At 60.9% G+C, this 55,888-nt stretch carries 56 protein-coding genes and 1 tRNA gene (2 of these 57 cut by a window edge); 30 read left to right on the plus strand and 27 right to left on the minus strand.

Features of this window, described 5'->3' with window-relative positions:
• Together HX875_RS07060 and pdxR are read left to right on the plus strand one after the other, a co-directional pair.
• Positions 1–567 carry the 3' portion of an FMN-dependent NADH-azoreductase gene (locus tag HX875_RS07060; protein ID WP_177042612.1) on the plus strand. It extends 36 nt beyond the left edge of the window, so only the last 567 of its 603 coding nucleotides appear in the window; its start codon lies off the left edge, out of view; it ends in the stop codon at positions 565–567.
• 17 nt (positions 568–584) lie between these two features.
• Complete coding sequence (gene pdxR, locus HX875_RS07065) at positions 585–1,997, plus strand: MocR-like pyridoxine biosynthesis transcription factor PdxR (RefSeq protein WP_177042613.1); 1,413 nt, start codon at positions 585–587, stop codon at positions 1,995–1,997.
• A gap of 69 nt (positions 1,998–2,066) precedes the next feature.
• On the opposite strand, the gene HX875_RS07070 is transcribed toward pdxR, so the two are convergent.
• The 5 genes from HX875_RS07070 to HX875_RS07090 all read right to left on the minus strand — a co-directional run bounded on the left by HX875_RS07070 (position 2,067) and on the right by HX875_RS07090 (position 9,774).
• Positions 2,067–4,556 carry a TonB-dependent siderophore receptor gene (locus tag HX875_RS07070; protein ID WP_177042614.1) on the minus strand — a complete coding sequence of 830 codons (2,490 nt, stop codon included), beginning with the start codon at positions 4,554–4,556 and terminating at the stop codon, positions 2,067–2,069.
• 88 nt (positions 4,557–4,644) lie between these two features.
• On the minus strand, positions 4,645–5,589 hold the full coding sequence (locus tag HX875_RS07075) for a FecR family protein (RefSeq protein ID WP_177042615.1): 945 nt from the start codon (positions 5,587–5,589) through the stop codon (positions 4,645–4,647).
• Positions 5,586–6,131 carry a sigma-70 family RNA polymerase sigma factor gene (locus tag HX875_RS07080; RefSeq protein ID WP_177042616.1) on the minus strand — a complete coding sequence of 182 codons (546 nt, stop codon included), beginning with the start codon at positions 6,129–6,131 and terminating at the stop codon, positions 5,586–5,588. The genes HX875_RS07075 and HX875_RS07080 overlap by 4 nt, the downstream gene beginning before the upstream one ends.
• A 234-nt stretch (positions 6,132–6,365) precedes the next feature.
• On the minus strand, positions 6,366–7,211 hold the full coding sequence (locus HX875_RS07085; RefSeq protein ID WP_177042617.1) for a DNA/RNA non-specific endonuclease: 846 nt from the start codon (positions 7,209–7,211) through the stop codon (positions 6,366–6,368).
• A gap of 415 nt (positions 7,212–7,626) precedes the next feature.
• On the minus strand, positions 7,627–9,774 hold the full coding sequence (locus tag HX875_RS07090; protein WP_177042618.1) for a TonB-dependent receptor family protein: 2,148 nt from the start codon (positions 9,772–9,774) through the stop codon (positions 7,627–7,629).
• A gap of 216 nt (positions 9,775–9,990) precedes the next feature.
• On the opposite strand from HX875_RS07090, the gene HX875_RS07095 reads away from it, so the two are divergent.
• From HX875_RS07095 to HX875_RS33075, 3 genes are read left to right on the plus strand one after another with little or no spacing between them, the layout of a single operon-like run.
• Positions 9,991–10,149, plus strand: coding sequence for a hypothetical protein (locus tag HX875_RS07095; protein ID WP_167410161.1), 159 nt, complete (start codon positions 9,991–9,993; stop codon positions 10,147–10,149).
• Positions 10,150–10,153: 4 nt separating this feature from the next.
• Complete coding sequence (locus tag HX875_RS07100; protein WP_256348054.1) at positions 10,154–10,792, plus strand: helix-turn-helix domain-containing protein; 639 nt, start codon at positions 10,154–10,156, stop codon at positions 10,790–10,792.
• Between the two features lie 60 nt (positions 10,793–10,852).
• On the plus strand, positions 10,853–11,374 hold the full coding sequence (locus HX875_RS33075; RefSeq protein ID WP_177042723.1) for a hypothetical protein: 522 nt from the start codon (positions 10,853–10,855) through the stop codon (positions 11,372–11,374).
• Positions 11,375–11,636: 262 nt separating this feature from the next.
• Here the strand turns inward: HX875_RS33075 and HX875_RS07110 are convergent, their stop codons facing one another.
• On the minus strand, positions 11,637–12,965 hold the full coding sequence (locus HX875_RS07110) for an LLM class flavin-dependent oxidoreductase (RefSeq protein WP_177042619.1): 1,329 nt from the start codon (positions 12,963–12,965) through the stop codon (positions 11,637–11,639).
• A gap of 74 nt (positions 12,966–13,039) precedes the next feature.
• On the minus strand, positions 13,040–13,564 hold the full coding sequence (locus HX875_RS07115) for a MarR family winged helix-turn-helix transcriptional regulator (RefSeq protein WP_177042620.1): 525 nt from the start codon (positions 13,562–13,564) through the stop codon (positions 13,040–13,042).
• 120 nt (positions 13,565–13,684) lie between these two features.
• On the opposite strand from HX875_RS07115, the gene HX875_RS07120 reads away from it, so the two are divergent.
• Positions 13,685–14,485 carry an SDR family NAD(P)-dependent oxidoreductase gene (locus HX875_RS07120; protein ID WP_177042621.1) on the plus strand — a complete coding sequence of 267 codons (801 nt, stop codon included), beginning with the start codon at positions 13,685–13,687 and terminating at the stop codon, positions 14,483–14,485.
• A gap of 14 nt (positions 14,486–14,499) precedes the next feature.
• Here HX875_RS07120 and HX875_RS07125 read toward each other — a convergent pair whose 3' ends face one another.
• Together HX875_RS07125 and HX875_RS07130 are read right to left on the minus strand one after the other, a co-directional pair.
• Positions 14,500–14,754 carry a hypothetical protein gene (locus HX875_RS07125; protein WP_177042622.1) on the minus strand — a complete coding sequence of 85 codons (255 nt, stop codon included), beginning with the start codon at positions 14,752–14,754 and terminating at the stop codon, positions 14,500–14,502.
• Positions 14,755–14,840: 86 nt separating this feature from the next.
• A complete protein-coding gene (locus HX875_RS07130) occupies positions 14,841–15,146 on the minus strand; it encodes a putative quinol monooxygenase (RefSeq protein WP_177042623.1) in 306 nt (101 codons plus the stop codon).
• Between the two features lie 151 nt (positions 15,147–15,297).
• On the opposite strand from HX875_RS07130, the gene HX875_RS07135 reads away from it, so the two are divergent.
• Positions 15,298–17,013 (plus strand): amidase, encoded by a 1,716-nt coding sequence (locus tag HX875_RS07135; RefSeq protein ID WP_177042624.1) that lies wholly within the window; start codon positions 15,298–15,300, stop codon positions 17,011–17,013.
• 21 nt (positions 17,014–17,034) lie between these two features.
• On the opposite strand, the gene HX875_RS07140 is transcribed toward HX875_RS07135, so the two are convergent.
• From HX875_RS07140 to HX875_RS07150, 3 genes are all read right to left on the minus strand, one after another.
• Positions 17,035–17,322: a hypothetical protein gene (locus HX875_RS07140; RefSeq protein ID WP_177042625.1), complete on the minus strand. Its 288-nt coding sequence runs from the start codon at positions 17,320–17,322 to the stop codon at positions 17,035–17,037.
• 123 nt (positions 17,323–17,445) lie between these two features.
• Positions 17,446–19,596, minus strand: a complete 2,151-nt coding sequence (locus HX875_RS07145; RefSeq protein WP_177042626.1) for a phosphocholine-specific phospholipase C — start codon at positions 19,594–19,596, stop codon at positions 17,446–17,448.
• 54 nt (positions 19,597–19,650) lie between these two features.
• The gene (locus tag HX875_RS07150; RefSeq protein ID WP_177042627.1) at positions 19,651–20,862 is read right to left on the minus strand and encodes a XylR family transcriptional regulator; all 1,212 of its coding nucleotides are present in this window, start codon (positions 20,860–20,862) and stop codon (positions 19,651–19,653) included.
• 153 nt (positions 20,863–21,015) lie between these two features.
• Between HX875_RS07150 and xylA the strand changes: the two genes are divergently transcribed.
• The 4 genes from xylA (at position 21,016) to HX875_RS07170 (ending at position 26,167) form a co-directional block, all read left to right on the plus strand.
• Positions 21,016–22,332, plus strand: coding sequence for a xylose isomerase (xylA, locus tag HX875_RS07155; RefSeq protein ID WP_177042628.1), 1,317 nt, complete (start codon positions 21,016–21,018; stop codon positions 22,330–22,332).
• A gap of 57 nt (positions 22,333–22,389) precedes the next feature.
• Positions 22,390–23,391 (plus strand): D-xylose ABC transporter substrate-binding protein, encoded by a 1,002-nt coding sequence (xylF, locus tag HX875_RS07160; protein WP_010172442.1) that lies wholly within the window; start codon positions 22,390–22,392, stop codon positions 23,389–23,391.
• A gap of 79 nt (positions 23,392–23,470) precedes the next feature.
• Entirely contained in the window at positions 23,471–25,030 is a 1,560-nt protein-coding gene (xylG, locus tag HX875_RS07165) for a D-xylose ABC transporter ATP-binding protein (protein WP_177042629.1), read from the plus strand.
• Complete coding sequence (locus HX875_RS07170; protein ID WP_177042630.1) at positions 25,031–26,167, plus strand: sugar ABC transporter permease; 1,137 nt, start codon at positions 25,031–25,033, stop codon at positions 26,165–26,167.
• Positions 26,168–26,180: 13 nt separating this feature from the next.
• Here HX875_RS07170 and HX875_RS07175 read toward each other — a convergent pair whose 3' ends face one another.
• Positions 26,181–26,894 (minus strand): hypothetical protein, encoded by a 714-nt coding sequence (locus tag HX875_RS07175; RefSeq protein ID WP_371317237.1) that lies wholly within the window; start codon positions 26,892–26,894, stop codon positions 26,181–26,183.
• A 227-nt stretch (positions 26,895–27,121) separates the two neighbouring features.
• On the opposite strand from HX875_RS07175, the gene HX875_RS07180 reads away from it, so the two are divergent.
• Complete coding sequence (locus HX875_RS07180; RefSeq protein ID WP_177042632.1) at positions 27,122–27,682, plus strand: fasciclin domain-containing protein; 561 nt, start codon at positions 27,122–27,124, stop codon at positions 27,680–27,682.
• A gap of 53 nt (positions 27,683–27,735) precedes the next feature.
• On the opposite strand, the gene HX875_RS07185 is transcribed toward HX875_RS07180, so the two are convergent.
• Together HX875_RS07185 and HX875_RS07190 are read right to left on the minus strand one after the other, a co-directional pair.
• Positions 27,736–27,933: a hypothetical protein gene (locus tag HX875_RS07185; protein ID WP_177042633.1), complete on the minus strand. Its 198-nt coding sequence runs from the start codon at positions 27,931–27,933 to the stop codon at positions 27,736–27,738.
• A 101-nt stretch (positions 27,934–28,034) separates the two neighbouring features.
• Positions 28,035–28,361: a hypothetical protein gene (locus HX875_RS07190; protein WP_177042634.1), complete on the minus strand. Its 327-nt coding sequence runs from the start codon at positions 28,359–28,361 to the stop codon at positions 28,035–28,037.
• Positions 28,362–28,534: 173 nt separating this feature from the next.
• Here HX875_RS07190 and HX875_RS07195 point away from each other — a divergent pair, with 173 nt between their 5' ends.
• The 4 genes from HX875_RS07195 (at position 28,535) to HX875_RS07210 (ending at position 31,642) form a co-directional block, all read left to right on the plus strand.
• Complete coding sequence (locus tag HX875_RS07195; RefSeq protein ID WP_177042635.1) at positions 28,535–28,837, plus strand: ArsR/SmtB family transcription factor; 303 nt, start codon at positions 28,535–28,537, stop codon at positions 28,835–28,837.
• 62 nt (positions 28,838–28,899) lie between these two features.
• Positions 28,900–29,892, plus strand: coding sequence for a zinc-dependent alcohol dehydrogenase family protein (locus HX875_RS07200; protein WP_177042636.1), 993 nt, complete (start codon positions 28,900–28,902; stop codon positions 29,890–29,892).
• A 28-nt stretch (positions 29,893–29,920) separates the two neighbouring features.
• The gene (locus HX875_RS07205; protein ID WP_177042637.1) at positions 29,921–30,166 is read left to right on the plus strand and encodes a hypothetical protein; all 246 of its coding nucleotides are present in this window, start codon (positions 29,921–29,923) and stop codon (positions 30,164–30,166) included.
• A 147-nt stretch (positions 30,167–30,313) separates the two neighbouring features.
• Positions 30,314–31,642: an OprD family porin gene (locus HX875_RS07210; protein WP_177042638.1), complete on the plus strand. Its 1,329-nt coding sequence runs from the start codon at positions 30,314–30,316 to the stop codon at positions 31,640–31,642.
• A gap of 67 nt (positions 31,643–31,709) precedes the next feature.
• On the opposite strand, the gene HX875_RS07215 is transcribed toward HX875_RS07210, so the two are convergent.
• Entirely contained in the window at positions 31,710–32,111 is a 402-nt protein-coding gene (locus HX875_RS07215) for a hypothetical protein (protein ID WP_177042639.1), read from the minus strand.
• A 35-nt stretch (positions 32,112–32,146) separates the two neighbouring features.
• Positions 32,147–32,605, minus strand: coding sequence for a hypothetical protein (locus HX875_RS07220; RefSeq protein ID WP_177042640.1), 459 nt, complete (start codon positions 32,603–32,605; stop codon positions 32,147–32,149).
• A 351-nt stretch (positions 32,606–32,956) separates the two neighbouring features.
• On the opposite strand from HX875_RS07220, the gene HX875_RS07225 reads away from it, so the two are divergent.
• Positions 32,957–33,388, plus strand: a complete 432-nt coding sequence (locus HX875_RS07225; RefSeq protein ID WP_177042641.1) for a hypothetical protein — start codon at positions 32,957–32,959, stop codon at positions 33,386–33,388.
• Between the two features lie 130 nt (positions 33,389–33,518).
• On the opposite strand, the gene HX875_RS07230 is transcribed toward HX875_RS07225, so the two are convergent.
• A tRNA-Ser gene (locus HX875_RS07230) sits at positions 33,519–33,609 on the minus strand.
• Between the two features lie 152 nt (positions 33,610–33,761).
• Between HX875_RS07230 and HX875_RS07235 the strand changes: the two genes are divergently transcribed.
• The 7 genes from HX875_RS07235 (at position 33,762) to HX875_RS07265 (ending at position 37,974) form a co-directional block, all read left to right on the plus strand.
• A complete protein-coding gene (locus HX875_RS07235) occupies positions 33,762–34,433 on the plus strand; it encodes a Bax inhibitor-1/YccA family protein (protein WP_003219636.1) in 672 nt (223 codons plus the stop codon).
• Positions 34,434–34,522: 89 nt separating this feature from the next.
• The gene (tusD, locus tag HX875_RS07240; RefSeq protein WP_177042642.1) at positions 34,523–34,915 is read left to right on the plus strand and encodes a sulfurtransferase complex subunit TusD; all 393 of its coding nucleotides are present in this window, start codon (positions 34,523–34,525) and stop codon (positions 34,913–34,915) included.
• A 1-nt stretch (position 34,916) separates the two neighbouring features.
• Positions 34,917–35,267: a sulfurtransferase complex subunit TusC gene (gene tusC, locus HX875_RS07245; RefSeq protein ID WP_177042643.1), complete on the plus strand. Its 351-nt coding sequence runs from the start codon at positions 34,917–34,919 to the stop codon at positions 35,265–35,267.
• Positions 35,267–35,560, plus strand: a complete 294-nt coding sequence (gene tusB / locus HX875_RS07250) for a sulfurtransferase complex subunit TusB (protein WP_177042644.1) — start codon at positions 35,267–35,269, stop codon at positions 35,558–35,560. Before tusC ends, tusB begins: the two co-directional genes overlap by 1 nt.
• Entirely contained in the window at positions 35,557–35,892 is a 336-nt protein-coding gene (locus tag HX875_RS07255) for a TusE/DsrC/DsvC family sulfur relay protein (RefSeq protein WP_177042645.1), read from the plus strand. Before tusB ends, HX875_RS07255 begins: the two co-directional genes overlap by 4 nt.
• Positions 35,889–36,890: a glycosyl transferase family protein gene (locus HX875_RS07260; protein WP_177042646.1), complete on the plus strand. Its 1,002-nt coding sequence runs from the start codon at positions 35,889–35,891 to the stop codon at positions 36,888–36,890. Before HX875_RS07255 ends, HX875_RS07260 begins: the two co-directional genes overlap by 4 nt.
• 88 nt (positions 36,891–36,978) lie before the next feature.
• On the plus strand, positions 36,979–37,974 hold the full coding sequence (locus HX875_RS07265; RefSeq protein ID WP_177042647.1) for a glutathione S-transferase family protein: 996 nt from the start codon (positions 36,979–36,981) through the stop codon (positions 37,972–37,974).
• A 110-nt stretch (positions 37,975–38,084) separates the two neighbouring features.
• On the opposite strand, the gene cysG is transcribed toward HX875_RS07265, so the two are convergent.
• Genes cysG through HX875_RS07295 form a run of 6 tightly spaced genes read right to left on the minus strand, consistent with a single transcriptional unit; the run spans position 38,085 to position 45,590 of the window.
• Positions 38,085–39,479: a siroheme synthase CysG gene (gene cysG / locus HX875_RS07270; RefSeq protein WP_177042648.1), complete on the minus strand. Its 1,395-nt coding sequence runs from the start codon at positions 39,477–39,479 to the stop codon at positions 38,085–38,087.
• Positions 39,480–40,760, minus strand: a complete 1,281-nt coding sequence (serS, locus tag HX875_RS07275) for a serine--tRNA ligase (protein WP_177042649.1) — start codon at positions 40,758–40,760, stop codon at positions 39,480–39,482. It abuts the gene before it with no gap.
• A 16-nt stretch (positions 40,761–40,776) separates the two neighbouring features.
• The gene (gene crcB, locus HX875_RS07280; protein ID WP_010172479.1) at positions 40,777–41,151 is read right to left on the minus strand and encodes a fluoride efflux transporter CrcB; all 375 of its coding nucleotides are present in this window, start codon (positions 41,149–41,151) and stop codon (positions 40,777–40,779) included.
• Entirely contained in the window at positions 41,151–42,473 is a 1,323-nt protein-coding gene (locus tag HX875_RS07285; protein ID WP_177042650.1) for a replication-associated recombination protein A, read from the minus strand. The genes crcB and HX875_RS07285 overlap by 1 nt, the downstream gene beginning before the upstream one ends.
• Before the next feature lie 27 nt (positions 42,474–42,500).
• Positions 42,501–43,124, minus strand: coding sequence for an outer membrane lipoprotein chaperone LolA (gene lolA, locus HX875_RS07290; RefSeq protein ID WP_177042651.1), 624 nt, complete (start codon positions 43,122–43,124; stop codon positions 42,501–42,503).
• 57 nt (positions 43,125–43,181) lie between these two features.
• Positions 43,182–45,590: a DNA translocase FtsK gene (locus HX875_RS07295; protein ID WP_010172485.1), complete on the minus strand. Its 2,409-nt coding sequence runs from the start codon at positions 45,588–45,590 to the stop codon at positions 43,182–43,184.
• A gap of 486 nt (positions 45,591–46,076) precedes the next feature.
• Here HX875_RS07295 and aat point away from each other — a divergent pair, with 486 nt between their 5' ends.
• From aat to infA, 3 genes are all read left to right on the plus strand, one after another.
• A complete protein-coding gene (aat, locus tag HX875_RS07300) occupies positions 46,077–46,757 on the plus strand; it encodes a leucyl/phenylalanyl-tRNA--protein transferase (RefSeq protein ID WP_177042652.1) in 681 nt (226 codons plus the stop codon).
• Positions 46,758–46,812: 55 nt separating this feature from the next.
• The gene (locus HX875_RS07305) at positions 46,813–47,520 is read left to right on the plus strand and encodes an arginyltransferase (RefSeq protein WP_177042653.1); all 708 of its coding nucleotides are present in this window, start codon (positions 46,813–46,815) and stop codon (positions 47,518–47,520) included.
• A 100-nt stretch (positions 47,521–47,620) separates the two neighbouring features.
• Positions 47,621–47,839 carry a translation initiation factor IF-1 gene (infA, locus tag HX875_RS07310; RefSeq protein WP_002553999.1) on the plus strand — a complete coding sequence of 73 codons (219 nt, stop codon included), beginning with the start codon at positions 47,621–47,623 and terminating at the stop codon, positions 47,837–47,839.
• Positions 47,840–48,035: 196 nt separating this feature from the next.
• Here infA and clpA read toward each other — a convergent pair whose 3' ends face one another.
• Both clpA and clpS read right to left on the minus strand, forming a co-directional pair.
• Complete coding sequence (gene clpA, locus HX875_RS07315; RefSeq protein ID WP_010172706.1) at positions 48,036–50,306, minus strand: ATP-dependent Clp protease ATP-binding subunit ClpA; 2,271 nt, start codon at positions 50,304–50,306, stop codon at positions 48,036–48,038.
• Between the two features lie 29 nt (positions 50,307–50,335).
• Positions 50,336–50,704, minus strand: a complete 369-nt coding sequence (gene clpS, locus HX875_RS07320) for an ATP-dependent Clp protease adapter ClpS (RefSeq protein ID WP_003219604.1) — start codon at positions 50,702–50,704, stop codon at positions 50,336–50,338.
• A 224-nt stretch (positions 50,705–50,928) separates the two neighbouring features.
• Between clpS and cspD the strand changes: the two genes are divergently transcribed.
• A complete protein-coding gene (gene cspD / locus HX875_RS07325) occupies positions 50,929–51,216 on the plus strand; it encodes a cold shock domain-containing protein CspD (RefSeq protein WP_177042654.1) in 288 nt (95 codons plus the stop codon).
• Between the two features lie 70 nt (positions 51,217–51,286).
• Here cspD and icd read toward each other — a convergent pair whose 3' ends face one another.
• Positions 51,287–52,543 (minus strand): NADP-dependent isocitrate dehydrogenase, encoded by a 1,257-nt coding sequence (gene icd / locus HX875_RS07330; protein ID WP_010172708.1) that lies wholly within the window; start codon positions 52,541–52,543, stop codon positions 51,287–51,289.
• Between the two features lie 495 nt (positions 52,544–53,038).
• Here icd and HX875_RS07335 point away from each other — a divergent pair, with 495 nt between their 5' ends.
• The gene (locus HX875_RS07335) at positions 53,039–55,264 is read left to right on the plus strand and encodes an NADP-dependent isocitrate dehydrogenase (protein WP_177042655.1); all 2,226 of its coding nucleotides are present in this window, start codon (positions 53,039–53,041) and stop codon (positions 55,262–55,264) included.
• Positions 55,265–55,475: 211 nt separating this feature from the next.
• On the plus strand, positions 55,476–55,888 hold the 5' portion of the coding sequence (locus HX875_RS07340; protein ID WP_177042656.1) for an NUDIX hydrolase. Its footprint extends 34 nt past the window's final position; the window shows 413 of its 447 coding nt (coding positions 1–413); the start codon lies at positions 55,476–55,478; its stop codon lies beyond the right edge, outside the window.

A 55,888-nucleotide genomic window follows, 5' to 3' on the forward strand; every position in this document is an offset into this window, starting at 1 on the left:
CAAGCGTCGGAAAGCAACGCGCTCTCCCACAAGATCATCGAATGCCTGCGCCAGCGGCACCCGGCCGCCGAGGTGGTGCAGCGCCTGATCGCTGGAAATGCCCTGGCGCCGGTGGACGAGCCTTACGCAACGTCCCAGCAGTCGCTGGTGGACGTCTCGCAAGAGGGTTCGATGGCCCAGTCCGAACGCCTGGTCCGGGAAGTGGAACTGGCGGATATCGTGGTGATCGCCACCCCCATGCATAACTATTCGGTGCCTGCGGCCCTCAAGCTGTGGCTCGATCATATTGCGCGGGTGCGCCGCACCTTCGATATCTCGGCCCAGGGCAAGATCGGCTTGTTGCAGGACCGGCCAGTGTTCGTGGCCGTGGCCTCGGGCGGGCGATTTTCCGGGGAGCGTGCGCACCAGCCGGATTTCCTGACGCCATACCTGAAAACCATCCTGGGCATGATCGGCCTGCATGACGTGACCTTCTTCACCGTCGAAGGCACCGCTTCACGCCCCGAAAGCCTGGCCCAGACCCGCCTCCAGACCGACCAGGCGCTGCACGACTACTTCGCCACCTGAACAGGACCCGCCGCCGGATGAGCACCTCGATCAAAGCCCTTTCACCGCTGGACGCCGGCGCTTCGGAGCCGATCTATCGGCAACTGTACTGGCGGTTCCGCAGCGCAATTGCCGACGGGCTGCTCAAGCCGGGCGAACGCATACCCGCGGCCCGGGCCCTGGCCAAGGAGCTGGGGCTGGCCCGAGGCACCATCGACACCGCCTATTCGCTGCTGGCAGCCGAAGGTTATATCCAGGCCCGTGGCCAGGCCGGCACCGTGGTGGCTGAAGGGATCAAGGCCAGCCTGCCGGAGCGTCCCACCGCCATCAGCGACCACAATGCCGTGAGGCAAAAAGCCGCCGTGCTGCCGTTTCAAATGGGCCTGCCGGCACTGGATGCGTTCCCGCGCAAGATCTGGTCGAAAATCGCTGCCCGTTGCGTGCGTGCCACCCAGGTCGCAGACATGGCCAACCCGTGCGTCTACGGCCTGAACTCCCTGCGCACGGCGATTGCCAGCTACTTGCAGATGGCGCGGGGCATCCACTGCTCGCCTGCGCAAGTCTTCGTCACCTCGGGCTATCGCAATACGCTCGGCCTGATCGCCCACGCATTGCTGGAACCGGGCGACCGAGTGCTGGTGGAAGACCCGGGCTACCTGTTCACCCGGCCATTGCTGGATTACCTGAATATCAAGGCTATACCGGTGCCGGTGGACCAGGACGGCATGCAGGTATCCCAGGCCGTGCAACAGGGCAAAGGCGCCCGCGCGGTGGTGGTCACGCCGGCCCATCAAAGCCCGCTGTGTGTCTCGCTGTCGTTGCCCAGGCGCCTGGAACTGCTGGATTGGGCCAGCCGCCAGCAGGCGTGGATCATCGAAGACGACTACGACGGCGAATACCGCTACGTGAGCCGCCCGCTGCCGGCCCTCAAGAGCCTGGACCGCGACGGCCGGGTGCTCTACGCCGGGACGTTCAGCAAGGTGCTGTTTCCGGGGATCCGCCTCGCCTATCTGGTGGTGCCCGACGCGCAGGTGGAACGCTTCGAACACGTCAGCCAGACCTTCCTCGGCGGTTGCCCGGAGCTGACCCAGGCGATCGTCGCGACGTTCATGGCCGAAGGGCATTTTGCGCGGCATATCCAGCGTATGCGCAAACTCTACGGTGAGCGTCGGGAGGCCACGGCCAGGGGCCTGCGCAAAGCCCTGGGCGAGCAGATTTCGATTGATGCCCAACCGGGCGGAATGCACTTGATCCTGCGCCTGAACGCGCAACAGTCAGACCGCCTGTGCGTAGAGCGCCTGGCGCAGGCGGGCATTTATGCAGAGGCCCTGAGCGACTGGAATATTCAAGGCCAGACCGGCCCCGGGCTGTTGCTGGGCTTTGCCAATATCGAATCCGAGGCGGTCGCCGAAGCCCTGGGAAAACGCATCCTGAATGCACTCATGGCCTGATCGGCGAACGCTCTGGTTTTTGGCCTTGGCGCTGCTGCTCCCGAATCCTTTCGCCAAGGCCTTTTTTATTTACCACTGATACGTGGCACTCGCCTGCACGGTGCGCTGTGAGCCATACCAGCACCACGAGTAGGAATAGCAGGACGCGACATACTCTTTATTCGCAAGGTTGGTGGCGTTCACCGCAAGGCGCAGGTTGTCACCCTGGCGATTGATGTGCGGAATGTCGTAGTGCACCGCCGCATCAAACAAGGTGTAGCCCGGCACTTTCAGGGTGTTGGCGGTATCGCCCCACGATGAGCCGACATAACGCGCACCGGCCCCCACGCCGAAGCCTTTCAGCGTGCCGTCGTGCAGGGTGTAGTCCGCCCAGGCTGAGGCGGTATGGCGCGGTACGGCATAGGTGGTGGTGCCTTCGGCCGCGATCGCCGGGCCCACGCCGATGTCGCTGATGGGCGCATAACGCACGGTGTTGTTGGACTTGCTGATGCGGTTATCCAGGTAGGCGTAGGCTGCAGTGATGTCCAGGTTGTCGTTCAGGCTGGCCTTGCCTTCCAGTTCGAAGCCACGGGACTGCACTTCGCCGTCCTGGATCTGGCAGCGCGAGCCGTTGCACAGGTGGGAAGCGTCCGGGTCCAGCGTCGGCACATTGGTCTGGCGCAGGTCGAAGATGGCCGCGGTGATAAAGCTGTTGCTGCCCGGCGGCTGGTACTTGATGCCGATTTCCGTCTGTTTGCCTTCGGTGGGCTGGAACGTCGAACCGCCGTAGCCCGTGCCGGATTGCGGCTGGAAGGATTCCGAATAGCTGACGTAAGGCGCCAAGCCGTTATCGAACAGGTAGACCAGGCCCAGGCGGCCGGTAAAGGCTTTGCTGTCCTGGGAAGACTTGGTCTTCTTCTGGGTAGTCATGGCCAGGGTGCTGTTGTCGGTGGTGGCCCAGTCATAGCGCCCGCCCATCAACAACACCCATTTGTCCCACTTCATCTGTTCCTGCAGGTACACGCCGGTTTGCTCGCTGCGGGAAGTAGCGTCGCTGGTGTAGGCCGGCACCGGCACTGCGGCGCCATAAACCGGGTCGAAAATATTCAGCGTAGGGCCTGCGGTGTACACGCCGCTGCCCGACTTGGTGTCGGTGCTGGTGTTCTGGTAATCGGCGCCCATCAGCACGGTGTGCTGCAGCGGGCCGGTGTCGAATCTGGCCTGCAACTGGTTGTCGAGGGCGTAGGCGTCGATGTTCACGTCACTGGCAATGGTAGAGCGTCGGATGGTGCGGTAATCGCTCTCCAGGTAGTTGCTGTAGAGGCTGCGGTATTGCCCTTCGCTGCGCAGGTAGCGGGCGTTCTGGCGCACGGTCCAGACATCGTTGAAGTGGTGCTCGAAGGCGTAGCCGATGGAGTAATACTCGCGGTCACTCTTCTCGAAGCTTTTCTCGCCGTCGTAGAAATCCACGTCGATCTTGCGCCCGGTCGGGCTGTGCAATACCGAGCCCCAGGCCGGCATCGAACCGTAGGACGCGCCCTTGGGGTCCTTCTGGAAATGCCCGAGCAAGGTCAGCGACGTGTTGTCGTCCGGGCGCCAGGTGAAGGCGGTGGACAGGGACTGGCGACGGGTTTCGGTGTGGTCGATCTGCCCGTCGGCATCGTCGAACAGGCCGGCGACGCGGTAGGAATATACGCCTTGATCGTCCAGCGGGCCGCTCAAGTCAAAGGTGGTGCGTTTCTTGTTGAAGGTGCCGTACTCGACGCCGACTTCATGGAACGGCGTGTCCAGCGGACGCTTGCTGACCATGTTGATCACACCACTGGGCGTGCCCTGCCCGTACAGCACCGACGCCGGCCCGCGCAGCACTTCGACGCGCTCCAGGTCGAAGGCGTCTTTCTGCGGCAACGCATCCCGGCTCGACGGCATGCGCAGGCCGTCGAGGTAGGTGGCCGGGGCGAAGCCACGGATGGTCAACTGATCGAGGCGCGAGGCGGTGGAGCCACGGGTTTCCGGGATCACGGCGGCGCTGTAGCGCAGGATCTGGTTGAGGCTCTCGGCGTTCTGCGCGCGCATCTGGTCTTTGGTGACCACGGAGATCGACTGCGGGGTCTCGATCAGCGCAGTGTCGGTCTTGGTCCCCGACAGGCTGCGGGTGGCCACGTAGCCGGACACCGGGCCGGTGGGGCTTTGCGCCTGGTACGCGCCGCTGATGGTGGTGGCCTGCAATTCCATGGCGCCATCGCTGGGCGGGATGGCTTCGAGGCGGTAGCGGTCATCGGCGATCTTCAGGGCTTGCAGGCCGCTGCCGGCCAACAGTTGGGCCAGTGCGGCGTCGGTGCTGTACTGCCCGTTCAGGCCGTTGCTGCGCTTGCCGCGCGTCAGGCTCGAATCAAACGCCAATACCAGGCCCGCCTGTTCGGCGAGGCTGTTGAGGGCCTGGCTCAGGTCGCCGGCGGGAATGGCGAACGCGGCGCTTTCAGCAGCAAAGGACGCTTGAATGGTCAGCAGGGGTGCGGCGGCAAAAGCCATCGCCACTGAAAGGGCCAGTGGCTGTAAGGGACGAGCAAGGCGCGACATGAGAAGTCCTGGAAAATGGGGTTCTATTAGTCATGACGGCCATGTCGGAAAATCGGGTATGAATGAGAGCAGTTTTTATTCAGGTTTTTTACAGCGGCTTGATCACCACCACCAAATCCGTGAAGTACTCCACCTTGATCGGCAGGTTATCCGCCAGTGAAGCCAGTGCCGCGCCGGTGTCATCGAGCTTGAACACCCCCGACACGCGCATCCCTTTCAGTGCCTGCGGGTCGAAGCGCACCAGGCCGTGGCGGTAACCGGCGAGGGTTTGCAGGACGTCACTCAGGGGTTGGTCGTCGACCTTGAGCAGGCCGCGGGTCCAGGCATCCGGGTCGGCATTGCCGATGGCTTGCGGCTCGCCGGCCTGCCCGTCACGGAGCGTGGACTTCTGCCCTGCCGGCACTTTCACCTCGCCTGCGCGGCTGCCTTTGACGGCCACGGTGGACTCGATCACGCTGACCACGGTGGAGCCATCCTCGGCCTTGCGCACCAGGAACCGCGTGCCCAGCGCCGTGGCCGTGCCCTGGTCGGTGTGCACCACGAACGGCCGTTGCGTGTCCCTGGCCACCTCGACCCACATCTCGCCCTGCAACAGTTCGATCACCCGTTGATGGCCGTCGAACTTCACGTCCAGCGCCGAGTTGCTGTTGAGCTGTACCTGGCTGCCGTCCGTCAGTGCCACCTGACGGCGTTCACCGATGCTGGTGCGCTGGTCGGCCATCCACACCGGCATCCGCTCAAAGCCTGCCCAGCCGCACAGCAACACACCCAGTAGCGCGAGGGCCTGGGTGCCTCGGGCAGCAAACCGTGGTTTTTGCGGGGCAAACGCGCGGTTCAGGGCGATGCGAGCCGGGGCGGCGGGCAATGCGTCGAGGCTGCCCCACAGGCTGCGCATGCGCTCGATGGCGACGGCATGCCGTGGGTCGGCCTGGCGCCAACGCTCGAAGGCGGCGCGGTCGGCCTCGGTCACGGCGTCATCGTGCAACAACGTCAGCCAGCGGGCGGCTTCACTGATGATCTGCTCGGAACTCACGACAGCGGGTCCGCCCCGTGCAGGGTGTGATAGCAGTGCACCAACGCGCTGGAAATGTAGTTCTTCACCGTGCTGGATGACACCTGCAGTTGATCGGCGATTTCGCTGTAGGTCAGCCCGTCGAGGCGGCTGAGCAGGAACGCTTCGCGGGCCTTGGCGGGCAAGCCGGTGAGCATCTCGGCAATCCGCTCCAGGGCCTGGAGGGCCACATGAATTGCCGCAGGGTCAGGCATGCCGGCGTCTTCGCTCTGAATCGCCAGGGCTTCCATGTAGGCTTTCTCGATCCGCCGTCGACGTGCGCCATCAATCATCAGGCGCCCCGCCGTCGTCGCCAGAAAGGCCCGGGGCTCCTTGATGGTATGAGGTTCGGCCAGCAACAGGATGCGGATAAACGCGTCGTGAGCCAGGTCGGCGGCGTGTTGCGAACAGCCGAGTTTCTTGCGCAGCCAACCGTGCAACCAGGAATGATGGTCGCTGTAGAGGGCGGTGATGGTCTGCTGGCGACGGGCTATATCACCTTCAGCGACAGGAAAGTCATGCATGCGCAAAAATTTCTCAAACAAGAAAGATTACCAATTGCGCGAACGATGACAGTAAAACGAGGGAGGAGCAAGTCCAGGCCATCATGAGTGATGTCCGGTCAGCAGAACGAGAGATATGCGGTACGCTCTTTAATATTATTCACTTAGTTAAAACAACCATGAGTCAACAGGCACTCCCGTGCCTGCCAACTTAATGAAGAGGATAATTAACGACCAACTTCTACAGCAAGGTGATTACTTGCAACCAATCCTCTGCGGCAATTGCCCTTGCTTTGACTTAAGTGCCACTTGCACGGCTTGCGGCAACTCACTCCAGAATGTCAGCCCGGAACGTTGTTCAATCTGTTCCACCGTTGCGCGGTAATCACAGAAGTTGGCGCCTTTGGGTGCTTCCTGATTCATGATGAAGGAAGCGTAAAGTCCGTCTTGCGGCGACTTGCCCACGGAAACAATCTTCCAGTAACCGCTGGGGATCGTGTGGACCTTATTCGTGCCCGGCAAAGTACCGATGAATTTCTCATACAGCGGGCCGGTCATCACATACACCTCATCCACCGTCGCGTCCTGGCTCAGTTTGCGCTCCTGATCCTCCAGGTGTGCCCACGGCCCCTGGTTCAGATCGGACTTTTGCGGGGTGATATTGGACAGGTAATTGAGGGCCTGCCAATCGGCCACGCCGGCCATCGACGCGAGGTTGGCCTGGTGCCCGCGGTCGACCTTCAGCGCCACGTTGGCACCGTTATAGTCAACCGGGTCAAGGGTTTCGCCCGCCGGGATGTCGGGGTCGGTCTGCCAATTGCGCGGGCGCCCGCTGGCCGGTGTGGACTTGGTAATCCGGTAGGCCACCCAGTTGGCAAACTTGGTCGAGGCGTTGTTATTGAGGGTGTAGGCCAGGCGATTCAACGTCAGCGGCCCACCGCCGGAAGGGCAACCCTCGGAGCAGTTATCGACCGTGGTGGCCTGCTCCACCGGTGCCTGGATGGCGCGCTCCGGCACCTGTGAAGGCTGGGTGCTGATACAGCCCGCCATCAGCGGCACCCACAACAACGCGACGTATTTGAACAGTGCTTTCCTTTGCATGGTAATACTCCATTTACAACAGATTAATTAAGTTTAAAGCGATAAAACGGGCGCAATTGATCCCAACATTACGTAAGCCACCCTGAATAAAAGGACAGCCTATAAAGTCGATGACTGGATAACTGTGCTTGCGCGTACGGCGACATTCCATGTGCGTACCCGCTTAACTACCCGCGCCGATGGCGCCAGCAACTAACTGCTCATGAACAATGATCTTTCAGTTGAGCAGGCTTTATCTTATACACGCAATTGTTACAAAAAAACCAGCGCTAAAAGCAAAAAAATCAGGCCGTAAAACCCGATCCAATGTGGGAGCCGGGCTTGCCCGCGATGCAGGCGACTCGGTGTTTCAGTGACACCGAGGTGATGCTATCGCAGGCAAGCCAGCTCCTACATTTGACCTTCGCTCGGCTTACTAGCGCCAGCTCCAGGAAACCCCGGTGTACACGCCCATGCCATCCCCCGGCGTGGACCGCGCCACATCCATCCCCTTGTCGTCATAACCCGGCGTGACCGTATTCGCGTAACGCCGATTGGTCAGGTTGCGCAGGTCGACCCAGGCTTGCCAGTCGTGCTTCGGCGCGTCATACCCGACTGTCGCCCCGAGCAGCGTGTAGGCCGCCGCGTAGTAGGAATTGGCATAGTCCACCGCCACCCGCGACGAATGCTCGCCGTTGAGGCTGGTGTAGAAACCACTCGGGTGGCTGTAGCGCAGTTGCGCCTGGTAGTAGTGCTTGGGGATGCCGGGCAAGGTGTTGTCGCCGAAGCGGTCGTCGTTGCGGTAGTGGAAGTCGCTGTAGGTATAGGCCTGGCGCAAGGCAAGCTGGCCGGTGCGGCCGCCGTCCCACAGCGGGCTGATCAGGCTCAGTTCCAGGCCTTGGTGCACGGTGGGGCTGGCGTTGGATTCGGCAATGACTGCGGACGTGGTGGACGTCGCGGCCTGGGTTTCGACGCTGAGCAATTCGTGGCGCACCTCAGAACGGTACAGCGCCAGGTCCCACTGGCCGAACCACGCTTCACCGCGGCCACCGACTTCCAGGGTGGTGGCGGTCTGGTTTTTCAGTTTCACGCCTTCACGCTGTAACCCGCTCTCCGGGCCACTGTTTGCCGGGAAATACTTGTTGGAGCCCCAGATCATCGACCATGCATGAGGCGGCTCAACCGAGCGACTCAGGTTGCCGTACACCTGCAATTGCGGGCTGACGTCATAACGCAGGCCCACCCGTGGCGCGTAATCCCAATCGTGCTGGCTGACCGGTGTGTGGGTTTCTGGGTAGCTGACTTCGGTTTCGCGGCGGGTGTAGATCGCCGCCAGCCCGGTGGTCAGCCAAAGGTCCGGCACCAGCTCCAGGTCATTGCCGATATGCAGCACGGTGTCGGAACCCAGGTAGCTGTAGTCGCGGGTCTTGGTGCCGGGCGCGTAGTCCTTCGTAGCACCAGCGGGAATCCGCACGAATTCCGAGCCACCGTTATTCGGCATGGCCTGGGTGGTACGCAAACCGAGGGTGGTCTTGCTGTCGCGCCCGAACACGGTGTCCTGGCGGATGTAATTCACGGTGCCGCTGACGTCGGTGTACGCGACCTTGAGGCGGTTGGTGCCTTCGCGCAGGTCCATCGGGTAGTCGTGATACGCCAGCCCGACCTCGACCCGGGCGTTGTCGTCCAGGTGCAAGGTGGTTTTGTTGGCGATCCAGGTCGAGCCCGGTTGCGTGCGTTTCGAGTCTCGCTTCAGGTTGAGCGCGGCAGCGGCACGCGGGTCGTGGCTGATCTGGTCGCGGGTCAGCTTGCCGGGGGAGTCGTTGTCGGTTTCGCGGTAGCGGAAGTAGAAGCGGGTTTCCAGGTCAGGGTTGAAGCGATAGCCGAAGTTGGCCGCCATGCCTTTGCCGCTGCCGGCGCTGTGGTTCTGGAAGCCGTCGTAGTGCGAGTCGGTGAGGCTGATGTAGTAGTCGGCATCCCCCAGCACTTGCCCCGAGCTGATCTCCCGCTGGGCGTAGCCATGGCTGCCGGCCTCGTAGCGCACCTGCAATTTGGGAGCGTCGTAACCGGTGTGGGTGACGTAGTTGACCGCCCCACCCAGGGCCAGTGCGCCCCGGTCAAAACCGTTGGCGCCGCGCAGCACTTCCACCCGGCTGAGCCACAACGGGTCCTTGAGTTCGTAGGGCGTGCCGCCGGGGCCGGTCAGCGGCAGGCCGTCGAAGGTCTCGTACAGGCCGGAGGCGTGAGCGCCCGGGCCGCGGTTGATGCCCGAGCCACGAATGGAAAGCTTCACCCCTTCGTTGTTCGCCGCCTTGGCGTATACGCCGGCCTGGTACTTGAACACGTCTTCGTTGGTGCTTACCCGGCCCTGATCGACGCTGCCCATGTCGATGTAATTGGTGGCGCCGGGCACGCTCTTGAGCTCGGCCTGGGCCAGTTCGTCGGCGCTGACCTCGGTGCCGCTGACTTCAACGGGGGCCAGTTGCAGCGTGTCGTCGGCCTGGGTCACGGGGCTGAAGCTCAGGGCGGCGCCAAAGCCCAGCAAGGGCCAGGCTTTTCGGGCGGGGAACGGAAACGCGGGGGGCATGGGGGTAAATCCTTGGAATTCGTTTTTGCGACGGGCTCGGTCCGGCACAAGGTCTGTGGTGGGAAGCCTGTGAAGCCCGGCGGGTCACCCTTGATGAACGAACAGCCGTCAATCGGCGTTAAGTCCAAAATCGAATTACCAAATGCAAACTCAGTATTTATGGAAATAAGCGCCACGGATTACTGTAGGGCCATTGAGTCCCCAGAGATTTACGTCATGCAAACATCCGCCACCGTCATCGACTTCACCCTCCACCGCAAACGCCGCCAGGCACGCGCAGCGGCTGAACTGATGTGGGCGATGTACGCGGCACGGGCCGGGGTCGCGGTGTTTACCGCGCACGTCACCACCTCCAGCGATACCCGCCGGGCGTGAGGCGATGAATTTCCTGCATGCGATTCCCGAAGTGCCCGACCTCCCCGCCAAACCCAAGGATTGCAACAACGGCGACGACGACGCCATCGGCCAGTGCGTCGCCCACAACCTGCAACGCCTGCGCAGTAAACGCTACCTGTCGCTGGATGCACTGGCGCGCAACTGCGGTGTAAGCCGCGCGATGCTCGCGCAGATTGAATCCGGGCGCAGCGTGCCGTCGATCAAAGTGCTGTGCAAAATCGCCAAAGGCCTGAAAGTCTCGGTGGCGGCCTTTCTGGAAAATCGCGCGTTCGAAGGGGTTGAACTGCTGCCGGCGCAACAGAGCAAACGCCTGGTGAGTGCCGACGGCACCTTCATCAGCCGCGCGCTGTTTCCCTACGATATGGCGCGCCAGTCGGAGTTCTACGAGATACGCCTGAAGGCGCTCGGCGAAGAAGTTTCAGAAGGTCACGGGCCGGGCATCCAGGAGAACCTGGTGGTGGCCCAGGGCGTGCTGGAAGTCAGCGTCAACGAAGAACGCTACCTGCTTTCCACCGGTGACTCGATCCTGTTCTACGCCGACCAGCCCCACCGCTACCGCAACCCCGCAGACAGCGAGGCCGTGGCGTTCCTGGTGATCACCTACCCGGAACGCCTGGACTGAAACGCAAAAAGCCCCGGCACTTGCCGGGGCTTTTTGATTTCACGCCAACCGAATCAGCAGGTGCAGCACATCATCGGCATGCCGTTGCAGCTCATCATCATCGGCATGGCGCAGTCGTTCATCATCTTCATCATCAGCATGCAGCAGTTGTTCATCATGTCCATGCTCATGCCTGGCATCGGCATCATCTTGCAGGTCATGCAGTCCGCTTCCATCTTGCATTCCATGACGCACTTCATCATCGGCATGGGCATGCCCATCGGCATCATCATCGGCATGTTCATGGAGGACATGCTGTTCATCATCGCCATGCCGTCTTGCGACATGCACATCATCGACATGTTGGCGCACTGCATCATCATCGGCATGCCGCAGTTCATCATCATCGCCATCATTTCGGCGTTGTTCTTGAACATCGCCATGTCCATGCCCGCGGCCGGCTTCATGGTGCACATCATGGCCTCGTCGGTCATCTTGCAGGTCATGGTGGCCATCATCATCGGCATGCCCATCATCGGCATCATTGGCATCGCGTTGTTCATTGGCATCTGCATGGCGTTCATCATGTTCGAAACTCCGTAATCGACAGGAAATGAGTAAGTTCTGGGGCCGATTCTAGAGATGCCGCACAACGGCGCAAGGCGCTGGCCCAGCAGCAAGAATAGACGCTGCATGGGGATTTATCGGAGCGAGGCAGCCGATAATTCCGTGATAACAGAGGGTTTGAAGTGATCGCGCCGGCTGACTCCGTTACTGGTTCGAAACCGGCGCGATGGATATGCGATTGGGGAATGGCCTCCAATCAGAAGGAAATAAACGATCTAACCACCGTGAAAATACACGGTCATCCGGCGAAGAAGCGGTTCGCCGGACGCGGCAATCCGAGGTTTTCCCGCAGGGTAGAGCCTTCGTACTCCCGCCGGAAGATCCCGCGCCCCTGCAACTCGGGCACCACCTTGGCGACAAAATCATCGAGCCCGCCCGGCAGCCACGGGAACATGATGTTGAAGCCATCGCTGCCCTCTTCTTCCAGCCATTGCTGCATCTGGTCGGCAATGCTGTGGGCCGTGCCGACAAACGACAAGCCGGCATAACCACCAAGGCGCTGGGCCAGTTGGCGCACCGTCAGTTGCTCGCGATCGGCCAGCGCCAGCACCCGCTCCCGAGAGCTTTGGCTGGCGTTGGTTTCGGGAATGGGTGGCAGGTACTGGTCGGGATCAAACTTGGTTGCGTCGGTGCCCAGCGCTATCGACAGCGAGGCGATTGCACTTTCGTAATGCACCAGGCTGTCGAGGTGCGCACGAATCCGGCGGGCTTCTTCCTGTGTATCGCCGACCACCACAAAGGCCCCGGGCAGAATCTTCAGGTGGTCGGGATGCCGACCCACCGCCAGCATCCGGCGCTTGATATCCGCATAAAACTTACGCCCCTCCTCCAGCGTACCCGGCGCGACAAAAATCACCTCGGCGGTTTCTGCCGCCAGTTGCCGCCCGGGCTCCGAGGCCCCGGCCTGCACGATCACCGGCCAGCCCTGCACCGGCCGGGCAATGTGCAGCGGGCCGCGCACGTTGAGGTAGCGGCCTTGATGGTTGAGGGTGTGCAGTTTGTCGGGGTCGAAGTACACGCCGCTGTCGGCATCGCGGTTGAAGGCGTCATCGGCCCAACTGTCCCAGAGGCCGGTGACCACATCGTAGAACTCACGTGCACGGGCGTAGCGCTCGTCGTGGGCGTAGGCCTGTTCCAGGCCGAAATTCTGCGCGGCATCCGGGTTGGCGGTGGTGACGATGTTCCAGCCGGCGCGACCATTGCTCAAGTGATCCAGGGACGCGAAACGACGGGCGATGTGGAATGGCTCGTCGTAAGTGGTCGACGCGGTGGCGACCAGGCCGATGTACTCGGTGGCCTGGCTCAGGGCCGACAGCAAGGTGAACGGCTCAAATGAGGTGGCCGTGTGGCTGCGCTTCAACGCGTCGATGGGCATGTTGAGCAGGGCCAGGTGGTCGGCCATAAAGAAGGCATCGAAACGCGCCGTCTCCAGGGTCTGGGCGAACTGCTTGAGGTGCGCGAAGTTGAAGTTGGCGTCGCGGTAAGCGCCGGGATAGCGCCAGGCGCCGGTGTGGATGCTGACCGGGCGCATGAACGCGCCCAGTTTCAGTTGGCGTGGAGTGCTCATGGAAAACCCCTGATCGAGAGGGGCTCAGCATCGGATGCGCGAACGGCGTCTGTCTAATAACGAAAGGATCTGGCTTATGCCTGGACAGAGCGACTGTTGTAGTCCGCCAGAAATGCTTCGGAGGCGACATGATCCGCCATGCCCCGCAGCTGCGCCGCCGAATCATGCCCCAGCACCTCCTCCACCCGATTATTGGCTGAGGCCCAGTACACCAGCGCCTCGCTGAACAGCGCTTCGCCCTTGGGCGTGAGCACACAGCGTTTGGTGCGCTTGTCCAAGGCGTCCGGGCGCAGCTCGACAATCCCGTCGCGCACCAGCGGCTTCATGGCATGGGTCAGCGCTGACATCAGGATCGCCAGGCGTCCGGCCAGCTCCTGCAACGTCGGCCCGCCCTGCTCATCCACCGCCGACAGCCGGGTGATTTCACCCAGCAAGCCGACCTGCGTGGCCTTCAGGCCAATCGGCGCCAGCGCTTCGTCATACAGCTGCCCCAGCCGCCTGGCGGCACGGCGCAATGCGTTGTTGGTGCACGCCACGTCACCCAGCAAATCCAAAAGTTCGGCGCGTGCTTTATCGGTATTGATCTTCTCGGTTGGCATTTTCAGTTCCTCCATGCCGCTAGAATGATTGAGTGCTAAACCATTGACAAGGACAAATGCCGAGCTTATAACTTGAGCCCTCAACAATATTGGTTGAGTACTCATCTTTTGGAGCCGTTCATGTCGACCCTCGCTTCCACAAAAATTGCCCTTATCACTGGCGCGTCATCCGGTATTGGTGCGGTGTATGCCGACCGATTGGCGGCTCGCGGCTACGATCTGATCCTGGTGGCCCGTCGCGAAGACCGGCTGAAAGCCCTCGCCGCGAAGATCACGCAAACCCACGGGCGTCAGGTCCAGACCCTTGGCGCCGACCTGGTGAACCCTGCTGACCTGGCCCGCGTAGAAAGCCTGCTGGCCAGCAATCCGGCGATCCAGGTGCTGGTGAACAACGCCGGCCTGGCCCGCCTGCACCCGCTGGCTCAATCCTCCGTCGAGGACTCCACCACCCAGATCGCCCTGAACATCACCGCCCTCACCCGCCTGACCCACGCGGCGCTGCCCGGCATGCTGGTGCGTAATGAAGGCGTGATCATCAACGTGGCGTCGGTGTTGGGCGTGCATTCGCTGCCGGTCAGTTCGGTGTACAGCGGCACCAAGAGCTATGTCCTGGCGTTCAGCCGTGGCTTGCAATCGGAGCTGGCAGAAACCGGAGTGAAAGTGCAGATCGTGCTGCCGGCGTCCACCGCTACCGAAATTTGGGACGAGTCGGGCATTCCGCTTTCCGCGCTGCAAAAAGAGTCGGTCATGACCACCGAGAATCTGGTGGACGCGGCATTGGCCGGACTTGATCAGGGCGAGACGATCACCTGGCCGTCGGTGGCCGATGGCTCGCTGTGGGACACTTATGACGCCGCGCGCGGCGCATTGTTTGCAGCCACGCAGACGGGCAAGCCGGCGCCCCGGTATGGGATTGTCTGAGGCGCCAGCAGGTCTTATTGAATACCGATGGAAATGCGCCGCACAGTCTGCTCCTCACGGGGCAGGCTGATGTCGCCTTCGTAGGTGCACTCGCGGCCGGTGCAGCTGTTTTCCAAGGTCACCGGCGCAACGCTTTTGACCGGGAAACGCGGCTTGGGCTCAGCCTGCGGCGTGAGGGGTACAGCGCTGAGGATGGGAGCCTCGTAGGTCAGGTCCAGGTTGGACGCGTAAGCCTGGGTGGCCAGAACGGCGAGCAGTGCGCTCGACATGACAGTCCTTGTAAACAACATCGAAATCTTTCCGGGCAGCAAAAAATGAAGGGGCAATGATAACCCCTTGAGCCACCGGGTTGAAGTCAGGGCGTCTGGACGGCGGGTTCCAGCACCAGAACGTTGGAGGGGCCGGCACGAAATGTCGGGTTGTGCTTCGCGGCTTCGAGCATGTGAGGCGCTGCGTGGTGATCCTTGAGCGCCGCCTTTGAAGCCCACGTCTCGATCAACACAAAACTGTCGCTGTTGCCTTCCACCGGATGCAGGTCGTACTGGATGCAACCCGCTTCAGCCCGCACCAGCGGAGCGAGCCTGGCAAACGCGGCCAACTGGTCCGCACCCCGCCCAGGCTGGGTATTGATGATGACGACAAGCCGCACTTCATCGGACATAAACAGCACCGTTATCGATAAGGAAAAAGAGGAACCACAGTAAGGGATGCCATGCGCTGGCGCTACGAAAAATCTATCAGTAAGCTAGTTTCACTGAACGGATTGAGTCAGCACTCAAGCCCTCCCCTTTTCTGCCCCCGGCGATAACCACGTGATCGAAGTAACCGAAGTTTCCATTGCCCAGTTGCGCGCTGCGCTTGAGTCCGGCCAGACCACGGCGGTTGAGCTGGTAGAAGCCTACCTCGCCAGGATCGACGCCTTTGATGCCCCCAATACCGCCACAGCCCTCAACGCGGTGGTGGTGCGCAACCCGCAAGCGCTTGAGGAAGCCCGAGCCTGCGACGCTCGCCGGGCCAATGGCAAAACCCTGGGGCCGCTCGACGGTATTCCCTACACGGCCAAGGACAGCTACCTGGTCAAGGGCCTCACCGCCGCTTCCGGCAGCCCGGCATTCGCCAACCTGACCGCCTACCGCGACGCGTTCACCATCGAGCGGCTGCGTGCAACCGGCGCCATTTGCCTGGGCAAGACCAACATGCCGCCCATGGCCAACGGCGGCATGCAGCGCGGTGTATATGGCCGGGCCGAGAGCCCGTACAACGCCGACTACCTCACCGCACCGTTCGCCTCGGGCTCCTCGAACGGCGCCGGCACGGCCACTGCGGCCAGCTTCGCGGCGTTCGGCCTGGCGGAAGAAACCTGGTCCAGCGGGCGCGGCCCGGCCTCCAACAACGGCTTGTGTGCCTACACCCCGTCCCGTGGCGTGATCTCGGTGCGCGGCAACTGGCCGCTGACCCCGACAATGGACGTGGTGGTGCCCTACGCCCGCACCATGGCCGACCTGCTTGAAGTGCTCGACGTGGTGGTGGAAGAAGACCCAGACACCCGCGGCGACCTGTGGCGGATGCAACCCTGGGTACCGATTCCAAGCGTGGCCTCGGTACGCCCCGAATCCTATGGCGCCCTGGCCGCCACCGGCGATGCACTTGCCGGCAAACGCTTCGGCGTGCCGCGCATGTACATCAACGCCGACCCCGAGGCAGGCACCAGCGACGCCCCAGGCATCGGCGGCCCCACCGGCCAGCAAATCAAAACCCGCGCGTCGGTGATTGACCTCTGGGAAGCGGCGCGCAAAGCACTTGAGGCCGCAGGCGCAGAAGTGCTCGAGGTGGATTTCCCGCTGGTCTCCAATTGCGAAGGCGACCGCCCGGGCGCACCGACAGTGTTTACCCGCGGCCTGGTGTCCAAGGAATTCCTCCACGATGAATTGTGGGAACTCTCGGCCTGGGCGTTCGATGATTTCCTGCGGGCCAACAACGACCCTGCGTTGAACCGCCTGGCCGATGTCGACGGCCCGAAGATCTTCCCCCACGACCCCGGCACCCTGCCCAACCGCGAAGACGACCTGGCCGCCGGCATGGACGAGTACGTGCGCATGGCCGAGCGCGGCATCACCCCGTGGGACAAGATCAGCAGCGTGCCCGACGGCCTGCGCGGCCTGGAGCAGACACGGCGCATCGACCTTGAAGACTGGATGGATAAGCTGGGGCTGGACGCGGTGATCTTCCCCACCGTCGCCGACGTGGGCCCGGCCGATGCGGACGTAAACCCGGCGTCGGCGGATATCGCCTGGAGCAACGGTGTATGGGTGGCCAACGGCAACCTCGCCATCCGTCACCTGGGGGTGCCGACGGTGACGGTGCCGATGGGCGTCATGGCGGATATCGGCATGCCGGTGGGCCTGACCTTTGCCGGCCGGGCGTATGACGATTCGGCGCTGCTGCGATTGGCGTCGGCGTATGAGTCGACGGGGAGCAAGCGCCTGGTACCGCCGCGCACGCCGAAGCTGGTTGCGGGCAAGCCATAAACAAAAAGGGATTGGAACCGTTCAGGTTCCAATCCTTTTCGTTACGGCTTCATCACCGAGTTTGCGCATCAACTGATCGGCTTCCGACCCGGGCTCAAATCGAAAGCCGCGCATCTGGTCGAGAAGCAACGTGTCACTGATTGCCGCCCACAACTGCTCTGGGGTCGGCGTATTGCGCAGCAGGATGTACGAAAGCAACAGCCGCTCGATGGGAACGCCTCGATCACAGGCGGTTTCAATGATTGCCAGCAGGATAAAGCGCAGTCGAACTTCCCGCTCCGTGGGCCAAACCGTTTTTCGCTTACCCAATGCCGGGCCTCAGTGTCAGGAAAAAAGCGAGGCTATTGCCGACAGGGGTTTTGTTTCAAGCGCTGCATGGGGAGAAAGCCCTGTTCCTACGAGAAACAAGGAAAGGGATTACGAAATCACCCACTACCCACGCTTCCCCATCAACGGATCGCTGATGCTGTGCGCCCCGGTTTCAATCCGCCCCGCCACCCGCCGCACCCAACCGTGCTCATCACGCAACTTGAAGTCATACCACCCCCCATTGGGCTGGCACGAGAACGTGCGCTGCACGGTGCTGCCGCCGGCAATCTCCAGCAGCCAGGGCCCTTGCCTGGTGTACGGGCAGCGCTCGATGGTCACCGACGCCGTGCGTTTGCCAGGATTGACCAGGGTCAGCAGCAACGTATCGCCGTGATAGGCCAGGGATAACTCGGGCTCACGCCGCAGCAGATTCCCCTTGAATGCACGGTGAAAGCCATTCGGCCCCAACAGCCAGAGCTTGTAGGCCCCAGCGACTTGCCAGGTGTCGCTGAGGTGCTTGCCGGCCTCCACGGTGTAGCGGCGCGGGATGTCGTCCAGGTGCAAGCGGTCGTAGACGTGGAACACCACGCCTTGTTCGCCATTGTTGAAGAAGTCCAGGCTCACGGAACTGGCGCGACGGTCAACCGAAGCCTCGACGTTCAACTGGTACGGCAGCGCCCGGGAGGGTCGCGCCATGCGCGCCTGGAACGGTGCCTGTTGCTGGCCCACCGTTGGCACGGCGACCTGGGGCAGTTGTTCCTGGCGTTGGCGCAAGGTGTCAGCGGCCTGGCGGCTGATGGTGTGCAGCGGCGGCAGGGTTTCGGTGTTGGGGTTGACGAAGTTGAAGGCCGACGTGAGGTCGCCGCACACGGCCCGGCGCCAGGCGCTGATATTGGGCTCGCGCACGTGGAAGCGCTTCTCCAGGAATTGCAGCACCGAGGTGTGATCAAACGCCTGGGAGTTGACCCAGCCGCCACGGCTCCACGGCGATAGCACCAGCATCGGCACCCGTGGGCCGGGCCCGTACACGCCGCCGTCGGGCGCGGGTTGCTGGCTTGAACCGGGTGGCGCCGGATGGGTAAAGATCTCGCTGTCGAACTTCACCGTGGACTTGCCGGCGAAGCTGCCGTCCAGGCGCTTGGACGGGGCCGATGGCGACGGCACATGGTCGAAGAAACCGTCGTTTTCATCGTAGTTGACCAGCAGCACCGTCTTGCTCCACACATCCGGGTTGGCAGTCAACGCCTTGAGGATTTCCTGGGTGAACCAGCCGCCCTGCACCGGGCTGGAAGGCCCGGGGTGTTCGGAGTAATCGGCCGGGGCCACCAGCCAACTGACCTGGGGCAGGCGACCGTCGTTCACGTCCTTGCGAAAGCCCTGGATGATCGCTTCCAGGTCGCTGCCGCTGACGGCCGGGAGTGTGTTGCCATTGCCTTTATACAGCGGCACGCGGGCATTCAGTTGATCGCTGTAGGGCACGAAGTCCTTGAAGTCTTTCGGTGGCACCGCGGGGTTGCCGGCCGCGACGCTGGCCGCACGAAATTGACGAAACCCGGCCAGAGGATTGTCGCCAAAGTTATCCGGCAAGTACTGGTAAACCTTCCAGCTCACGCCCGCTTCTTCCAGGCGTTCGGGATAGGTTTTCCAGGTGTAGCCCTCGCTCACCGCGCCGGGGCCGTCCCACTCGTTGACCACCGCCGCCACGTTCGCACCGGTCGGGCCGTTGGTGCCGGTCCAGTGGAACAGCCGGTTGGGGTTGGTGCCGGCGTGCACCGAACAATGGTAGGCATCGCACAGGGTAAAGGTGTTGGCCAGGGCGAACTGGAACGGCACTTCCTGCTCGCGGTAGTAGCCCATCGAGGTGGGCGTCTTGAACGTCGGCCAGGCATTCATCCGGCCACTGCCCCAGGCGGCGTGCTCGTCCACCCAGGAATGAGGCGTGCCGCTGACCCGCTGCGCGTTGCCACGGGAACTGTCCAGGTGATAGGGCAAAATCCGCCGCCCGACGCCCTGCTGCTCCCACACCCGGTGCCCGCCCGGCAGTGGAATGGTGAAGCGGTCACTGAACCCGCGCACGCCGGGCAAGGTGCCGAAGTAGTGATCGAATGAGCGGTTTTCCTGCATCAGGATCACCACATGCTCGACGTCCATGATCGTGCCGGTGCGGTTGTTGGCAGGGATCGCCAGGGCCTGGCGAATGGAGTCGGGCAACAGGGTGTAGGCGGATCCGATGGCGGCGGCTTGCAACAGGGTCCTGCGTGTAAGAGTCGGCATAAGACGATTCAATCCCTTGAAGTTCTGGAGCGAGGCTCAGGACAAAATAGGGACTCAAGGCGACAAAGAAATGACATCGCTCGAATCGCGCTCAACCTGTCCTACCTGATACTCCCTCGGCGTACACCCGAACTCGCGTTTGAACACCGTGTGCAGGTACTGCGCCGATTTGAAGCCGCAGTCGTAGGCGATATCCGCGATGCCCGCTCCGGTATTTTCCAGGCCTGCCACCGCTGCGGCGAGTTTGAAGCGCAGGATTTCGTCGTGGACACTGCGGTTCAGTTCGCTGCGAAAATGCGCTTCCAGGGATGAACGCGACACGCCGACGTAGCTGGCGACCTGAGCCGTCTTGATGCCCTGGCAGGCGTACTGGCGAATGAAGTGCAACGCCTGCATCACATAGGGATGGCCGAGGGGTTGGTGCAGGCTGGAGGTCTGCACGTTGACCGCTTCCGGCGGCACCAGGATCTGGCTGCCCGCCGAAGGCATGCCGTGCAACATCTGATGCAGTAAACGCGCGGCGGTGCGGCCCATTTTTTCGGTGCCCTGGATCACCGAGCTCAGTGGCACGCGGGTCAGGGTGCGGGTCAGCGGGTCGTTGTCGATGCCGATCAGTGCCACTTGCTCCGGCACCGGGATGCCCGCCGTGAGGCAGGCTTGCAGCAACTGCCGGGCACGGGCGTCGCTGACCGCGATGATGCCGATGGGCTTGGGCAGGCTGTGCAGCCAGGCGATCTGCTGCTCCACCGCCGAGTCCCACAGCGGCGCGCTGGTGCCCAGCCCGCGATACACCTCCACGGGCAGGCCGTCGCGCTCCAGCAGGCGGCGGAAGGCTTTTTCGCGCTCCTGGGCCCAGCGGTTGATATCCGCTTGCGGCAGGCTGAAGCAGGCAAAGCGCGTCAGCCCGGCTTCGATCAGGTGTTCGTAGGCCAGCTTGATCAGGGCGAAATTGTCGGTGGCCACGTACGGAATATGCCGGGGGTAAGCCCGCTCATCTTCGTAAGACCCGCCTACCGCCACCACCGGTAAGTGCACGCCCGCCAGCGCCGGGCCCATCGCCGGGTCGTCGAAGTCGGCAATGATACCGTCGCCATGCCAGCGCTCGATGCCCTTGAGCCGGCAAACGAAATCCTCCTCCAGGAACAGATCCCACGACACCCGCGTGCTGCTCAGGTAGTTGCCGATCCCGGTGATGATGCCGCGATCGTAGATCTTGTTGCCGTTGAACAGCAGGGCAATCCGGTGCACCGGCGGAAGGGTTTTCACAGGGGCGGCTCCTGGCGAGGTATCGCCCAACTATGCGCCCAAAGCCACTCAAAATCGAACCCCGCTCTGGTGATTTTCATAATCGGTTGGCCGGGGGCCGTTGCTAGTATCGAGGCAAGGTTAACGTGCACTCATAACAACAAGGATCTGGCGATGCCCTACTTTCCCGCTGTCGAAAAAATCCTCTACGAAGGCCCGGATAGCACCTCTGCCCTGGCCTTCCGGCACTACGATGCGAACAAGCTGATCCTCGGCAAACCGATGCGTGAGCACCTGCGGATGGCCGCGTGTTATTGGCACAATTTCGTCTGGCCCGGCAGTGACATGTTCGGCTCCGGCACCTTCCAGCGGCCCTGGCAGCAGCCGGGTGAAGCCCTGCAGGTGGCACGCGGCAAGGCCGAGGCGGCGTTCGAGTTTTTCTCCAAGCTGGGCATCGACTACTACAGCTTCCACGACACCGACGTTGCCCCCGAAGGCGCAAGCCTGGCGGAGTACCGCGACAACTTTGCGCGGATGGTCGACCAGCTCGAAGGCCATCAGGAACAGACCGGCATCCAGCTGCTGTGGGGCACCGCCAACTGCTTCAGCAACCCGCGCTTTGCCGCCGGCGCCGCCAGTAACCCGAACCCGGAAGTGTTTGCCTACGCAGCCGCCCAGGTGTTCAGTGCGATGAACGCCACCCACCGCCTCAAAGGCTCCAGCTATGTGCTGTGGGGCGGCCGCGAAGGTTACGAGACGCTGCTCAACACCGACCTCAAGCGCGAGCGCGAGCAACTCGGGCGCTTCATGCGCATGGTGGTCGAGCACAAATACAAAATCGGCTTCACCGGCGAGCTGTTTATCGAGCCCAAGCCACAGGAGCCGACCAAGCACCAGTACGACTACGACACCGCCACCGTGTTTGGCTTCCTGCATCAGTTCGGCCTGGAGAAAGAGATCAAGGTCAACATCGAGGCCAACCACGCCACCCTCGCCGGCCACAGCTTCCATCATGAAATCGCCACCGCCGCGTCCCTGGGAATTTTCGGCAGCATCGACGCCAACCGTGGCGACCCGCAGAACGGCTGGGACACCGACCAGTTCCCCAACAGCGTCGAAGAGCTGACCCTGGTCACCTACGAGGTACTCAAGGCCGGTGGTTTCAAAGGCGGCGGCTACAACTTCGACTCCAAGGTGCGTCGTCAAAGCCTCGACGAAGTGGACCTGTTCCATGGCCACGTGGCCGCGATGGACGTGCTGGCGCTGTCCCTGGAGCGCGCCGCCGCCATGGTGCAGAACGATGCCCTTGAACAGTTCAAGGCCCAGCGTTATGCCGGCTGGGACAAGTCGTTCGGGCGTGCCGTGCTCGGCGGCGACTTCAGCCTGGAGTCGCTGGCCGAGCATGCCTTCAGCCACCAACTCAACCCGCAAGCGGTAAGCGGCCGCCAGGAGATGCTCGAAGGTGTAGTGAATCGCTTTATCTACCCATGACCGCTACGCTCCAGGTCCAGCAGTGCGTCTAAACAACAATAAAAGGGACTCACCATCATGAAACACCTGAAAACCGTTTTATTCACCAGCGTTCTGGCACTGCTTTCCAACTCGGTCATGGCCGATGCGGCCCATCCGAAAATCGGCTTTTCCATCGACGACCTGCGTCTTGAACGCTGGGCCCGCGACCGTGATTACTTCACGGCCGCCGCCGAGCAACTGGGGGCCAAGGTCTATGTGCAATCGGCGGACGCCAACGAGCAGCGACAGATCTCGCAGATTGAAAACCTGATCTCCCGGGGCGTCGATGTGATTGTGATCGTGCCGTTCAACGCTACGGTGCTGAACAACGTGGTGGCCGAAGCGAAGAAAGCCGGGGTGAAAGTGCTGTCTTACGACCGGCTGATCTTGAATGCCGATATCGACGCCTACATCTCCTTCGATAACGAAAAGGTCGGCGAGATGCAGGCCCAGGGCGTGTTGAACGCGCAGCCTAAAGGCAATTACTTCCTGCTGGGCGGCGCGCCTACCGACAACAACGCGAAGATCCTGCGCCAGGGCCAGATGAAGGTGCTGCAGCCTGCCATCGACAAGGGCGACATCAAGATTGTCGGCCAGCAGTGGGTCAAGGAATGGAACCCTACCGAAGCCCTGAGCATCGTCGAGAACGCGCTGACCGCCAACAGCAACAAAATCGACGGCATCGTCGCCTCCAACGACGCCACTGCCGGCGGCGCGATCCAGGCCCTGGCGGCACAAAAACTGGCGGGCAAGGTGCCGGTCTCCGGGCAAGACGCCGACCTTGCCGCAATCAAGCGTGTGATCGCCGGCACCCAGACCATGACCGTGTACAAGCCCCTGAAACTGCTGGCGTCCGAGGCCGCCAAGCTCTCGGTGCAACTGGTACGGGACGAGAAACCGGCCTACAACTCGCAATACGACAACGGCAGCAAACAGGTCTCGAGCATCCTGCTCAAGCCGACCGCGTTGACCAAAGACAACGTCAACGTGCTGGAAGAAGACGGGTTCTACACCAAAGCGCAAATCGCCGGGCAGTAAGCGTACGGCTCACTGCGGGAGCGGCTTGCGGCCGCTCCCGCACGCCACCCGCCTTTTCGCTGTGGAATGAGTACCCGCCATGTCCGACTACTTGCTGGAAATGAACAACATCGTCAAAACCTTTGGTGGCGTCAAAGCCCTGAACGGCATCGACATCAAGGTAAGACCCGGGGAATGCGTGGGGTTGTGCGGCGAGAACGGCGCCGGCAAATCGACCCTGATGAAGGTGCTGTCGGCGGTGTATCCCCATGGCACCTGGGACGGCGAAATCCTTTGGGACGGCCAGCCGCTGCGCGCCCATTCCATCGCCGAAACCGAAGCCTGCGGCATCGTGATCATCCACCAGGAACTGACCCTGGTGCCCGACCTCTCGGTGGCCGAAAACATCTTCATGGGCCACGAGCTGACACTGCCCGGCGGGCGCATGAACTACCCCGCCATGATGCACCGTGCCGAAGCGCTGATGCGCGAGCTGAAAGTGCCGGACATGAACGTCGCCCTGCCCGTCTCGCAATACGGCGGCGGCTACCAGCAACTGGTGGAAATCGCCAAGGCGCTGAACAAACAGGCGCGCCTGCTGATTCTGGATGAGCCCTCCTCGGCGCTCACCCGTTCGGAAATCGAGGTGCTGCTGGACATCATCCGTGGGCTCAAGGCCAAGGGCGTTGCCTGCGTGTACATCTCCCACAAGCTCGATGAAGTCTCGGCCATCTGCGACACCATCGCGGTGATCCGCGACGGCAAGCACATCGCGACCACGGCCATGGCCGAGATGGACGTGTCGCGCATCATCACCCAGATGGTCGGCCGCGAGATGAGCAACCTCTACCCCACCGAACCCCACGCGGTGGGCGAGGTGCTGTTCGAGGCGCGCAACATCACCTGCTACGACGTCGACAACCCGGGGCGCAAGCGCGTCGACGATGTCTCGTTCAACCTGCGCCGTGGCGAAATCCTCGGCATCGCCGGGCTGGTGGGCGCGGGCCGCACGGAGCTGGTGTCGGCGCTGTTCGGCAGCTACCCAGGGCGCTACGAAGGCGAGGTGTGGCTGGACGGCAAACCCATAGATACCCGTACACCGCTGAAGTCGATTCGCGCGGGGTTGTGCATGGTCCCGGAAGACCGCAAGCGCCAAGGCATCGTGCCAGACCTGGGCGTGGGGCAGAACATCACCCTGGCGGTACTGGACCGCTTCTCGCACCTGACGCGCATCGACGCCGAGGCGGAACTGGGCAGCGTCGAGCAGGAAATCAAGCGCATGCACCTGAAGACTGCCAACCCGTTCCTGCCAATCACCAGCCTCTCCGGCGGCAACCAGCAGAAAGCCGTATTGGCCAAAATGCTCCTGACCCAACCCCGGGTGCTGATCCTCGACGAGCCCACCCGTGGCGTGGACGTGGGCGCCAAATATGAGATCTACAAATTGATGGGCGCGCTGGCGGCCGAAGGCGTGTCGATCATCATGGTGTCCTCGGAGCTGGCCGAGGTGCTGGGGGTGTCCGACCGGGTGCTGGTGATTGGCGAAGGGCAGTTGCGCGGCGACTTCATCAACCAGGGCCTGACCCAGGAACAGGTGCTCGCCGCCGCCCTCAGCCAACCGAACGGGCATGACAATAATAATGATCGGAAGTCCGCGTAAATGAATCAGGTCAAACAGCTTTTCACCCGCTACAAAATGCTCGCCCTGTTGATCGCCGTGGTGCTGATCTGGGTGTTTTTCAGCTGGCAGACCGAAGGCGGTTTCCTGACCCCGCGCAACCTGTCGAACCTGCTGCGGCAGATGTCCATCACCGGCATCCTGGCCTGCGGCATGGTACTGGTGATCATCAGCGGCGAGATCGACCTGTCGGTGGGCTCGATGCTCGGTTTGCTCGGCGGCGTCGCAGCGATCCTGGATGTGGTCTATCACATTCCGCTGCCGCTCAACCTGGCCATCGTCGCCCTGTGCGGCTTGCTGATTGGCCTGGGCAACGGCTACATGACCGCGTACCTGCGCATCCCCTCGTTCATCGTCGGGCTGGGCGGCATGCTCGCGTTTCGCGGCGTGCTGCTGGGCATTACCGGCGGCACCACGATTGCGCCGGTATCGCCGGAGTTGGTGTACATCGGCCAGGGTTACCTGCCGACGGTGGTCGGGGTGATTCTCGGTGTGTTGCTGTTCGGGCTGGCGCTCTTCCTGACCTGGCGCCAGCGTCGCAACCGTGCCCTGCACGGGCTGGCATTGCCGTCGATGCTGCGCGACAGCGTGCGCGTGGTGCTGATCGGCTTCGTGCTGGCCGGCTTCGTCTACACCCTCAACAGCTACGACGGCATTCCCGTGCCGGTGCTGCTGCTCCTGGTACTGCTGGGAGTGTTCAGCTACGTCACCAGCCAGACCGTATTTGGCCGGCGCATCTACTCGGTGGGCAGCAACATGGAGGCCACGCGCCTGTCGGGGATCAACGTGCAGGCGGTGAAGCTGTGGATCTTCGGGATCATGGGCGTGATGTGCGCCCTCGCCGGGCTGGTCAACACCGCGCGCCTGGCGGCCGGTTCACCGTCGGCGGGCAACATGGGCGAACTGGACGCCATCGCGGCGTGCTTCATTGGCGGCACCTCGATGCGCGGCGGCTCGGGCACCGTGTACGGCGCCCTGCTCGGCGCGCTGGTGATCAGCAGCCTGGACAACGGCATGTCGATGCTCGACGTGGACAGCTACTGGCAGATGATCGTCAAGGGCAGCATCCTGGTGCTGGCGGTGTGGGTGGATGTGAGTACGCGGACCGGGCGTCGCTGAAGGTGCCGGACCGTTACTGCACCGGCAGGAAGTTCATCAGCAGCAAGCTTTGCGCGTAATTGAGGCCGATGCGCCGGTAGCGTTCGTCGAGCATCTGGGTCAACAGGTCGAGGCGCGCGACGATCTTGCCGAACTCGACGGCGAAACTCAGGTTGCTGGCCTCCTCCGAGATCTCGTTGGAGAACAGCAATAACGAGCCATTGGCATCCTGGCGCTGGCTGAGCAGCCAGGTTGCCTTCTCGATATTGCGCGCGGCATTGCTGACGAACTGCGGGTTGATCGAGTCGCTTATATAGAACTCGGTGCGCCCGCCGTGTGCCGTCACCAGCATGCTGCCGATCGCGTAGATGAACGCCCCCACCCGATCGCCGCGAAACTCCGGGCTCAAGGAATAACTCAGCGCCGCCAGGTCGCGGCGATCCCCCAGGGCGGGCAGCGGTTGGCGAAGTTCGATGGCCTGGCGGATCTGTCGGGCCGCGGTCACAGCGTCTGTGTAACCCGACTGGCGCCACTGGTTGGGGTTGCGCAGGTAGAGCTTGCTCATCAGCAAATACAGGCTTTGCAGGTTGTCGCGCATACCCAGGGTGGCCATGCGGTCGACGCTGGTCTGGAAGAATTCATCGGGCTTGCCATTGCTGAACTGCTTGGCAATATCGCGCCCCTGCTGCTGGCTGCAACCGCTGGCGCACAGCATCAAGACCGCCGCCAGCAACAGCGGCTGGCGCATCCATCGAGTGATAAGAACAAGTAACGTGCGATCCATCGGCACCAGGTCTGGGTCTGCTGTCCACGCGGGAATTAGTGTGGTCGGGTCAGAGATAGATCGGAAGAATGGGAAAAAGTGCAGTGGGGGGCGGCAAACGAATAGTTTTTCGAAAGGTGCATCCACTTTGATCCCTGGTACGTAGATTCAATACCCTCAACCGGAGGGCACAAGAATCCAGGAGATACATCATGCACGCCATCTACAGAAAACTTGCTGCCGTCGCCTGCCTCACCGTCCTCTGCGTCACGACTACCCTCAGCTTTGCCGCCGACACCGTGATGGTGGGCGGTGCGGCAATGTATCCGACGAAAACCATTGTCGAAAACGCCGTCAACTCTAAGGACCACACCACCCTGGTGGCGGCAGTGAAGGCCGCCGGGCTGGTGGAGACCCTTAACAGCAAAGGCCCGTTTACCGTATTCGCACCCACCAACGAGGCCTTTGCCAAGCTGCCGGCAGGCACCGTCGATACGCTGGTGAAACCTGAACACAAAGCCGACTTGACGAAAATCCTGACCTACCACGTGGTGCCGGGTACCCATACCTCTGCACAACTGATGGCCGACGCCAAGAAGAACGGCGGTACCGTGATGTTGAAAACCGTGCAGGGCGAATCGCTGACGATCAAGCTGCATGACGGCAAGTTGTGGGTAGTGGATGCCAAGGGCGGCAAGGCCAGCATCAGCATTGCGGATGTGATGCAGTCCAATGGCGTGATTCATGTGGTTGATTCGGTGTTGATGCCGTAATCGTCACCCGACACGGAAAAGCCCGACGCAGTGGTCGGGCTTTTTCAGTCCCATCAGTTGTCGGGGTGTTCACTCGCGACAGAATCGGCGGCGTCTACATCCGACATGTCCTCTTCCAGAGGCCCGTCGTCGTCCGGTGGCAGAGGCACCTCGGGCTGATCGCGCCGGGGATCATGGCCGGTTTCATTGTCTGTACCGCGCGTTACGCCTTGCTGGGAGACGTTCCCAGGGGCCTTCTCGTCAATTTCCATGCTGGCTCTCCGTTCTCGCGCGCGGGATGTCCGTGCTTGAACATGAGAAACGGTGCGGGGCTGGGAAGTGCCGGGTGATGGACGAACGGTGAGGCTCAGTGTCATAACGGCCCTAACGATCCCAGAGTCTCCATCAAGCGCAAGATCCGTGGTTTTTCCGCAGGCTTTTCGCCGATACAGCACACGCCCGGGTCGGTGAGAGAACACCAGACAGATACTCGGTCTCCTACCCGCAGGCCTTCGGTAGCTTTACGAAGCGTTGCTGTTGACCAAGCGTCAACCGTCTCATTGAGAGACTTGTGAAAATGCTGCCCGTTGACGCTATAGCTGAAGCTCATGAACTGCCCGGTGGCCCACGACGCCTCACTCCCGACAAAGGTGACGTAGCCGGGGACCACTTGCCCTTCAGGTATGTCCTTGGCACTCATGGTTCTCTCCTGAGATACAGCGCTGCATGGACGATCCTCGCGGTGAAATCTTCAGAAAGATTAGCAAGGGTTCGAGAAAGCGCTTTTACACCCACGGGAACGAGAGTGGACACCCATGACAACGGTACGCAACTGCGCATTGACATATCGGTAAATCTCGATATCCTCGGCTCATGGACTTACTCGAAATATTCAAAGCCCTCTCAAACCAGACACGCCTCCAAATCCTGAAAGGTTTGAAAGACCCCGAAAAGAACTTCCCTCCACAGGATGAAGGTGATGTTCACACGGTGGGCGTGTGCGTCAGCAGTATTCAGGAAGGCATAGGGCTGTCCCAGTCGACGGTGTCCGGTTATCTCGCAACCCTGCAACGTGTGGGCCTGGTGGAAGTCCGGCGTATCGGCCAGTGGACCTACTACAAGCGCAATGAAGCAAACATCAGCAAGCTTGCCGAGATCATGGGGAAAGAGCTGTAACTTTTTTACCGCATGATATCGAGATTTCGCGATATCCCTTTTTATCGAAATGAGGAAATACAATGAAGGCGTTAATACTCAATTCATTTGGCGGCCCGGAATCGTTCGAACTCTGCGACGTACCCACGCCGGTGCCACATGCAGGACACGTGCTGGTCCGCGTCCACGCAACCTCCATCAACCCGCTGGATTATCAGGTCCGACGTGGCGACTACCCTGACCAGGTACCCCTACCCGCCATTACCGGGCATGACGTATCGGGTGTCGTTGAAGCAGTTGGCCCAGGTGTGACGGCCTTTTCGCCAGGGGACGAAGTCTGGTACACCCCGCAGATATTTGACGGGCCAGGCAGCTACGCCGAGTACCACGTGGCTGCCGAAAGCATAATCGGCAGGAAGCCTCCTTCCCTGAGTCACCTTGAGGCGGCCAGCCTGAGCCTGGTCGGCGGCACAGCCTGGGAAGCACTGGTGGTGCGTGCGGCACTCAGGGTGGGAGAAAGCGTTCTGGTGCACGGCGGCGCAGGAGGCGTCGGCCACGTGGCGATCCAGCTGGCAAAAGCCATGGGCGCCAAGGTGTTCACGACCGTGCGCGACGTAAACGTTGAGTTCGCACGCAGCCTGGGGGCCGATGTGATCATCGACTACCAAAAAGAGGATTACGTCGACGCCATCCTGCGAGAAACCGGTGGCCGTGGCGTCGATGTCGTGTTCGATACCATCGGCGGCAACACGCTGTCCCGTAGCCCGGACGCGCTTGCGCAACTGGGTCGCGTGGTCACGATTGTGGACATTGCACAGCCCCAAAACCTCGTTCAGGCCTGGGGCAAGAATGCGAGTTATCACTTCGTGTTCACCCGACAGAACCGCGGCAAACTGGATGAAATGAGTGCCCTGATAGAGCACGGTCAACTGCGGCCACACATTGGCGCGGTGTATTCCCTTGCCGACATTCCGCTCGCCCATTCCCGGCTGGAAAGTCCCAATAATGGTATTCAGGGAAAAATCGCGATTGCCGTGTCTTCCGGCTTGCAGGAGGATTGGCGCGACGGTGTTTGAGCTGCCGCACTGAAGGGAGAACGAGTAAATGGCAACACTGATAGAAAAGCTCGACGGCCCAAGAACCGCACAGCAGGAACTGTTCTACGACCTTGAAGATGCGACGGCCGTTATCGCCTGGTCGGTCAATGAGCTAGCCACTCTCGCCGGGGTTGCCAAATCGCCAGACGAAGCGATCGCCCTGATGAAGATGGGTGCATTGCTCGCAGCCCAGCAGCAAAAGCTCAGCGAGTATGCGGATGAGGTAAAGGCGGGAAAGATTGTACGAGCGTGAATACCCTTTAGCCCGCCCCCACCGCGGGCTTTTATTTGCCTGGGATTCAGCAAAGGGGGTATCAAAATATTCATCCAGTTTCATTTGTTGATGGCCCGGGCTGTCGCCTTAATGCTCCCACAACATTCGTGCACTGGAGCAAGAATAATGAAAAACCGCCGACCGGCACTTCAAATCAATACCTTGGCCGTGGCGCTGGCATTTGCCTTGCCGGCGATGAGCTACGCAAGCGATCAGTCCGACTCCAAGGGGTTTGTCGCCGACAGCAGTTTGAATATCCTCAACCGCAACCTGTTCTGGAACCAGAACGGCAATGGCGCCCATACCCGTGACTGGAGCCAGGCGCTGATGGCGACCTACAGTTCGGGCTTCACCCAAGGCACCGTCGGCATCGGCATCGATGCGTTTGCCGACCTGGCGCTGCGCATCGACGGCAACACCGACCGTGCCGGTGGCCCGAACATTCCATCCGACGCCAATGGCAATCCGGACCACGGCCTCGCCAAGGCCGGCGGAGACATCAAGTTCCGTATTTCCAATACCACGCTCAAGGTCGGCGACTTGCAGCCCACCTCGCCCGTGTTCGCCACGGCCGATAACTACCTGTTGCCACAGACCGCGTCAGGCTTTCAGATCGACAGCCATGAAATCACCGGCCTGAACCTGGAGGCCGGCCATTACACCTCCGGCACCGGTACCACCACCACATCGCGCAGCGGCGACATTCTCGCCAGCTACGCCGGTGTGAGCGCAGCTTCGGCCAGCTACGCGGGGGGCAAGTACCAGTTCAGCAAGGAATTCACCGCGTCGCTGTACGGAGCGCACCTGGAAGACGTCTGGAATCAGTACTACGTCAACCTGAACCTTGTTCATCCACTGACCGCTGACCAATCCGTCGGGCTGGACTTCAACCTCTATCGCACACTCGACGACGGCAGCGCCAAGGCCGGGACCATCGACACCACCGCAGCCTCGCTGGCGGCGGCCTACACCCTGGGTGCACAGACCTTCACCCTGGCCGGGCAGAAGGTCCATGGTGACGAACCGTTCGACTATGTCGGCTTTGGCGAGACCAACGCCGGTGTCGGCGCGGGCCGCTATGGCAACTCGATCAACCTGGCGGACTCGGTGCAGTACTCCGACTTCAACGGCCCGGGCGAGCGGTCCTGGCAGATGCGCTACGACCTGGACATGAGCACCTTTGGCGCCCCTGGCCTGAGCTTTATGGCCCGTCATATCCGCGGTTCCGGCATCGACGGCACGCACACTCCCGGCAACTCGGCCTACACCGGGTTCTATGGTGCCAACGACCAGGAACACGAAACTGACGCCGAAGTGAAATACGTCGTACAGAGTGGGCCGGCCAAGAAACTGTCGTTTCGCCTGCGGGAAGCTTGGCACGATGGCGATGCGTCCACCGGCGGGCATCTGGTGCAGACGCGGCTGATTACCGAGTATCCGTTGAATATCTTCTAAGCAGGCTGGAGTGCCCGGTGAATGAATCAACCGGGCACTGCGAATCCGGCCTGGGTAGCGAACGCTCTTAGTAGGCCGTCGGGGTGAAAGAGAAGCTGCTGCCATGTTGGGAAATTCTGCGGCGAACCAGATCTCCCGCTTTCACATCAACTTCTGACTCGATGATTCTTGACGTACCAAAGATCATATATTTCGAAACACCAAGAATATGCTTGCCCGGCGCCAGTCCAAATCTGGCGACCTCTCCTGGGTGAAACTCAGCGGAAGGCTTGCCATCGACATGCAAAATAAACCGGACCTCGGCTCCGTAGATGCCTGAGTCCCTGGTCACCACCAGTTGAGCGGCATTCTTCTCGGTGAACGCATACAACCTTGTGGATGGCACCGGGTCTGCATTTTCGGCAGAGATTGGAGATGTGGAGCACCCACCCATGGCCACAAGCAATAACGCTCCGATTACACGGCGCATAACGATCCCTCGTAAAAAAGTTGCCACAAGCCACGTCAATCTATACGTACGCTCGGTACTGGCTGCAACGAAGCTTGAGGCAATGCAACAGCCGACAGGTTTCCAGTAGCGTCTTCAGGCAGCGTGTACATCGCGCCTGTCAGCGGATCTACGATCAGCATGCCGATCAAACCGCCAATCAGCAGATTTCCCCAGTACCAGCCGCTAACCGTAGACTTCAGGGGAACAGTCGTCTCTGTGTATCCGTCCTTCTGGAAGGTGACGGTATAGCTCTGGCTTTTAAAGTAGCCTCGGCTCGTCTCCAGAAGCGCCGTTCCTGGTGTGACGCCCTTCAGTAGTACGCTTCCCTTGCTGTCCTTGATTACATAGTTGGCATTTGTCGGCAGGCTGTACAATCCAACCTTTGGCTTACTATCACTCACGATACTTGCGCATCCGCCCAAGAGCATCATTGCTGTTAGCAGTGTGGCGCCCGCCACCATTCCCATCTTCATACCGTCACTCCGTTGCGCCTTCATTGGCATGGCTGAAGCTCAACCGGCGCGCATTGTAGCGAAGTGATGGCATTTGGACATCCTCAGCACAAACAGTTTATGGAACCTGCCGCCCTTGGAGTCATGGAGCTGATGAGGATTGCAGAGCGGCTGGCTGGGTAGGCGGATGAGGTGAAAGCGGGCAGCGTTGGTGAGTCCGTCCTCCGTAGCCGAATCCACCACGGCATACATTGTTACAATCGTTCCAGCGTAGTCACCGCCCCCAGAGAACTTCAAACTTTTACTTTAGTCCCACCATCAGGCGTGCTTTAAACCGTGAGCGCCTGCTGACAACCCATTGAGGTTCACAAAATGAAAATGACACTACCCGCCCTGGCTTTGGGTCTCCTCATGTCGCAAGGAGCAATGGCTGCCGGAGATGGCACAGCCGCTCTTGGCGGTGGCGTTGGTGGTGCACTTGGCAACATCGTAGGCCAACAGCTTGGCGGCTCAACTGGCGCAGCGGTAGGCGCAGGCGTAGGGGGGGCTGCCGGTAGTGCCGTTGGTGCTCAAAGAGGCAACAGAGCGGAAGCCGCATTAGGTGGCGGTATCGGCTCGGCTGGTGGCTCACTCATTGGTAATCGTCTCGGCGGCTCCACTGGCTCGACGATCGGTGCAGGTCTCGGCGGCGCTGCGGGTGGCGCGCTAGGTAACAACCTGGCGGACGATGAGAGCAATCATCGGTCGGATGGCAAGAAGCACAAAGGTAACAACAAGCATAAACACAAGAACAAGCATCGCTAGTTTCTGGCGCTGTTACATCGAAGCCCGGCCTAGCGCCGGGCTTCTTGTATCTGCCCTTCGCCGTGCCGCCACTATTCCCAAACCCCAGAAACGCAAAAGCCCCGCAATAGCGGGGCTCTTGAGTCAATCTTGGCGGGAAACCAGGGATTCGAACCCTGGGAACGCTATTAACGTTCGCCGGTTTTCAAGACCGGTGCATTCAACCACTCTGCCAATTTCCCTTGTGCAACACAGGATTAGCGTAGCCCATCCTGTCTCAGCGGGCGCCATAATACCCGAATGAAACACACTGTCAAACTCTCGCCATAGCTTGTTACAGAGCGTCTGTTATGATCCTTGCGACTGAATGTTTCAAAACTGAAGGAGTGTCGCCATGCGCGAACAGAATTACGCAGTGAATGGAAACGCGCAGGCTGAGCAGCTAGAGGTTAGCCGCGTCCTGCGCAATACGTACGGCTTGCTCGCTCTCACCCTCGCGTTCAGCGGCGTGATGGCCTTCGTCGCCCAGCAGATGCGCGTCGGCTACCCGAACATCTTTGTGGTGCTGATCGGCTTCTACGGTCTTTTCTTCCTGACCAACAAGCTGCGCGACTCGGCCTGGGGCCTGGTGTCGGCGTTTGCCTTGACCGGTTTCATGGGCTTTATCCTCGGCCCGATCCTTAACCGTTACCTCGGCATGGCCGGCGGCGCGGAAGTGGTCAGCTCGGCATTTGCCATGACTGCCCTGGTATTTGGCGGCCTGTCGGCCTACGTGCTGATCTCCCGCAAGGACATGAGCTTCCTGGGTGGCTTCATCACCGCCGGTTTCTTCGTGTTGCTGGCAGCCGTACTGGCAGGCATGTTCTTCCAGATCAGCGGCCTGCAGCTGGCGATCAGCGCCGGTTTCGTGCTGTTCTCCTCGGCCTGCATCCTGTTCCAGACCAGCGCGATCATCCAGGGTGGCGAGCGTAACTACATCATGGCCACCATCAGCCTGTATGTATCGATCTACAACCTGTTTATCAGCCTGTTGCAGATCTTCGGCATCATGGGCCGCGACGACTGATCGCAGCGCCATGCAAAAAGCCCGCTTCGGCGGGCTTTTTGTTGCCTGCGGCTTTATCATTGCCACAGGTTTTGCCTTCAGAGTGTTCCATGAAGTTTGCGATTGCGCTTTTCGAAGCTCCCCATGCGCCCTCCTCGCGCCGTGCCTTGCTGTTCGCCCAGGCTGCGCTGGCGGGCGGGCATGAGATTGTGCGGCTGTTTTTTTATCAGGATGGCGTCTACAGCGCGTCCAATAACATTGTTGCGCCACAGGACGAGCAGGATATCGCCCGCCAGTGGCGCGAGTTTGTCAGCGAGCATCAGCTCGATGGCGTGGTGTGCATCGCGGCGGCCCTGCGCCGTGGGGTATTGAATGCCGAAGAGGCCACCCGCTATCAACGCAACGCGGTGAACCTGGAGGCGCCCTGGGCGCTGTCCGGGCTTGGGCAACTGCATGACGCCGCCCAGGCCGCTGATCGCCTGATCTGCTTTGGAGGGCCGTGACATGTCGAAATCCTTGCTGGTGATCAGCCGCCAGGCGCCGTGGTCCGGCCCCAGTGCCCGCGAAGCGTTGGATATCGTGCTGGCGGGCGGTGCGTTTGATTTGCCGATTGGCCTGCTGTTTCTGGATGATGGCGTGTTTCAACTGGCCGCGAGCCAGGACGCCAAGGCCGTGCAACAGAAAGATCTCAGCGCCAACCTCCAGGCCCTGGAGTTGTTTGGCGTTGAGGATGTGTTTGCCTGCAGCCACAGCCTCGCCGTGCGCGGCCTGACTTCTTGCGGCAACGCGCAGCCACTGAGCAGCGAACAGATCTCACAGATGATTGACCGTTACGACCAGGTGATTACCCTCTGATGTCGACTTTGCATGTGGTTTCCCACTCCCCTTTTACCGACAGCCGGCTGGACAGCTGCCTGCGCCTGTGTGGCGCGCGGGACGCGATCTTGCTGTGCGGCGACGGCGCCTACGCCCTGCAACCCGCCAGCGCACCGTGCCAGGCCCTGCAAGCCAAGGGTGTGAAGGTGTTTGTGCTGGCCGAAGACAGTCAGGCGCGCAATCTTGCGGTACCAACCTGGGCCGCCAGCGTCGATTACCCAGCCTTTGTCCAGCTGTCTATCGATTACGACAAGGTCAACACCTGGCTATGAACACCCTGACCGTAGGCGAACGCACCCTGGAACTGGACAAGGACGGCTACCTCGCCCACCTGAGCGACTGGTCCAGCGAAGTGGCCACCGCCCTCGCCACTGCCGAAGACCTGGAGCTGACCCCGGAACACTGGGAAATCCTCGAGTTGCTGCGAGGCTTCTACAGCGAATTCCAGTTGTCGCCCGCCACCCGCCCGCTGATCAAGTACACCGCCTTGAAGCTGGGCCCGGAAAAGGGCAACAGCCTGCACCTCAACCGACTGTTCAAAGGCACTCCCGCCAAACTCGCCGCCAAGCTGGCGGGCCTGCCCAGGCCGACGAATTGCTTATGACTGATTTTGCCCCGTTGATCACTGAAACACCCGCCGAACACCCGTTTGCGACGTTCGTACGCATCCTCGGCAAAGGCAAGCGTGGCGCCCGCAACCTCACCCGTGAGGAAGCCCGGGAAGCCATGGGTATGCTGCTGGATGAGAAGGTCGAAGACACCCAGCTCGGCGCCTTCCTGATGCTGTTGCGGCACAAGGAAGAAAGCCCGGAAGAGCTGGCGGGCTTCACCGAAGCCGTGCGCGAGCGCTTGAATGCACCGTCACTCAATTTGGATGTCGACTGGCCTACCTACGCCGGTAAAAAACGCCACCTGCCGTGGTACCTGTTGGCGGCCAAATGCCTGGCACAGAACGGCGTGCGCATCCTGATGCACGGCGGCGGCGCGCATACGGCGGGCCGGCTCTACACCGAGCAATTGCTGGAAGGCTTGCAGATTCCGTTGTGCCGTAATTGGCAACAGGTCGAGGCCGCCCTTGAACAAGGCAACCTGGCGTTTATTCCCCTGGGGGACTGGGCGCCGCAACTGCAGCGCATGATCGACCTGCGCAACACCCTGGGCCTGCGCTCGCCGATCCACTCGCTGGCACGCATCATCAACCCGTTGAGCGCCCGCTGCGGCCTGCAAAGCATCTTCCATCCGGGCTACCAGGGCGTGCATCGCGATGCCAGCGGTCTGCTGGGCGACAACACCATCGTGGTCAAGGGCGACGGCGGCGAGATCGAAATCAACCCGGACACCATCAGCCATCTGTACGGCACCACCGGCGGCGAAAGCTGGGATGAAGAGTGGCCTGCCCTCTCCGCCCAGCGCCACGTCAAGCCCGCCACCCTCGAGCCCGAACACCTGAAGGCCCTATGGCGCGGCGAAGTGCAGGACAGCTACCCGCAACTGGCACTGATCGCCACCATGGCCCTGGCCTTGCGCGGCCTCGGCCACCCACGGGAGCAGGCGTTCGAACTGGCCCAGCAGTACTGGGATGCCCGGAACAAATCGATTTAGTCGATCATTAACCCCCAGCCTTTGCGCTTTTTGTTCGAACTCAGACCTTTAGACTGCACTCCAACGCTTATTAGCCAAGGAGTCAGTCATGGGTTTGCTGATCGAAGGACGCTGGCATGACCAGTGGTACGAAAGTAGCGCAGACGGCGCCTTCCAACGGGAGCAGGCGCAACGCCGCAACTGGGTGACCGCCGACGGCGAGCCCGGCCCGACCGGTCAAGGCGGTTTCAAGGCCGAAGCCGGCCGCTATCACCTGTACGTCTCCCTGGCCTGCCCCTGGGCGCACCGCACATTGATTCTGCGCAAGCTTAAAGGCCTTGAAAGCCTGATCGATGTGTCCGTGGTCAGTTGGTTGATGCTGGAAAACGGCTGGACCTTCGACAAAGCCCATGGCTCCAGCGGCGACAAGCTCGACGATTTCACCTACATGCACCAACGCTATACCGCCGATACCGCCAGCTACACCGGACGCGTGACAGTGCCTGTGTTGTGGGACAAGAAGCTCAAGCGGATTGTCAGCAATGAGTCGGCGGAGATTATCCGCATGTTCAACAGTGCGTTTAACGAATTGACCGGCAATCAGCTGGACTTCTATCCCGAAGCACAGCGCGCGACTATCGATGCACTGAACGAGCGGATCTATCCCGCCGTGAACAACGGCGTGTACCGCGCAGGTTTTGCGACATCGCAAAAGGCTTATGAAGCGGCATTTGATGATGTGTTTGCCGAGCTGGATCACCTGGAACAGCACTTGGGTGAGCATCGTTACCTGGCGGGGGAATACCTGACGGAAGCCGATGTAAGGCTTTTCACCACGGCGATCCGGTTTGATGCGGTGTACTACAGCCACTTCAAATGCAACCTGCGGCGGATTGCGGATTATCCGAACTTGTCGAATTGGCTACGGGAGCTGTACCAGTGGCCGGGGATCGCCGAGACGGTGGATTTTGCCCACATCAAGGGGCACTACTATGCCAGTCATCGCACGATTAATCCGACGGGGATTGTGCCGAAGGGGCCGTTGCAAAGGTTTGAGGCGGAGCATGACCGGGAGCGGTTGAGCGGGAAAGGCATCTTGAGCTGAAAACACCCTGTGGCGAGGGAGCTTGCTCCCGCTGGGTTGCGAAGCGACCCCAAAAGAGCGGACTGCTGCGCAGTCCAGCGGGAGCAAGCTCCCTCGCCACAGGATTGGTGTCAGACCTCGGACTGAGCGCCTTCAAACCACTTCAGCTTCTCACGCAGCTGCACCACTTCTCCCACGATCACCAGGGTCGGCGCATGCACTTCATGCTCCGCCACCATGCGTGGCAGGTCAGCCAGGGTGCCGGTAAACACCCGCTGGTTGGACGTAGTGCCCTGCTGGATCAACGCCGCCGGCGTATCCGCTGAACGGCCATGCTTGATCAATTGTTCGCAGATGATCGGCAACCCAATCAAGCCCATGTAGAACACCAGCGTCTGCGAAGGTCCTACCAGATCACTCCACGGCAGGTCCGAAGTCCCGTCCTTCAAGTGCCCGGTAATGAAGCGAACCGATTGTGCATAGTCGCGGTGGGTCAGCGGAATCCCGGCATACGCCGCGCAGCCGCTGGCCGCGGTAATACCCGGCACTACCTGGAACGGGATGCCATGGGCCGCCAGTTCTTCGATCTCTTCACCACCACGACCAAAGATAAACGGATCGCCACCCTTGAGCCGCAGCACGCGCTTGCCTTGCTTGGCCAAATCCACCAGTTGCTGGTTGATCTGGTCTTGCGGCACCGCATGGTCGGCGCGACGCTTGCCGACATACACCCGCTCGGCATCGCGACGGCACAGTTCCAGAATCGCAGGCGCCACCAGGCGGTCGTACAGCACCACATCGGCCTGTTGCATCAAGCGCAAGGCGCGGAAGGTCAGCAGGTCCGGATCACCCGGGCCTGCGCCCACCAAATAAACCTCGCCCGGCGCATGGGGCGGCGCACCGTTGATTTTCTCCACCAGCAGACGCTCGGCTTCATCACCCTGCCCGGCCAGTTGCCGATCAGCAATCGGCCCTTGAAATACTTCTTCCCAGAATTCGCGACGTTGTTGCACATCCGGAAACAGGCCTTTGACCTGGCTACGAAACCGCGCCGCCAACCCGGCCAATTGGCCGTAAGTCGACGGGATCCAGGTTTCCAGCTTGGCGCGAATCAACCGCGCCAGCACCGGCGCATCGCCGCCACTGGACACGGCGATCACCAAGGGCGAGCGGTCGACAATCGCCGGGAAGATCACGCTGCACAAGGCCGGCGCGTCCACCACATTCACCGGTACGCAACGACGCCGAGCGTCACTGGACACTTGCGCGTTCAGCGGCTCGTCGTCGGTCGCGGCGATGATCAGGGTGCAACCGTCGAGGTCAGCCTCCTGATAACCGCGCAAAATCAGTTCACCGCCACTGCCCAGTACCAACTCACGCAGTTGGTCTTCAATCTGGGGAGCAACCACCCGCAACAACGCGCCGGCGTCGGCCAGCAGCCGGGATTTGCGCAAGGCAATCTCCCCGCCACCGACGACCAACACACGACTGCCGCGCAGGTTATGAAACAGCGGCAGAAATTCCATTTAGCCGATGACCTCAACGCCCGCCATGTACGGCTTGAGCACTTCAGGTACGCGGATCGAACCGTCAGCCTGCTGGTAGTTTTCCAGCACCGCCACCAGGGTACGGCCTACAGCCAGGCCCGAACCGTTGAGGGTGTGGACCAGCTCAGGCTTGCCGGTTTCCGGGTTACGGAAACGCGCCTGCATGCGACGGGCCTGGAAATCACCGCAGTTGGAGCACGACGAAATCTCGCGGTATTTGTCCTGGCTCGGCACCCACACTTCCAGGTCGTAGGTCTTCACGGCACTGAAACCCATGTCGCCGGTGCACAGCGCCAGAACGCGGTACGGCAGCTCCAGCAGTTGCAGGACGCGCTCGGCGTTGGCGGTCAGGCCTTCCAGGGCTTCCATGGAGGTCGAGGGCTCGACCACCTGCACCATCTCGACCTTGTCGAACTGGTGCTGGCGGATCATGCCGCGGGTGTCGCGGCCCGAAGCACCGGCTTCACTGCGGAAGCACGGGGAGTGGGCGACGAACTTGATCGGCAGCTGCTTGGCGTCGAGGATTTCCCCGGCCACGATATTGGTCAGCGACACTTCGGCGGTCGGGATCAGGTACAGATCGGCTTCGCCATCGCGGCTGATCTTGAACAGGTCTTCCTCGAACTTCGGCAGCTGGCTGGTGCCCATCAGCGCGGGAGCCTGAACCAGGTACGGGGTGTAAGCCTCTTCGTAGCCATGTTCAGCGGTGTGCAGGTTGATCATGAACTGCGCCAGGGCACGGTGCATGCGCGCGATCGGACCGCGCAGCAACGCAAAGCGGGCGCCGGACATTTTGGCCGCGGTTTCAAAATCCAGGCCACCGGTCAATTCGCCCAGGGCGACGTGGTCCTTGATCTCGAAATCGAAAGCCTTTGGTGTGCCCCAGCGACGGACTTCGACGTTGCCGTCTTCGTCTTCGCCGATCGGCACGGATTCGTGCGGCAGGTTCGGGATGCCCAGCAGGATCGAATCCAGTTCGGTCTGAATGGTCTCCAGCTCGATTTTGCCCTCGGACAATTCACTGCCCATACGCTCGACGTCCGCCATCAACGGCGCGATGTCTTCGCCGCGCTGCTTGGCCTGACCGATGGATTTGGAACGCGCATTACGCTCAGCCTGCAGTGCTTCGGTGCGGGTCTGGACGGTCTTGCGCTGTTCTTCCAGCGCTTCGATGCGCGCAACATCCAGGCTGAAGCCACGGGATGCCAGGCGGTCCGCTACGTCCTGAAGGTTGCTACGTAACAGTTTGGAATCGAGCATGTCGGTCTCTCGTTTATCAAAGTTTGGTCAAGGACAGGCCAGCCCAGGTGGCGAGCAGCCCGCCGAACACGCTGATGGCCAGGTACCCGAAGGCGACTGGTGCCTGCCCGCTTTCCAGCAGGCGCAGCGTGTCCAGTGAAAAGGATGAAAAGGTCGTCAGACCGCCTACAAAGCCGACAATCAAGCCGGCACGAATCTCAATCGGCACTTCCGGGCGAATCAGAAACCACCCGTACAACAAGCCGATGATCAAACAGCCCACCAGGTTGACCGCCAGGGTCGCCGCATAAAAATGCTTTGGCCAATTGGCACTGACCCACGTGCTGGTGGCGAAACGCAATAATGTACCAGCGATGCCGGCCACGGACACGGCAAGAATCGTTCTGAGCACTACTTTCTCCGCTGTTTCGGGCTGAGCCGGTCAAGTTGGGCGAGGTGATTGAGCTTCTCGCCGATCTTCAGCTCCAGGCCGCGGGGCACCGGCTGGTAGAACGGCTGCGGCTCAAGGTCATCCGGGAAGTAATCTTCGCCAGCCGCATAGGCGTCCGGCTCATCATGGGCGTAGCGGTATTCATCACCGTAGCCGAGCTGCTTCATCAGCTTGGTCGGCGCGTTGCGCAGGTGCAGCGGCACTTCCAGGGAGCCATGCTCGGCAGCAGCACGCAATGCGGACTTGAAGCCCATGTACACCGCGTTGCTTTTCGGCGCGCAGGCCAGGTACGTGATGGCCTGGGCCACCGCCAACTCGCCTTCCGGGCTGCCCAGGCGCTCCTGCACTTCCCAGGCCGCGAGGCACAGGCTCAGCGCGCGCGGGTCGGCATTGCCGATGTCTTCGCTGGCCATGCGTACCACACGCCGGGCGAGGTACAGCGGGTCGCAACCACCGTCGATCATGCGTGCAAACCAGTACAACGCGCCGTCGGGGTTGGAGCCGCGCACCGACTTGTGCAACGCGGAAATCTGATCGTAGAACGCCTCGCCGCCCTTGTCGAAACGCCGGCGGGTGTCGCCAAGCAGACTTTGCAGCAGGTCGACGCCAATTTCGCTGCCGTCTTCTGCCAGGTCGGAAGCGTTCTCCAGCAGATTGAGGAAACGCCTGCCGTCGCCGTCAGCCGCCGTCAGCAGAATCTTGAAACCTTCCTCGCTGACACTCAACTGGCGCTTGCCCAGGCCTTTGTCTTCGCTCAGTGCGCGGTGCAACAGCTTCTGCATCGCCGCTTCATCGAGACTTTTAAGCACATAGACACGCGCTCGGGACAGCAAGGCGTTGTTCAGTTCAAAGGACGGGTTTTCAGTGGTGGCGCCAATAAAGATCAGGGTGCCGTCTTCGACATAGGGCAAAAACGCATCCTGCTGCGACTTGTTGAAGCGATGCACTTCGTCCACAAACAGGATGGTGCGCTTGCCGTATTGCCCGGCCTGCTGCTTGGCGACTTCCACCGCCTGGCGGATTTCCTTGACCCCGGCCAGCACCGCCGAAACCGTTTCGAAGTGTGCATCCGAGACTTTCGCCAGGAGCCGCGCCAGGGTGGTTTTACCCACGCCCGGCGGCCCCCAGAAAATCATCGAGTGCAGCGCACCCTGCTCCAGGGCTTCGCGCAAAGGCTTGCCGCGAGCGAGCAGGTGTTCCTGCCCGACGTACTCGTCCAGGTTGGTCGAGCGCAGGCGCGCCGCCAGAGGCTGAGCAATCGGGTCACTTCGAAACAGGTCCATGGGCAGCGTTTGAAACCTCTAGGCAGTTTATTCCTGGATCACGTCGGCACCCTTCGGGATGTCGAACTTGAACTTGGATGCGGCCACCGGCTCGTTGGCCTTGACCCCGGTGAACAGGATGTTGGTGCGCTGGCCGACGCTGTCGACCAACTGCATGTCGTTGATCACGCCGTTGCGGAACGACAGGCGCAGGCTGTCGAACAGCGTGTCCTTGGATTTAGGCTTGAGGGTGAAATCAATCACGCCACTGGCCTGCTTGGAGGTGATGTCGAAACTCTCACTGATCTGCGACACATCGCCCGACAGCAGCAATGCTGGCGTCTGGCTCAGGCGCGGATCGAGTTTCTTGATGGTCGCCTGCTCCAGGTCCGGGTCCCACAGGGTGACTTTCTGGCCGTCGGAGACGATGGTCTGGTCGTTAGGCGCGTCGGTTTTCCAGTAGAACAGGCCTGGACGCTGCACGGCCATTTCGCCGGCAGTTTCCTGCAACTGCGTGCCGCCACCGTCCAGGGTCAACTGGGAGAAGCGTGCAGTCAGGGTCTTGGATTTGTCCAGCAGGTTGGTCAGGCTCGCAACGGAAGCCGGATCAGCGTGAGCCGAAACAGCAGTCAGGGCCAGTGCCGGCAACAACAGCATGCGGATAAGACGCATGGGAGTCCTCATAGATTCGTTTGCAAGGCGTGCCGCGTGTTGCCACGCGGCACGTAGTCAGTCACGCATCTGCGCTGGCGCAATGACTTCGCGCGAGCCGTTGGTGTTCATCGAGGTGACCACGCCGGCCATTTCCATGGCTTCGATCATGCGGGCAGCGCGGTTGTAGCCAATCTTCAGCTTGCGCTGTACGGCGGAGATCGAGGCGCGGCGGCTCTCAAGGACGAACTGCACCGCTTCGTCGTAGAGCGCATCGGTCTCGGCATCATCGTCGCCACCGCCGCTGCCACCGTCAAAGCCGCTGCCGGCCTCTTCGACGCCGGCGAGGATGTCGTCGTTGTATTCCGGGGCGCCCCGCAGTTTCCAGGCTTCCACCACACGGTGCACTTCATCGTCGGAGACGAAGGCGCCGTGAACACGGATCGGCAGGCTGGTGCCCGGCGGCATGTAGAGCATGTCACCGTGGCCCAGCAGCTGTTCGGCGCCGCCCTGGTCGATGATGGTCCGGGAGTCGATCTTGCTCGACACCTGGAACGCCATGCGGGTCGGGATGTTGGCCTTGATCAGGCCGGTGATCACGTCCACCGACGGACGCTGGGTGGCCAGGATCAAGTGGATGCCCGCAGCCCGCGCTTTCTGCGCGATACGGGCGATCAGCTCTTCGACCTTCTTGCCGACGATCATCATCATGTCGGCAAATTCGTCGACCACCACCACGATGGTCGGCAGCTTGGTCAGCAGCGGCGCTTCGTCGTGAATGCTTTCGCGCTTGTACAGCGGGTCGGTCAGCGGCGTGCCGGCGTCCTGGGCTTCCTTGACCTTGGCGTTGAAGCCCGACAGGTTACGTACACCCATCTTCGCCATCAGCTTGTAGCGCCGCTCCATCTCGGCGACGCTCCAGCGCAGGGCGTTGGCGGCGTCCTTCATGTCGGTCACCACCGGGCACAGCAGGTGCGGAATGCCTTCGTAGATCGACAGCTCGAGCATTTTCGGGTCGATCATGATCAGCTTGGCGTCATCGGGGCCAGACTTGAACAGGATCGACAGGATCATCGCGTTCACACCCACCGACTTACCGGAACCGGTGGTACCGGCCACCAGCAAGTGGGGCATTTTTGCCAGGTCAGTGATCACCGGCTTGCCGCCGATGTCATGGCCCAGGGCCAGGGTGACCGGGGATTTGAAGTTGTCGTATTCAGGGGTCGACAGCACTTCGGAGAAGCGCACGATCTGCCGGTCTTCGTTGGGAATCTCGATACCGACAGTGGTCTTGCCCGGGATCACTTCCACTACCCGCACGCTGGTCACGGCCAGCGAACGCGCCAAATCCTTGGCCAGGTTGGAAATGCGGCTGACCTTCACGCCGGCAGCCGGCTGGATTTCGTAACGGGTAATCACCGGCCCCGGGTGGATCGAATCCACCGAGACTTCAACGCCGAATTCCTTGAGTTTGATTTCCAGCAGGTGACCGACGGCCGCCAGGGACTCAGGGGAATAGTTGAGCTGTTTCTTTTCCGCAGGATCGAGAATCGAGATCGGCGGCAAGGTGCCTTCCACGGCGCTGTCGACAAACAACGGCGCCTGTTTCTCTTTCTGTACGCGGTGGCTTGGCTCGGGGGCCTTGGTTGGCGCAGGGGCGATCACCGGCGGAACCTGCTTCTCGCGGTCCGACATGTGCTTGGTCAGGGCCTGTTCGCGTTCGATCAGGCGCTCCTTGACCTTGGCCTGCTCACGCCGGTCTGGCGTGCTCGGGGCCACCACCTCGTTGACGCGGGTATCCACCTCGCGCAGTTGCGCAACCATGCGCTTGCGATCGACCCGGGCCGACCACCAGCGATTGGCCGCGCCCTGGAACAGTTCGAGCAGGTCGAGGGTGATCTTGCCGGTCACGTCCATGACCTTGAACCAGGACAGGTCGGTAAACACAGTGAGGCCAAACAGGAACAGCGCGATGAACATCAGGGTGCTGCCCTGGATGTTCAGGGTCCTGCGGGCCAGGTCGCCCAGGCTTTCGCCCAATGCGCCGCCGGCGCCGGCCGGCAAACCGGTGGGTGCATGGAAATGGATATGGGCCAGGGCCGCGCCCGACAGCACCAGGAACACCAGGCCGATCAGGCGCCAGGAGAACAGCCAGCCGCTCCACTGCCACGGCTCGTGGCGCTGGCGGAAGATCTGCCAGGTCTTGATGGCCAGCAGCAGCGGGAAGATATAAGCGAAGTAACCCAGCACCATGAACAGGATATCGGCGCTGTAGGAGCCGGCAGGACCACCGAAGTTCTGCACGTCTTCGATCTTGCTGTTATGGCTCCAGCCCGGATCGTCCTTGCCATAGGTGAGCAAGGCCATCATCAGGAACAGGCACAGGGCGCCGATGGCGATCAGTGCACCTTCCTTGAGTCGGTAGTGCAGGTGCTGGCGCCAGGCGGGCACGACTGCGGCTTTAGGTGTTGCGGCGGATTTCTTCAAAACGGGTCTTTTCCTGCGCCTTTAGCGCGTCCATCTATTGAATGACTGCAAAACACTGCCCAATCCGGGCAGGTAAAAATGAACGAGTGCCAGTGAAGCTACTTTTAACACCCTGCAACTGATTCATGAAACGGCGATAACGCCCCAATGGCCGCATTGTACGGGTTTGTGTGCGCTATGCCACGCACTTGGGCCCACGTTACACAGCATAGCCAATGTTCGGTTTCATACCGTTCAATTTGAGCACGCATTGTCTTTGCTGACAAAGGCTTATGAGCTGTTTTTGCCAATCCAGGCTAGCTTGCCGACCGACGTACGCGATTACGACCACGACCCTGGCATAGAGTTGCAGAAACACCGGTTCATGCTTATCTGTACCGATCCCATGTTCGGGGTAGCCCCCAGGCGCTACGTCGACAATAATCACAGCTCTCGCAACGGGCAACATCGCCGTTACCGCCCTCCCCTTCCGTAAGCCTGGATGCCATGCTGACCTGGTTACAACGCAACACCCTGACATTCCCACCGCTGGCCAAGGCCATGCGCGAACCCAATGGCCTGCTCGCCGCCGGTGGCGACCTGTCGGCAGACCGCTTGATCCAGGCCTATCGCCATGGCTGCTTTCCCTGGTTCTCGGAAGGCCAGCCCATCCTCTGGTGGTCCCCTGACCCGCGCACCGTGCTGTTCCCCGAGGAGCTGCATGTTTCCCGCAGCCTGGGCAAATTGTTGCGCCAGCAGCGCTACAGCGTGACCTTCGACCAGGATTTTGCCGCTGTCATCCAGGCCTGCGCGGCGCCACGCAGTTACGCCGATGGCACCTGGATCACCGAAGCCATGCAAAGCGCCTATCTGCAACTGCACCAGCGCGGCTATGCGCACTCGGTGGAGGTCTGGGATGAGGGGGAGCTGGTGGGCGGCCTGTACGGCCTGGCGATGGGCCAGTTGTTTTTTGGCGAATCGATGTTCAGCCGTGCCGACAACGCTTCGAAATACGGCTTCGTCACCCTGGTCAGGCAATTGCAGGCGTGGGGCTTCGTGCTGATCGACTGCCAGATGCCCACCGACCACCTGCACAGCCTCGGCGCCCGCGCCATTCCCCGCGACGACTTCGCCCACTATCTTCGCGACCATTTAGACCAAACCAGCTCTGCGCCATGGGTTTCCTAGGCGACTTCCCCGCACCTGGCTTACACTTATTTCAAAGCTTATCCGAGGGTTGATCATGACCGAGCTGGCGCGTTTGAAGTTTTATGCCACTCAACCCCACTCTTGCAGCTATCTGCCCGACGAGCAGGCCACCACGCTGTTCCTCGACCCCAGCCAGCCGATGGATGTGCATGTGTATGCCGATTTGTCGGAAATGGGCTTCCGGCGCAGCGGCGACCACCTCTACCGGCCCCACTGCCAGAATTGCAACGCCTGCGTACCGGCGCGTATCCCGGTGGCGCAGTTCCTGCCGGACCGCAATCAGAAACGCATCCTCAAGCGCAACGCCGACTTGACCGTCACCGCCGCCAAACCGGGCTTCAGCGAAGAATACTTCGACCTGTACCAACGCTACATCGAACAACGCCACGCCGACGGCGACATGTTCCCGCCCAGCCGCGACCAGTTTTCCACTTTCCTGGTGCGCGACCTGCCCTTCTCGCGCTTCTACGAGTTCCGCCTGGAAGGACGCCTGGTGGCCGTCGCCGTTACCGACCTTTTGCCCAACGGGCTGTCGGCGGTGTACACCTTTTATGAGCCCGCCGAGGAACGGCGCAGCCTGGGACGTTTTGCGATCCTGTGGCAAATCGGCGAAGCCTTGCGCCTGGAATTGGAGGCGGTGTACCTCGGATACTGGATCAAAAACTGCAAAAAGATGAACTACAAGACCCAATATCGGCCCATAGAGCTGCTAATTAACCAAAGATGGGTCACCTTGAACTAGAACCTCTTGGCTTAAACACCCTTTTTCGGGCACAATGCACGCCGCTTTTGCCTGGCGCAGTTGCACCGGGCCATTCACTGGATACCGAGGGCTTTACTGCATGTCGAAAGAAGACAGCTTCGAAATGGAAGGCACTGTCGTCGACACCCTGCCCAACACCATGTTTCGTGTGGAGTTGGAAAATGGGCACGTCGTAACCGCGCATATCTCCGGCAAGATGCGCAAGAACTACATTCGTATTCTTACCGGTGACAAAGTGCGCGTCGAACTGACGCCCTATGACTTGAGCAAAGGGCGCATCACTTACCGCGCTCGTTAATCAAGTCAATACAAGACGCCCGGTTATGCCGGGCGTTTTTGTGTGCGCGCCATTTAACAGTCGCCACTTGACCCTGTGGGAGCTGGCTTGCCAGCTCCCACAGTTGATCTTCACCGGTCGATAGGTATCGACCCACCCGTTTTCCAGATAGCAAAAAGGCGCCTCTCGGCGCCTTTTGCTTTATTGCAGTCAGCTATCAGGCCATTTCAGCCGTGGTTTCGAAGTCGAAGGTCAGCTCGCCGTCCTTCAGATCGATATGCACCACGCCACCATGGTCTGCCAGTTCGCCGAACAGGATCTCTTCCGCCAGTGGGCGCTTGATCTTGTCCTGGATCAGGCGAGCCATTGGCCGAGCGCCCATTGCCGCGTCGTAGCCACCTTCCGCCAGCCAGTTGCGCGCCGCGTCGGTGACTTCCAGCTGCACGCGCTTGTCTTCCAACTGCGCCTGAAGCTCGGTAAGGAACTTGTCCACCACGCTTTTGATGACCTCATGGCTGAGGCGACCAAACTGGATAATTGTGTCCAGGCGGTTGCGGAATTCCGGCGTGAAGCTCTTCTTGATCACTTCCATTGCATCGGAAGAGTGATCCTGATGAGTAAAGCCAATGGAAGCCCGCGCGGCCGTTTCGGCACCGGCGTTGGTGGTCATGATCACGATCACGTTGCGGAAGTCCGCCTTGCGCCCGTTGTTGTCGGTCAGGGTGCCGTGGTCCATCACCTGCAACAGCAGGTTGAAGACTTCCGGGTGCGCCTTCTCGATTTCATCGAGCAGCAGTACGCAATGTGGCTGCTTGGTGATCGCCTCGGTCAACAGGCCGCCCTGGTCGAAGCCGACATAGCCCGGAGGCGCACCGATCAGGCGCGACACGGTGTGACGCTCCATGTACTCGGACATGTCGAAACGTACCAGCTCGATGCCCATGGCCTTGGCCAGTTGCCGCGCCGCTTCGGTCTTGCCGACACCGGTAGGCCCGGCGAACAGGAAGGAACCGACCGGCTTGTCCGGCGACTTGAGGCCCGCACGGGACAGCTTGATCGCGGTGGACAGCGAGTCGATGGCCGCATCCTGACCAAACACGGTCAGCTTGAGGTCACGCTCCAGGTTACGCAGCAGCTCCCGGTCGGAAGTGTTGACGTGTTTTGGCGGAATGCGCGCGATCTTCGCCACGATGTCCTCGACCTGAGGCACGTCGATGCGCTTCACACGTTTTTCCACCGGCTGCAGGCGCTGGTAGGCGCCCGCCTCGTCGATCACATCGATGGCCTTGTCCGGCATGTGCCGGTCATTGATGTAGCGCGACGCCAGCTCGGCGGCGGCACGCAGCGCTTCATCGGTGTACTCGATGCCGTGGTGCGCTTCGAAACGCCCCTTGAGCCCGCGCAGGATGCCGATGGTGTCTTCAACCGAAGGCTCGGACACGTCAACTTTCTGGAAGCGACGCGCCAGGGCACGGTCTTTTTCGAAGATCCCGCGAAATTCCTGGAACGTGGTCGAACCGATGCAACGGATATCACCCGAAGACAGCAGCGGCTTGAGCAGGTTCGAAGCATCCATCACGCCACCGGAAGCTGCACCGGCACCGATGATGGTGTGGATTTCGTCGATGAACAGGATCGCCTGCGGGCGTTTTTTCAGCTCGCCGAGCAACGCCTTGAAGCGCTTCTCGAAGTCGCCACGGTACTTGGTCCCGGCGAGCAACGCGCCCAGGTCAAGGGAGTAGACGACGCTGTTGGCCAGCAGGTCCGGAACCTGATTATCAACAATGCGTTTGGCCAGGCCTTCGGCAATCGCGGTTTTACCCACGCCTGCCTCACCCACCAACAGCGGGTTGTTTTTGCGACGGCGCGCCAGGATCTGCGCCACGCGCTCAACTTCCAGTTCGCGCCCTACCAGCGGATCGATCCGCCCCTGGCGCGCCAGTTCGTTGAGGTTGCTGGCATAAGCATCCAGCGGGTTGCTCGAAGAAGAAGACTCGCCGCCCTCGTCATCCTGCATATCCTGCTCACCTTCTGAGTGATCGCCATGCCCCGGCACTTTGGAAATGCCATGGGCGATGTAGTTGACGACATCAATACGGGCAACGCTTTGCTGCTTGAGCAGGAATACAGCCTGGCTTTCCTGCTCGCTGAAGATCGCCACGAGCACGTTGGCCCCTGTGACTTCACGCTTGCCGGAGCTCTGTACGTGGAAAACGGCACGCTGCAGTACCCGCTGGAAGCCCAGGGTTGGCTGGGTCTCGCGGTCCTCGTCATGAACGGGGATCAACGGCGTGGTGGAGTCGATAAACTCCTGCAGGTCATGCTTGAGTTTGTCGAGATTGGCACCACACGCACGCAGTACGGTGGCGGCAGCTTCGTTATCCAAAAGTGCCAGCAGCAGGTGCTCGACGGTCATGAATTCATGACGCTTCGAACGGGCCTCCTTGAAGGCAAGATTGAGGGTGACTTCGAGCTCGCGGTTTAACATAGCTTCACCTCATACCCAAGTGGTCGGAGTTAACCGTCCTTCTCGATTTCACAGAGTAGCGGATGCTGGCTTTCCCTGGCGTACTGGTTGACCTGCATGGCCTTTGTCTCGGCGATGTCGCGGGTAAACACTCCACATACTGCCCGTCCTTCTGTGTGAACGGCCAGCATTACCTTGGTCGCCAACTCGCGGTTCAGGTTAAAAAACACCTCGAGCACTTCGACGACGAAATCCATCGGTGTGTAGTCATCATTGAACAAAACCACCTTGTACATCGGCGGCGCCTGTAAAGCAGGCTTGGCCTCCTGAACAGCAATGCCTGCAGAACCGTCGTCGTCTTCTTGATGATCCGGGCGATCCTGATTGAATGTTAGTCGAATCTGGCTGATTGCATGCATGGAAAGAAAGGTTCGTCAGTGGTTCAAATACAGTGGTGGGGGCGGCCTGTCCGAATTTCAACTCTGACTGACTGGTCGCCTTGACTATCGGCAAATCAGTGTTACAACCAATAGAACCCACAGTGGGTAAAAAAGGTCCGCGCAGTCAACCTTATTTATTCGGGTTAGGACGGATAAACTGGATGATACTCCAGTGATGGAGTCTGGTGCAGAGGGATATGGGTATGGCAAGCGGTAAGGTCAAGTGGTTCAATAATGCCAAGGGTTACGGCTTCATCAACGAAGACGGTAAGACTGAAGACCTTTTTGCGCATTACTCGGCCATCCAGATGGATGGCTACAAGACACTGAAAGCAGGGCAGCCGGTTTCCTTTGAAATCATTCAGGGACCCAAAGGCCTGCATGCGGTGAATATCGGTGCTCCCGTCAGCACCAGCCAAATTGGTGCTCCCACCAGCACCAGCCAAGTGAAAGAAGACGTCGCTCAACAATCAAAAAAACAGACGGCCTGATCAGCCGCTGAGCAAACGCTCTAAAAAAAACCGGCCACCAGGGCCGGTTTTTTCATGCCTGCCTATCCACTTACATATGTGAAATCAGCGCATCGCCAAACGCCGACGACGACAGCAACTTTGCACCGTCCATCAAGCGATGGAAGTCATAGGTCACGGTCTTGGCCGAAATCGCGCCATTGGTGCCCTTGATGATCAGGTCGGCCGCTTCGGTCCAACCCATGTGACGCAGCATCATTTCCGCCGAAAGGATCAGCGAACCCGGGTTGACCTGGTCCTTGCCGGCATACTTCGGCGCCGTACCGTGGGTGGCTTCGAACATCGCCACGGTGTCGGACAGGTTGGCGCCTGGCGCAATACCGATACCGCCCACTTCCGCCGCCAGGGCGTCGGACAGATAGTCACCGTTGAGGTTAAGGGTGGCGATCACGTCATATTCAGCCGGGCGCAGCAGGATCTGCTGGAGCATGGCGTCGGCAATGGCGTCCTTGACCACCACATTCTTGCCGGTACGCGGGTTCTTGAATTGCATCCACGGCCCGCCGTCCAGCAGGGTCGCGCCGAACTCTTCGGCCGCCACTTCGTAGGCCCATTCCTTGAAGGCACCTTCGGTGAACTTCATGATGTTGCCTTTGTGCACGATGGTCAGCGAATCGCGGTCGTTATCCACGACATATTGCAGGGCCTTGCGCGCCAGGCGCTTGGTGCCTTCCAGGGACACCGGCTTGACGCCGATCCCGCAGTTCTGGTCGAAACGAATCTTGGTGACGCCCATCTCTTCCTTCAGGAACTTGATGACCTTGATTGCTTCCGGCGAGCCGGCTTTCCACTCGATGCCAGCGTAGATGTCCTCGGAGTTCTCGCGGAAGATGGTCATGTCCACATCGCCGGGCTTCTTGACCGGGCTTGGTACGCCTTCAAACCAGCGCACCGGGCGCAGACATACATAAAGGTCGAGTTGCTGGCGCAGGGCTACGTTCAGCGAACGGATACCGCCACCTACAGGGGTGGTCAGCGGGCCCTTGATGGAAACCACGTAATCCTTGACTGCATCCAGGGTTTCCTGGGGCAGCCAGGTGTCCTGGTCGTAAACCTGAGTGGCCTTTTCGCCGGCATAAACCTCCATCCAGGAGATTTTGCGCTTGCCGCCATAAGCCTTGTTAACAGCTGCATCGACCACCTTGATCATCACCGGGCTGATGTCGACGCCAATACCGTCACCCTCGATGAAGGGGATGATCGGGTTGTCAGGAACATTGAGAGAATGGTCTGCATTGACGGTGATTTTGTCGCCGACTGCCGGAACCTGAATCTTCTTGTATCCCATGCTGAACTCCATCTATGGATTGAACATCTGGCTGCGTTCGAGCCTACTCCAGATAAATGAGGACTGAAACCTCAGGCCCTGCACATTTGCGTCGAAAACAGCACATTTAGCGGCCTACAAGCTTGAAAGCAAAGGGAAAAGCGCCAATCTTGAGCACATCATGCGACTTTAGGCGCAACCCGGTGCCTGCGACCTTTAGACCAATGGACGACACACCTTTTGTATGAAGGCTCGGCGTAAGCATAGCGACCTATGTATAATGCCGCCGCTGACCAAAGAGTCACGACGGCCGACCGCTCTACATTGTAGCCCTCCGCCTGAATAAGCCGGGTTGCCACAGCAGCCCACCCGCTTGACGCTCGACTGATGCAACCCAACATCACCGCGAAGAAACTTCGACATTTCGCTCATGGATGACTTTGAACGAACGCGCTTTACCCGGCGCATCTCGAGTTTCTGCGCATGCTTTCAGCAAAGAAGAGAGTTAATCCGAATATGCCCACCCGCTCGAAGATCATCTACACCTTCACCGACGAAGCCCCAGCCCTCGCCACCTATTCACTGCTGCCTATCGTAGAGGCCTTCACCGCTTCCGCTGATATTGCCGTGGAAACCCGCGACATCTCCCTGGCCGCGCGCATCCTCGCAAGCTTCCCCGAGCAACTGGGCGCCAAGGCTATCCCGGACCACCTCGCCGAACTGGGCGACCTGGCCGTTACGCCTGAAGCCAACATCATCAAGCTGCCGAACATCAGCGCCTCGACTCCTCAGCTGCAAGCTGCGATCAAGGAACTGCAGGCCCAGGGCTACGCCCTGCCGGACTACCCGGAAACCGTAACCACCGACGCGGAAAAAGAAACCCGTGCACGTTACGACAAGGTCAAGGGCAGCGCCGTGAACCCGGTACTGCGCGAAGGCAACTCCGACCGCCGCGCACCGCTGTCGGTCAAGAACTACGCACGCAAGCACCCGCACAAAATGGGCGCCTGGGCTGCGGACTCCAAGTCCCACGTGGCCCACATGAGCAACGGCGACTTCTACGGCAGCGAAAAAGCCGTACAGATCGAAGCGGCTGACACCGTCAAGATCGAACTGATCGCCAAGGACGGTACCGCTACCGTCCTGAAAGAAAAAACCAGCTTGCAGGCTGGCGAAATCATCGACACCGCCGTGCTGAGCAAGAATGCCCTGCGCAGCTTCATCGCCGCTGAAATCGAAGACGCCAAGAAACAAGGCGTACTGCTGTCGGTCCACCTGAAAGCCACCATGATGAAGGTCTCCGACCCGATCATGTTCGGCCAGATCGTTGCCGAGTTCTATAAAGACGCACTGGCCAAGCACGCTGTCGTGCTGGAGCAGATCGGCTTTAACCTGAACAACGGCATCGGCGACCTGTACGCCCGCATCAAGGCCCTGCCGGCCGATCAGCAAGCGCAGATCGAAGTCGACATCCAGGCGGTGTACGCCGCTCGTCCGTCCCTGGCCATGGTCAACTCGGACAAAGGCATCACCAACCTGCACGTGCCGAGCGACGTCATCGTCGACGCCTCGATGCCTGCCATGATCCGTGACTCCGGCAAAATGTGGGGCACCGACGGCCAACTGCACGACACCAAGGCCGTGATCCCGGATCGCTGCTACGCCACCATCTACCAGGCAGTGATCGAAGACTGCAAGGCCAATGGCGCCTTCGACCCAACCACCATGGGCAGCGTGCCGAACGTTGGCCTGATGGCGAAAAAAGCCGAAGAGTACGGTTCCCACGACAAGACCTTCCAGATCAAGGCTGACGGCGTGGTTCGCGTCACCGACAGCAAGGGCAACCTGCTGATGGAACAGGCTGTCGAAGCCGGCGACATCTTCCGCATGTGCCAGACCAAAGACGCGCCGATCCAGGACTGGGTCAAACTGGCCGTCAACCGTGCCCGCGCCAGCAACACCCCGGCCATCTTCTGGCTGGACCCACAGCGCGCTCACGACGGCGTCGTGGTCGAGAAAGTTCAGGCTTACCTGAAAGACCACAACACCGAAGGCCTGGACATCCGCATCATGTCGCCGGTCGACGCGATGAAGTTCACCCTGGAGCGCACCCGCAAGGGCCTGGACACCATCTCGGTGACCGGCAACGTACTGCGCGACTACCTGACCGACCTGTTCCCGATCATGGAACTGGGCACCAGCGCCAAGATGCTGTCGATCGTGCCGCTGATGAACGGTGGCGGCCTGTTCGAAACCGGCGCCGGCGGTTCGGCTCCGAAGCACGTACAGCAACTGGTTGAAGAGAACTTCCTGCGCTGGGATTCCCTGGGCGAGTTCCTGGCCCTGGCCGCTTCCCTCGAGCATTTGGGTGTGACTTACAACAACCCGAAAGCCCTGGTACTGTCCAAGACCCTGGACCAGGCCACCGGCCAGTTCCTCGACAACAACAAGTCGCCATCGCGCAAAGTCGGCAACATCGACAACCGCGGCAGCCACTTCTACCTGGCGCTGTACTGGGCTCAAGCCCTGGCTGCCCAGACCGAAGACACTGCATTGCAAACGCAGTTTGGTGAACTGGCCAAAACCCTGACCGAGAACGAGGCGACCATCGTTGCCGAGCTCAACGCCGTCCAGGGCAAGCCAGTGGACATCGGTGGCTACTACGCGCCGAACCCGGAGCTGACCAGCAAGGCCATGCGCCCAAGCAACACCCTCAACGCGGCAATTGCCAAGTTGAAGTAAGGTTGTAAGGATGCAAAGAAGCCCCGGCCATGTGCCGGGGTTTCTGTTTGTGCCCCCTATTTCATTGAACAACCCCGATCAAATGTGGGAGCTGGCTTGCCTGCGATAGCGGTGGTTCAGCTGCATCTGGGTCAACTGACAGACTGCTATCGCAGGCAAGCCAGCTCCCACACTGAACGAGTTTCTTCAGTTACTACACATTGAGGCACCTATGACCTGGCAACCCCACATCACCGTCGCCACCATCGTCGAAGACAACGGCCGCTTCCTGATGGTCGAGGAACTCAAGGGCGGCCGCGCCGTGCTCAACCAGCCCGCCGGCCACCTCGACCCGAACGAAACCCTGACCGAGGCCGCCGTGCGCGAAACCCTCGAGGAAACCGGCTGGGACGTCGAAGCCACCGGGATCGTCGGGATTTACCTGTACACCGCCCCCAGCAACGGCGTGACCTATCAGCGCGTGTGCTTCACCGCCAAGGCCCTGAAACACCACCCGGACTATCAGTTGGACGACGGCATCGTGCGCGCCCGCTGGCTGACGCGCGACGAATTGATGGGCCTGCGCGAGGACTGGCGCAGCGAGCTGATTATCCGCTGCATCGACGATTATCTGGCCGGCCAACG

Source organism: Pseudomonas yamanorum, assembly GCF_013386765.1.
Taxonomy (GTDB): domain Bacteria; phylum Pseudomonadota; class Gammaproteobacteria; order Pseudomonadales; family Pseudomonadaceae; genus Aquipseudomonas; species Aquipseudomonas yamanorum_A.

What these genes read in the sequence shown, in the direction of transcription:
- pdxR (WP_177042613.1), top strand. Translation starts at nt 585, where the DNA reads ATGAGCACCTCGATCAAAGCCCTTTCACCGCTGGACGCCGGCGCTTCG.
- HX875_RS07070 (WP_177042614.1), bottom strand. Translation starts at nt 4,556, where the DNA reads ATGTCGCGCCTTGCTCGTCCCTTACAGCCACTGGCCCTTTCAGTGGCG.
- HX875_RS07080 (WP_177042616.1), bottom strand. Translation starts at nt 6,131, where the DNA reads ATGCATGACTTTCCTGTCGCTGAAGGTGATATAGCCCGTCGCCAGCAG.
- HX875_RS07085 (WP_177042617.1), bottom strand. Translation starts at nt 7,211, where the DNA reads ATGCAAAGGAAAGCACTGTTCAAATACGTCGCGTTGTTGTGGGTGCCG.
- HX875_RS07090 (WP_177042618.1), bottom strand. Translation starts at nt 9,774, where the DNA reads ATGCCCCCCGCGTTTCCGTTCCCCGCCCGAAAAGCCTGGCCCTTGCTG.
- HX875_RS07095 (WP_167410161.1), top strand. Translation starts at nt 9,991, where the DNA reads ATGCAAACATCCGCCACCGTCATCGACTTCACCCTCCACCGCAAACGC.
- HX875_RS07100 (WP_256348054.1), top strand. Translation starts at nt 10,154, where the DNA reads ATGAATTTCCTGCATGCGATTCCCGAAGTGCCCGACCTCCCCGCCAAA.
- HX875_RS07110 (WP_177042619.1), bottom strand. Translation starts at nt 12,965, where the DNA reads ATGAGCACTCCACGCCAACTGAAACTGGGCGCGTTCATGCGCCCGGTC.
- HX875_RS07115 (WP_177042620.1), bottom strand. Translation starts at nt 13,564, where the DNA reads ATGCCAACCGAGAAGATCAATACCGATAAAGCACGCGCCGAACTTTTG.
- HX875_RS07120 (WP_177042621.1), top strand. Translation starts at nt 13,685, where the DNA reads ATGTCGACCCTCGCTTCCACAAAAATTGCCCTTATCACTGGCGCGTCA.
- HX875_RS07125 (WP_177042622.1), bottom strand. Translation starts at nt 14,754, where the DNA reads ATGTCGAGCGCACTGCTCGCCGTTCTGGCCACCCAGGCTTACGCGTCC.
- HX875_RS07130 (WP_177042623.1), bottom strand. Translation starts at nt 15,146, where the DNA reads ATGTCCGATGAAGTGCGGCTTGTCGTCATCATCAATACCCAGCCTGGG.
- HX875_RS07145 (WP_177042626.1), bottom strand. Translation starts at nt 19,596, where the DNA reads ATGCCGACTCTTACACGCAGGACCCTGTTGCAAGCCGCCGCCATCGGA.
- xylA (WP_177042628.1), top strand. Translation starts at nt 21,016, where the DNA reads ATGCCCTACTTTCCCGCTGTCGAAAAAATCCTCTACGAAGGCCCGGAT.
- xylF (WP_010172442.1), top strand. Translation starts at nt 22,390, where the DNA reads ATGAAACACCTGAAAACCGTTTTATTCACCAGCGTTCTGGCACTGCTT.
- xylG (WP_177042629.1), top strand. Translation starts at nt 23,471, where the DNA reads ATGTCCGACTACTTGCTGGAAATGAACAACATCGTCAAAACCTTTGGT.
- HX875_RS07170 (WP_177042630.1), top strand. Translation starts at nt 25,031, where the DNA reads ATGAATCAGGTCAAACAGCTTTTCACCCGCTACAAAATGCTCGCCCTG.
- HX875_RS07175 (WP_371317237.1), bottom strand. Translation starts at nt 26,894, where the DNA reads ATGCGCCAGCCGCTGTTGCTGGCGGCGGTCTTGATGCTGTGCGCCAGC.
- HX875_RS07180 (WP_177042632.1), top strand. Translation starts at nt 27,122, where the DNA reads ATGCACGCCATCTACAGAAAACTTGCTGCCGTCGCCTGCCTCACCGTC.
- HX875_RS07185 (WP_177042633.1), bottom strand. Translation starts at nt 27,933, where the DNA reads ATGGAAATTGACGAGAAGGCCCCTGGGAACGTCTCCCAGCAAGGCGTA.
- HX875_RS07190 (WP_177042634.1), bottom strand. Translation starts at nt 28,361, where the DNA reads ATGAGTGCCAAGGACATACCTGAAGGGCAAGTGGTCCCCGGCTACGTC.
- HX875_RS07195 (WP_177042635.1), top strand. Translation starts at nt 28,535, where the DNA reads ATGGACTTACTCGAAATATTCAAAGCCCTCTCAAACCAGACACGCCTC.
- HX875_RS07200 (WP_177042636.1), top strand. Translation starts at nt 28,900, where the DNA reads ATGAAGGCGTTAATACTCAATTCATTTGGCGGCCCGGAATCGTTCGAA.
- HX875_RS07205 (WP_177042637.1), top strand. Translation starts at nt 29,921, where the DNA reads ATGGCAACACTGATAGAAAAGCTCGACGGCCCAAGAACCGCACAGCAG.
- HX875_RS07210 (WP_177042638.1), top strand. Translation starts at nt 30,314, where the DNA reads ATGAAAAACCGCCGACCGGCACTTCAAATCAATACCTTGGCCGTGGCG.
- HX875_RS07215 (WP_177042639.1), bottom strand. Translation starts at nt 32,111, where the DNA reads ATGCGCCGTGTAATCGGAGCGTTATTGCTTGTGGCCATGGGTGGGTGC.
- HX875_RS07220 (WP_177042640.1), bottom strand. Translation starts at nt 32,605, where the DNA reads ATGAAGATGGGAATGGTGGCGGGCGCCACACTGCTAACAGCAATGATG.
- HX875_RS07225 (WP_177042641.1), top strand. Translation starts at nt 32,957, where the DNA reads ATGAAAATGACACTACCCGCCCTGGCTTTGGGTCTCCTCATGTCGCAA.
- HX875_RS07235 (WP_003219636.1), top strand. Translation starts at nt 33,762, where the DNA reads ATGCGCGAACAGAATTACGCAGTGAATGGAAACGCGCAGGCTGAGCAG.
- tusD (WP_177042642.1), top strand. Translation starts at nt 34,523, where the DNA reads ATGAAGTTTGCGATTGCGCTTTTCGAAGCTCCCCATGCGCCCTCCTCG.
- tusC (WP_177042643.1), top strand. Translation starts at nt 34,917, where the DNA reads ATGTCGAAATCCTTGCTGGTGATCAGCCGCCAGGCGCCGTGGTCCGGC.
- tusB (WP_177042644.1), top strand. Translation starts at nt 35,267, where the DNA reads ATGTCGACTTTGCATGTGGTTTCCCACTCCCCTTTTACCGACAGCCGG.
- HX875_RS07255 (WP_177042645.1), top strand. Translation starts at nt 35,557, where the DNA reads ATGAACACCCTGACCGTAGGCGAACGCACCCTGGAACTGGACAAGGAC.
- HX875_RS07260 (WP_177042646.1), top strand. Translation starts at nt 35,889, where the DNA reads ATGACTGATTTTGCCCCGTTGATCACTGAAACACCCGCCGAACACCCG.
- HX875_RS07265 (WP_177042647.1), top strand. Translation starts at nt 36,979, where the DNA reads ATGGGTTTGCTGATCGAAGGACGCTGGCATGACCAGTGGTACGAAAGT.
- cysG (WP_177042648.1), bottom strand. Translation starts at nt 39,479, where the DNA reads ATGGAATTTCTGCCGCTGTTTCATAACCTGCGCGGCAGTCGTGTGTTG.
- serS (WP_177042649.1), bottom strand. Translation starts at nt 40,760, where the DNA reads ATGCTCGATTCCAAACTGTTACGTAGCAACCTTCAGGACGTAGCGGAC.
- HX875_RS07285 (WP_177042650.1), bottom strand. Translation starts at nt 42,473, where the DNA reads ATGGACCTGTTTCGAAGTGACCCGATTGCTCAGCCTCTGGCGGCGCGC.
- lolA (WP_177042651.1), bottom strand. Translation starts at nt 43,124, where the DNA reads ATGCGTCTTATCCGCATGCTGTTGTTGCCGGCACTGGCCCTGACTGCT.
- aat (WP_177042652.1), top strand. Translation starts at nt 46,077, where the DNA reads ATGCTGACCTGGTTACAACGCAACACCCTGACATTCCCACCGCTGGCC.
- HX875_RS07305 (WP_177042653.1), top strand. Translation starts at nt 46,813, where the DNA reads ATGACCGAGCTGGCGCGTTTGAAGTTTTATGCCACTCAACCCCACTCT.
- infA (WP_002553999.1), top strand. Translation starts at nt 47,621, where the DNA reads ATGTCGAAAGAAGACAGCTTCGAAATGGAAGGCACTGTCGTCGACACC.
- clpA (WP_010172706.1), bottom strand. Translation starts at nt 50,306, where the DNA reads ATGTTAAACCGCGAGCTCGAAGTCACCCTCAATCTTGCCTTCAAGGAG.
- clpS (WP_003219604.1), bottom strand. Translation starts at nt 50,704, where the DNA reads ATGCATGCAATCAGCCAGATTCGACTAACATTCAATCAGGATCGCCCG.
- cspD (WP_177042654.1), top strand. Translation starts at nt 50,929, where the DNA reads ATGGCAAGCGGTAAGGTCAAGTGGTTCAATAATGCCAAGGGTTACGGC.
- icd (WP_010172708.1), bottom strand. Translation starts at nt 52,543, where the DNA reads ATGGGATACAAGAAGATTCAGGTTCCGGCAGTCGGCGACAAAATCACC.
- HX875_RS07335 (WP_177042655.1), top strand. Translation starts at nt 53,039, where the DNA reads ATGCCCACCCGCTCGAAGATCATCTACACCTTCACCGACGAAGCCCCA.